The 51,222-nt window shown below is 37.8% G+C and carries 41 protein-coding genes, 4 pseudogenes and 1 riboswitch; of the genes and pseudogenes, 26 read left to right on the top strand and 19 right to left on the bottom strand.

Going from position 1 to position 51,222, the window contains the following annotated elements; genetic code table 11:
* The first annotated feature begins 143 nt into the window (after nt 1-143).
* Together CN326_RS21355 and speD are read left to right on the top strand one after the other, a co-directional pair.
* Complete coding sequence (locus tag CN326_RS21355; protein WP_098310984.1) at nt 144-1,151, top strand: spermine/spermidine synthase domain-containing protein; 1,008 nt, start codon at nt 144-146, stop codon at nt 1,149-1,151.
* A 24-nt stretch (nt 1,152-1,175) separates the two neighbouring features.
* A complete protein-coding gene (gene speD / locus CN326_RS21350) occupies nt 1,176-1,547 on the top strand; it encodes an adenosylmethionine decarboxylase (protein ID WP_098310983.1) in 372 nt (123 codons plus the stop codon).
* 198 nt (nt 1,548-1,745) lie between these two features.
* Here the strand turns inward: speD and CN326_RS21345 are convergent.
* From CN326_RS21345 to CN326_RS21330, 4 genes and pseudogenes are all read right to left on the bottom strand, one after another.
* Nucleotides 1,746-1,847, bottom strand: a pseudogene (locus CN326_RS21345) (DUF3021 family protein); the annotation flags it as partial.
* 147 nt (nt 1,848-1,994) lie between these two features.
* On the bottom strand, nt 1,995-2,312 hold the full coding sequence (locus CN326_RS21340) for a PTS sugar transporter subunit IIA (RefSeq protein WP_098310982.1): 318 nt from the start codon (nt 2,310-2,312) through the stop codon (nt 1,995-1,997).
* 6 nt (nt 2,313-2,318) lie between these two features.
* Complete coding sequence (gene celB, locus CN326_RS21335) at nt 2,319-3,623, bottom strand: PTS cellobiose transporter subunit IIC (RefSeq protein ID WP_098310981.1); 1,305 nt, start codon at nt 3,621-3,623, stop codon at nt 2,319-2,321.
* A gap of 14 nt (nt 3,624-3,637) precedes the next feature.
* Entirely contained in the window at nt 3,638-3,940 is a 303-nt protein-coding gene (locus tag CN326_RS21330) for a PTS sugar transporter subunit IIB (RefSeq protein ID WP_098310980.1), read from the bottom strand.
* A 527-nt stretch (nt 3,941-4,467) separates the two neighbouring features.
* Between CN326_RS21330 and CN326_RS21325 the strand changes: the two genes are divergently transcribed.
* Complete coding sequence (locus CN326_RS21325; RefSeq protein ID WP_098310979.1) at nt 4,468-5,580, top strand: acyltransferase; 1,113 nt, start codon at nt 4,468-4,470, stop codon at nt 5,578-5,580.
* Between the two features lie 335 nt (nt 5,581-5,915).
* Here CN326_RS21325 and CN326_RS24770 read toward each other — a convergent pair whose 3' ends face one another.
* A complete protein-coding gene (locus CN326_RS24770; protein ID WP_098310977.1) occupies nt 5,916-6,059 on the bottom strand; it encodes a hypothetical protein in 144 nt (47 codons plus the stop codon).
* Nucleotides 6,060-6,347: 288 nt separating this feature from the next.
* Between CN326_RS24770 and CN326_RS21310 the strand changes: the two genes are divergently transcribed.
* From CN326_RS21310 to CN326_RS21300, 3 genes are all read left to right on the top strand, one after another.
* Nucleotides 6,348-7,703: a cytochrome ubiquinol oxidase subunit I gene (locus tag CN326_RS21310; RefSeq protein WP_098310976.1), complete on the top strand. Its 1,356-nt coding sequence runs from the start codon at nt 6,348-6,350 to the stop codon at nt 7,701-7,703.
* The gene (locus CN326_RS21305; protein ID WP_098310975.1) at nt 7,696-8,715 is read left to right on the top strand and encodes a cytochrome d ubiquinol oxidase subunit II; all 1,020 of its coding nucleotides are present in this window, start codon (nt 7,696-7,698) and stop codon (nt 8,713-8,715) included. Before CN326_RS21310 ends, CN326_RS21305 begins: the two co-directional genes overlap by 8 nt.
* Nucleotides 8,716-9,255: 540 nt before the next feature.
* The gene (locus tag CN326_RS21300) at nt 9,256-10,614 is read left to right on the top strand and encodes an arsenic transporter (RefSeq protein ID WP_098310974.1); all 1,359 of its coding nucleotides are present in this window, start codon (nt 9,256-9,258) and stop codon (nt 10,612-10,614) included.
* 66 nt (nt 10,615-10,680) lie between these two features.
* On the opposite strand, the gene CN326_RS24380 is transcribed toward CN326_RS21300, so the two are convergent.
* Entirely contained in the window at nt 10,681-10,893 is a 213-nt protein-coding gene (locus tag CN326_RS24380; protein WP_141525099.1) for a hypothetical protein, read from the bottom strand.
* A 363-nt stretch (nt 10,894-11,256) separates the two neighbouring features.
* Complete coding sequence (thiC, locus tag CN326_RS21295) at nt 11,257-13,017, bottom strand: phosphomethylpyrimidine synthase ThiC (protein ID WP_098310973.1); 1,761 nt, start codon at nt 13,015-13,017, stop codon at nt 11,257-11,259.
* 199 nt (nt 13,018-13,216) lie between these two features.
* A riboswitch (TPP riboswitch) is annotated at nt 13,217-13,330 on the bottom strand.
* A gap of 203 nt (nt 13,331-13,533) precedes the next feature.
* Between thiC and CN326_RS21290 the strand changes: the two genes are divergently transcribed.
* Nucleotides 13,534-14,892: an arsenic transporter gene (locus tag CN326_RS21290; RefSeq protein WP_098310990.1), complete on the top strand. Its 1,359-nt coding sequence runs from the start codon at nt 13,534-13,536 to the stop codon at nt 14,890-14,892.
* Between the two features lie 65 nt (nt 14,893-14,957).
* Nucleotides 14,958-15,644 (top strand): DUF2642 domain-containing protein, encoded by a 687-nt coding sequence (locus tag CN326_RS21285; RefSeq protein ID WP_098310972.1) that lies wholly within the window; start codon nt 14,958-14,960, stop codon nt 15,642-15,644.
* Between the two features lie 53 nt (nt 15,645-15,697).
* On the opposite strand, the gene CN326_RS21280 is transcribed toward CN326_RS21285, so the two are convergent.
* Nucleotides 15,698-17,359, bottom strand: coding sequence for a lactate permease LctP family transporter (locus tag CN326_RS21280; RefSeq protein ID WP_098310971.1), 1,662 nt, complete (start codon nt 17,357-17,359; stop codon nt 15,698-15,700).
* Nucleotides 17,360-18,300: 941 nt separating this feature from the next.
* Between CN326_RS21280 and CN326_RS21275 the strand changes: the two genes are divergently transcribed.
* The gene (locus tag CN326_RS21275; RefSeq protein ID WP_098310970.1) at nt 18,301-19,872 is read left to right on the top strand and encodes an alpha-amylase family glycosyl hydrolase; all 1,572 of its coding nucleotides are present in this window, start codon (nt 18,301-18,303) and stop codon (nt 19,870-19,872) included.
* Nucleotides 19,873-20,247: 375 nt separating this feature from the next.
* Nucleotides 20,248-20,421, top strand: a complete 174-nt coding sequence (locus tag CN326_RS24765) for a hypothetical protein (RefSeq protein WP_176524730.1) — start codon at nt 20,248-20,250, stop codon at nt 20,419-20,421.
* A gap of 303 nt (nt 20,422-20,724) precedes the next feature.
* Here CN326_RS24765 and CN326_RS21270 read toward each other — a convergent pair whose 3' ends face one another.
* Both CN326_RS21270 and CN326_RS21265 read right to left on the bottom strand, forming a co-directional pair.
* A complete protein-coding gene (locus CN326_RS21270; protein WP_098310969.1) occupies nt 20,725-21,216 on the bottom strand; it encodes a metal-binding protein in 492 nt (163 codons plus the stop codon).
* A gap of 76 nt (nt 21,217-21,292) precedes the next feature.
* Nucleotides 21,293-21,655, bottom strand: a complete 363-nt coding sequence (locus CN326_RS21265) for a YkvA family protein (RefSeq protein WP_098310989.1) — start codon at nt 21,653-21,655, stop codon at nt 21,293-21,295.
* Nucleotides 21,656-22,245: 590 nt separating this feature from the next.
* Here CN326_RS21265 and CN326_RS21260 point away from each other — a divergent pair.
* From CN326_RS21260 to CN326_RS21235, 6 genes are all read left to right on the top strand, one after another.
* Nucleotides 22,246-24,204 carry an LTA synthase family protein gene (locus tag CN326_RS21260; protein ID WP_098310968.1) on the top strand — a complete coding sequence of 653 codons (1,959 nt, stop codon included), beginning with the start codon at nt 22,246-22,248 and terminating at the stop codon, nt 24,202-24,204.
* Between the two features lie 314 nt (nt 24,205-24,518).
* Nucleotides 24,519-25,391, top strand: coding sequence for a D-amino-acid transaminase (locus CN326_RS21255; RefSeq protein WP_098310967.1), 873 nt, complete (start codon nt 24,519-24,521; stop codon nt 25,389-25,391).
* A 209-nt stretch (nt 25,392-25,600) separates the two neighbouring features.
* Nucleotides 25,601-27,127 (top strand): C40 family peptidase, encoded by a 1,527-nt coding sequence (locus tag CN326_RS21250; RefSeq protein ID WP_098310966.1) that lies wholly within the window; start codon nt 25,601-25,603, stop codon nt 27,125-27,127.
* A gap of 307 nt (nt 27,128-27,434) precedes the next feature.
* Nucleotides 27,435-28,643: a NupC/NupG family nucleoside CNT transporter gene (locus CN326_RS21245; protein WP_098310965.1), complete on the top strand. Its 1,209-nt coding sequence runs from the start codon at nt 27,435-27,437 to the stop codon at nt 28,641-28,643.
* Nucleotides 28,644-28,858: 215 nt separating this feature from the next.
* A complete protein-coding gene (locus CN326_RS21240) occupies nt 28,859-29,614 on the top strand; it encodes a GGDEF domain-containing protein (RefSeq protein WP_098310964.1) in 756 nt (251 codons plus the stop codon).
* Nucleotides 29,611-30,912 carry a glycosyltransferase family 2 protein gene (locus CN326_RS21235; RefSeq protein WP_098310963.1) on the top strand — a complete coding sequence of 434 codons (1,302 nt, stop codon included), beginning with the start codon at nt 29,611-29,613 and terminating at the stop codon, nt 30,910-30,912. The genes CN326_RS21240 and CN326_RS21235 overlap by 4 nt, the downstream gene beginning before the upstream one ends.
* A gap of 337 nt (nt 30,913-31,249) precedes the next feature.
* Here CN326_RS21235 and CN326_RS25255 read toward each other — a convergent pair whose 3' ends face one another.
* Nucleotides 31,250-31,384, bottom strand: a complete 135-nt coding sequence (locus CN326_RS25255) for a hypothetical protein (protein ID WP_098310962.1) — start codon at nt 31,382-31,384, stop codon at nt 31,250-31,252.
* A gap of 632 nt (nt 31,385-32,016) precedes the next feature.
* On the opposite strand from CN326_RS25255, the gene CN326_RS21225 reads away from it, so the two are divergent.
* From CN326_RS21225 to CN326_RS21200, 6 genes and pseudogenes are all read left to right on the top strand, one after another.
* Nucleotides 32,017-32,880 (top strand): 3D domain-containing protein, encoded by an 864-nt coding sequence (locus CN326_RS21225; protein ID WP_098310961.1) that lies wholly within the window; start codon nt 32,017-32,019, stop codon nt 32,878-32,880.
* A 91-nt stretch (nt 32,881-32,971) separates the two neighbouring features.
* The gene (locus CN326_RS21220) at nt 32,972-33,286 is read left to right on the top strand and encodes a DUF3910 family protein (RefSeq protein WP_098310960.1); all 315 of its coding nucleotides are present in this window, start codon (nt 32,972-32,974) and stop codon (nt 33,284-33,286) included.
* Nucleotides 33,287-33,505: 219 nt separating this feature from the next.
* Nucleotides 33,506-35,125 (top strand): SWIM zinc finger family protein, encoded by a 1,620-nt coding sequence (locus CN326_RS21215; protein ID WP_098310959.1) that lies wholly within the window; start codon nt 33,506-33,508, stop codon nt 35,123-35,125.
* A pseudogene (locus tag CN326_RS21210) lies at nt 35,109-36,557 on the top strand (SNF2 helicase-associated domain-containing protein); the annotation flags it as partial. The gene CN326_RS21215 and the pseudogene CN326_RS21210, both read left to right, overlap by 17 nt.
* Before the next feature lie 775 nt (nt 36,558-37,332).
* Nucleotides 37,333-39,255 carry a group II intron reverse transcriptase/maturase gene (gene ltrA, locus CN326_RS21205; protein WP_255258177.1) on the top strand — a complete coding sequence of 641 codons (1,923 nt, stop codon included), beginning with the start codon at nt 37,333-37,335 and terminating at the stop codon, nt 39,253-39,255.
* A 140-nt stretch (nt 39,256-39,395) separates the two neighbouring features.
* Nucleotides 39,396-40,715 (top strand): annotated as a pseudogene (locus CN326_RS21200) (DEAD/DEAH box helicase); the annotation flags it as partial.
* A 97-nt stretch (nt 40,716-40,812) separates the two neighbouring features.
* On the opposite strand, the gene gabP reads toward CN326_RS21200, so the two are convergent.
* Both gabP and CN326_RS21190 read right to left on the bottom strand, forming a co-directional pair.
* Nucleotides 40,813-42,201: a GABA permease gene (gene gabP, locus CN326_RS21195; RefSeq protein WP_098310957.1), complete on the bottom strand. Its 1,389-nt coding sequence runs from the start codon at nt 42,199-42,201 to the stop codon at nt 40,813-40,815.
* A 411-nt stretch (nt 42,202-42,612) separates the two neighbouring features.
* Nucleotides 42,613-43,098: a VanZ family protein gene (locus CN326_RS21190; RefSeq protein WP_098310956.1), complete on the bottom strand. Its 486-nt coding sequence runs from the start codon at nt 43,096-43,098 to the stop codon at nt 42,613-42,615.
* A 111-nt stretch (nt 43,099-43,209) separates the two neighbouring features.
* Between CN326_RS21190 and CN326_RS21185 the strand changes: the two genes are divergently transcribed.
* Nucleotides 43,210-43,434 (top strand): DUF1659 domain-containing protein, encoded by a 225-nt coding sequence (locus CN326_RS21185; protein WP_098310955.1) that lies wholly within the window; start codon nt 43,210-43,212, stop codon nt 43,432-43,434.
* 19 nt (nt 43,435-43,453) lie between these two features.
* Nucleotides 43,454-43,669, top strand: coding sequence for a DUF2922 domain-containing protein (locus tag CN326_RS21180; protein ID WP_098310954.1), 216 nt, complete (start codon nt 43,454-43,456; stop codon nt 43,667-43,669).
* A 29-nt stretch (nt 43,670-43,698) separates the two neighbouring features.
* On the opposite strand, the gene CN326_RS21175 is transcribed toward CN326_RS21180, so the two are convergent.
* A complete protein-coding gene (locus tag CN326_RS21175) occupies nt 43,699-44,088 on the bottom strand; it encodes a DUF4359 domain-containing protein (protein ID WP_098310953.1) in 390 nt (129 codons plus the stop codon).
* A 192-nt stretch (nt 44,089-44,280) separates the two neighbouring features.
* On the opposite strand from CN326_RS21175, the pseudogene CN326_RS25250 reads away from it, so the two are divergent.
* A pseudogene (locus tag CN326_RS25250) lies at nt 44,281-44,763 on the top strand (competence protein ComK).
* A gap of 97 nt (nt 44,764-44,860) precedes the next feature.
* Here the strand turns inward: CN326_RS25250 and CN326_RS21160 are convergent.
* Nucleotides 44,861-45,337 carry a sigma-70 family RNA polymerase sigma factor gene (locus tag CN326_RS21160; RefSeq protein ID WP_098310952.1) on the bottom strand — a complete coding sequence of 159 codons (477 nt, stop codon included), beginning with the start codon at nt 45,335-45,337 and terminating at the stop codon, nt 44,861-44,863.
* A 695-nt stretch (nt 45,338-46,032) separates the two neighbouring features.
* Between CN326_RS21160 and CN326_RS21155 the strand changes: the two genes are divergently transcribed.
* Nucleotides 46,033-46,326, top strand: coding sequence for a hypothetical protein (locus CN326_RS21155; protein ID WP_098310951.1), 294 nt, complete (start codon nt 46,033-46,035; stop codon nt 46,324-46,326).
* Between the two features lie 341 nt (nt 46,327-46,667).
* On the opposite strand, the gene CN326_RS21150 is transcribed toward CN326_RS21155, so the two are convergent.
* The 4 genes from CN326_RS21150 to yknW form a co-directional block, all read right to left on the bottom strand.
* On the bottom strand, nt 46,668-47,063 hold the full coding sequence (locus CN326_RS21150) for a DUF6262 family protein (protein WP_098310950.1): 396 nt from the start codon (nt 47,061-47,063) through the stop codon (nt 46,668-46,670).
* On the bottom strand, nt 47,063-48,943 hold the full coding sequence (locus CN326_RS24760; protein WP_176524727.1) for a tyrosine-type recombinase/integrase: 1,881 nt from the start codon (nt 48,941-48,943) through the stop codon (nt 47,063-47,065). The genes CN326_RS21150 and CN326_RS24760 overlap by 1 nt, the downstream gene beginning before the upstream one ends.
* A gap of 4 nt (nt 48,944-48,947) precedes the next feature.
* On the bottom strand, nt 48,948-50,162 hold the full coding sequence (locus tag CN326_RS21140) for a tyrosine-type recombinase/integrase (RefSeq protein ID WP_098310949.1): 1,215 nt from the start codon (nt 50,160-50,162) through the stop codon (nt 48,948-48,950).
* 274 nt (nt 50,163-50,436) lie between these two features.
* The gene (yknW, locus tag CN326_RS21135) at nt 50,437-51,111 is read right to left on the bottom strand and encodes a YknW family membrane protein (protein ID WP_098310948.1); all 675 of its coding nucleotides are present in this window, start codon (nt 51,109-51,111) and stop codon (nt 50,437-50,439) included.
* Between the last annotated feature and the right edge of the window lie 111 nt (nt 51,112-51,222).

The raw sequence follows: 51,222 nt of genomic DNA, 5'->3' as shown, positions 1-51,222 counted from the left end.
AAGTGGGGGAGTATTCATATGAACCTATTCTATTTACAAAATCTTTGCCTCAATATAAAGAATTGTCCAAGCCTTCTCTAGTAATGTACATATACTAACATGAACTTACAAAATCTATTTCTTATAAAAGAAAGGAGCTCAACATGGCGAGAAACTGCCGAAAAGATGATCAAAAGGAAGAATCTACTTCAGATTGTAAAAAATATTATAATAAAAAATCTAACAACAACAAGTCAAACTCAACATCATCTCAAAGTTACAGCCACGGGGATATATGGGACAAACTGAGTTTAGGAGAAATATTAGCAGACAAGCATACTGCTCTATTTCGAGGAAAGAGTCAATACCAGAAGATTGATGTGCTAAAGGTGAATGATGTCAGAATGTATCTTGATGAACAATTACAATTTAGCTCTGTAGACGAGCGACTGTATCATGAAGCACTTGTTCATCCTGCAATGGCATTAGTAGATTCCCCAGAATCTGTTCTCATTTTAGGAGGCGGAGATGGTCTTGCATTAAGAGAAGTTTTAAAATATAAAACAGTTCGCCGCGTCGATCTTGTCGATTTGGATGAAGAAATTATTAAAATTGCGACTCATGTGCCTGAAATTGTCGCGTTAAACGAAAGGGCTTTTTTCGATAAGCGTGTAAATATCCATGCATACGATGCTCGAAAATTTTTACGTACGAAATCTCGCAAGTATGACGTGATTATTATCGACTTCCCAGACCCTGCAACCGAAACATTAAGTCAGCTATATACAAAAGAATTATTTTCTGTTGTATCTAGCTTCCTTACGAAAGGTGGAGCGTTCGTCTGTCAATCCAACTCACCAGAAGATGCACCACTTACCTATTGGAGCATCGGCCGAACAATTCGCAGCACTGGATTAACAGTTGCAAGCTATCATACAATCGTTCCTTCTTTCGGAAACGATTGGGGCTTTCATATCGCGACCAATTCTTCCTCCATTATGCGCAATAGAAACCCATTACCCGTAACCGTTCCTCATCGAACACTTCCGAAAAACCTCGCTTTATTATTTCGCTTTAGAGAAGACCTCTTAGAAGAACGGCAAAACGCAGTAATCAACACAGAGAACCAACTTATTCTACACCGTTGTTATCATGAAGATATGGAATATTAGTCTTATATATAAACAGGAGGTATCATGGAGTATTCAACTTTTGGAAGACATATAATGGTAGATATGTGGGAGGTAGACACTACCTTATTAAATGATCATGAATTCTTACAACAACATTTAGTCATGGCAGCCAATATGTGCGGTGCAACTGTATTATCAGTAGACTCCAAAGCATTCGAACCATCTGGAGTTACAATATTAGTTTTACTATCGGAAAGCCATATCTCTATTCATACGTATCCAGAAAAACAGTTTGCAGCTATTGACTGCTATACGTGTGGAACAAAGGTAGACCCGCAACAAGCCATCGATTATATATTGCCTATACTCAATCCGAAGCAATTATATGTAAAACGGGTGATTCGCGGCTTAGGCGAAATCACCGTCATTAACTAAACGATCAACACGCCAAATGATTTTCACACCTGGCGTGTTTTGTCCCGCATTAACGAGCAGTAAGACCCCCACCTCAAGATTCAGAGAAAAGCGAAGAAGATAGGTGGGGGATCACTGCCCATAAATACCCGATTGGTTCAACTAACCATTAGTGAAAAAATCGCTCACTGATGAAAGTTTCACTTTATATGCTCCTTCTTATTTAATCTGGTTATTTAACCCCTCAATTTTTTTCTTCCAGTACATTGTCATTGCAAACCAAATAATGAAGTAAATAATCATAAAGCTTCCTACACATATGAAAATTGAACCTTCATGCCGTCCCCCCTTTTCCATTTCATTTTTACATAAATGCGGAAAAAATAAATGGATATGTACATAAGCGGTCCCGTTATTTGTTTAACTTGCTGTTTTCTACGCATAAAAAAGACCCTGCACATGCAAGGTCTATTTCCCATCTAGCATCTTCCTATATAAATCAACAAACTCACTCGCTAGTTCCTTTATTGTTATAGCATTCATCAAGTGATCCTGGGCGTGAACTAACAGTAAGCTGAGTTCGACCTTTTCGCCACCTGCTTCTTGTTGAATCAACGTTGTTTGCAAGCGATGCGCTTCTTTTAACTCGCTGGCTGCTTCCTGCAGCTTTTCTTCCGCTTCGGGAAGCTTTCCTTCCTTCGCAAATTGAATTGCCTCCATCGCTGAGCTTCTGGCATTTCCCCCGTGTAAAATTAAATGAAAAGCCATTGTCTCTAATGTATCCATGTCTCTCTATTGCTCCCCCTTTTCTTCTGCTAGCTTTTGCTTATCCCATATTTTTAAGAATGGAAAGTAGATTAGAAACGCTAAGCAGAAGTTTACTAACTGCATAACAATTCCTGAAACCTTGCCGCCCGTTGCTAAATAACCACTAAAAATAATCGGTGTTGTCCACGGTACAGCTGCTCCGCTTGGCCGCGCGGCAAGGCCCCATTCCATCGCAAAGTACGTCACAATCGTTAAGATAACAGGAACTAGAATAAATGGAATGAGAAGAAGCGGATTTAATACAATTGGCATCCCAAAAGTCACCATTTCATTAATATTAAAAATACCTGGTGCGATTGATAATCTGCCCAAGCTTTTTAGCTGCTGACTTTGTGCGAATAATAACATCGCGACAACGAGTGCCAGTGTTGCACCAGACCCTCCCATATAAATCCAAAGATCAAAAAATTGCTGTGTAACCGTATTTGGTAAAGTATGCCCAGCTTGAAAGGCAACGCGGTTTTGATCCATTAATGAGAGCCAAATTGGACCCATAACTCCGCCAACAATTGCCGCTCCGTGAATTCCGCATGCCCATAATACATGAACAAGAATAACAGCGACCACAGCTCCAAACAAACTAGCACCAATTTCACTAAGCGGCGCTTGTAATAATTGTCCAACAATATTATGAATACTTCCAAATGAAGTATGTTCCATCATTAATCGTAAAATCCAAACAACTGTTACGACAATAAAACCAGGAATAAGTGCAGTAAACGAACGAGACACAGCCGGCGGTACTGTTTCTGGCAGTTTAATAACAATATTCTTCTGTATAAAGACGCGATATATTTCTGTAGATATAAGTGCTAAAATCATTGCCACAAATAACCCTTGGCTTCCCATAAGTACAGCTGGAATAACGCCTTCTACTATAATACTTTCCTTTGTTCCTTCTATAATATGAGAAACTTGAAATGGCGTTGCGAGTAAGAAAGACACAAGCGATAACGCTCCTGCAGCTAATGCATCCACTTTATACTGCTCCGCCAATCTGTAAGCGATTCCAAAAGCAGCAATTAAAGACATGATACTAAATGTTGCGCTAACTGGATACCCTAATGCTTTTTGCCAACCATCGCCAAACAAATTAGCCATAAATTCATGATATCCAGGGATCGGCAAAGCACTAATAATTAAGAAAAAAGAGCCGATAATTAAGAAAGGCATCGTTAAAATAATTCCGTCTCGAATAGCTTGTAAGTGGCGCTGCTCCGCAATTCTTCCAGCTATAGGCATAACGTATCTCTCTAAAAACCCCGTCATCTTCTCCACTCTCCTTATGACTTCATTGACAATGCTGCCTGTAACACCGCTTCCCCGTTACAAAGTCCGTAGTGTACAGATTGAATGACATCAACAGGTATTCCTTTCTCTTTACATAGTTCTTTCATTTTCGGTAGCAAATAACGCACTTGTGGACCGAGTAGTAATACATCAGCTTCATCGATATGATTACGCACTTCCGATCCAGATACAGCCCAAATTTTTGCCTCTATACCTTGTGCCTGTGCTGCTTTCTCCATCTTCGTAACTAGCAAACTCGTTGACATACCAGCAGCACAGCAAAGCAAAATGTTCATACGATGCCCCCTTTCTTAGCCCACTCTTTACAACTGTCCATAATCATTTTAGGCATCTCCCATGATTATTAGTTGAATCAATCGGGCACATGCCAATACTTATCTCCCACCTATTTTTTTTAACTCCTCAAAATTTGAAGGCAGGAGTCTTACCGCATGCGGGCAGCGGAATAAGTTTAAGTTAACCTATGTATATGTCTAGGGTAATTTTCGTATGACGAGCATACCAACAAAAATCCCCTATTCACGCTATTCTCTCTATCAACGAGCGAATCCATCTAATAGATGAAATTCCCATCAATTGGAGGATCTTCAAATCTCATTTCTTTCTACTAAACTTTAAGGTTGGAATTGAACATGAATTCCTTTAATATAGAAGCGATTCTCGTGATTTTCGCTAGAAGGATTTTTTCTATTACATATACAATGTATGCGCTGTCACTAAATTGTTACAAGTTTCACAAAGTGGCTATATTACAATCCTCTCTCCTGTACTATAATCATGTATGGAATAGGAGATGATAACAATGACACAAAATGCCCCTGAGTTTAAAGTACTACAAAGCATTGCCTTTCTAGCTGTTGTTTTGCAAAGTTCATTACTATATACCATGAATCAAGGAAATTTAGCGATTGAGCAGTCTATTATTATCGGCATGCTATTTAATCTAGCAAAATTTTCTGCTCCGGCATTTATTTTTATTGTCGGCTTTCATCTTATTAGTCAATATACAAAACAAATGTTATATACACAGTACATTTATGAAAAAACAACAAACTTACTTGCGCCATATTTCTTTTGGTCCATTGTCTACTTATTTACGGCGAAACAGATACCATCACTATGGGAAATTATTCGTAGCCTTCTACTCGGAACAGCAGCACCTCATCTTTGGTATGTTGTTATGATGTTTCAAATTCATTTATTGTTCCCGCTTCTTTGTCTCGTCTTTCATTGGTTTCATAAACGTAGCCATAACAAGAAAGATGTATATCGGTACACATTTGCCTTTGCTCTTATTTATTTTCTATTAATGTGGTTCTCTTCCCACTATATTTTTAACGGAGAGAAATTAACAAAATTCACTACATTGCATTATACAGATCGCTCTTTCTTATTCTATTCCTTCTACTTTGTTATGGGAGGAATTGCAGCAGTTGCTCTGCGTGCTTGGCGTATATTTGTGTTTAAACACATACCGCTTTTTACAGCTTTATTTTTCGCTTTATTTCTATTCATTAATTATCAACTCTTTAATTTTTACGGCGCAAATACGATTCGACTTACAGTTGTAACGTACTTAAAACCATCTATGTTTGTATACATCGTCTGTGAAATTATAATTTTATATGCGTTATCTGTAACAATTGCACAGTATCGTACTCTCTTATATAAAGGGCTTCGATTTATCGGGAATTTTACGTACGGGGCTTATTTAGCACACTTTTTCTTTTTAAATATAAGTGTCAAACTATTGTCTTTCTTTGCATTGCCAGCTAACTCTATTCTTTATAGCATATGCTTATTTAGCTGCACAGCAATTTTATCTTTAGGAACAATCATTGTGTTTAGCTATATTCCGTTTCATAAATGGATTACAGGTCCGACTCCTTCACTTTCTTTGCAGCGACCATTTTAAGCACTAAAAGATAAGGGTGGATTGTTATTTTCTATCTATTCTACTTGATAGATTCATTTCTTCTGTTCAATTATTGACTTTTGAGAATCAATCCAAAGCATTATAAATGAAAGCCACCTTAATAGGAGATTTTAAGATGGTTTTTATTTATCCCGTATTAACGAGCAGTAAGACCCCCACCTCAAGATTCAGAGAAAGCAAAGAAGATAGGTGGGGGATAACTGCCAGTAAAAGCCCGATTGGTTCAACTAACCATCATAATAAAAAAGCAATCTTTTCAGATTGCCTTCTTCACTAATATGAGATTCAGTTATCCAATCACTATGAATGGATATTTACACACTTTCTTTCGCTGGTCGATATAGTGCTTGTACGAGACGATCATATTCACGTCGCGTAATTTCCTTATTGTATAACTTCAACAATAAATCTTTATGCTCTTTCGAAAATGCCATCTTTTTAATGACTTCTGGATACATGAAAACTTTCCCTCCGTTTCATGAAAACGACTAAATCCAGTGCACATCCGCATTTTTCCCTTACAGTTTGTAAAGAAATCCCACAAACAGAACTTGCGTTCGCATAAAGCATTATAAAATATTTTCCCTCAAAGCACAATTCTAAAATAAAAATTTTTATTTTCAGAAGATTTCAACATTATAATATCATAATCTCTCCTAAAGTACATATATATTTTTTGTCACTTTTTTGAATAAAATTTCCATATCAGTAAGAAAATAATGGCAAAAACGAAGAGGAGTAGAAACATGGATACTGTTACACTATCGCGCGCTTTCTTTGGATCGTCGTTAGCCTTCCATATTATTTTTGCAACACTTGGAATCGGACTTTCCTTAATGATTTTTATAAGTGAAGTGTTATATCACTGGAAGAAGGACTCCGATTACTCTGTGATGGCAAAAAGATGGACGAAAGCATTTGCGATTCTTCTTGGTGTTGCCATTCCAACAGGAACAATTGTAGGCGTCCAAATTTCCTTGCTTTGGCCTGGCTTTGCGAAAATTGTTGGACAAGTCATTTCCGTTCCATTTCAAATTGAAATTTTCGCCTTCTTCCTAGAAGCATTGTTCATGTCCATTTACGTCTATGCTGCAGATAAATTACCACCATTCATGCGATTAATATCGCTCTTTTTTGTTATGCTCGGCGCGACTGCATCCGCTGTACTCATTACATCAGCAAATACGTGGATGAATACACCAGCCGGATTTTCAATGGCACCGGACGGCTCTGTCTATAACGTCAATCCTTGGAAAGCCTTTTTTAATCCAAGCTTTTTCACAAGCTCCGTTCATGTTGTCATTACCGCCTATGCAACAGGAGCTGCTGTCATTGCTTCTATCGCTGGCTTTAAATTATTAAAACGAAATAAAAGTGCACGGGAGATTGCTTATCATAAAAAAGGATTGTACTTAGGTCTTATGGTCACATTCATTACAGGCGCGATTATGTGGGTTTCTGGACATGAATCTGCGATTGGACTTCATGAGCACTCACCAGAGAAACTGGCAGCAGCAGAAGCATTATTTCATACACAGTCACATGCACCACTAGCCGTTGGAGGCGTTCTCGATCCAGAAACACACGAATTAAAATACGCCATTGAATTCCCAAACATGTTAAGTATGTTAGTTGGTTTTTCTCCAAATACGGTTGTAAAAGGATTAAATGAATTTTCACCAGACACGTGGCCTCCTTTTTACACCCATTTATTCTTTGACTTAATGGTTGGAGCAGCTACATTTTCATTCGCCGTCGCTGCAATTGCACTTGGATATTGGTACTTCATTTACCGAAAAAAAGGCGGGCAATTGCCAAAATGGCTGCTAGGGGCAATCGCTGCGGGCGGTCCGATTATGCTTCTCGGCATTGAATGTGGCTGGATTTTCAGCTGTAGCGGACGGCAGCCTTGGACGATTTACGGTTTTCAACGTACAACAGATGCTGCAACGCGCGCCGACTTTGTTGGGCCATTATTTGTCGTATTTGTCGTACTTTACATTGCACTTGGCATCTTAACTGTCTTCGTATTACGAACATTCTTTAGGCGCCATCCATTGAAGCAAGACTTACAACCGAACGGAGGGGACTCACATGCCTGAAGCAAGCATTGCTATTATCATTCTCTGGGCTGTCGTCTTTGTATACAGTATTTTAGGTTCAATTGATTTTGGGGCCGGCTTTTGGGGGATGGTGTATGCAAAGCATCCAACACTTGCCGGAAAACTTGCTAATCGCTATTTGTCCCCAACATGGGAAGTTACAAATACATTTCTAGTCTTTGTCGTTGTTGCGTTTCTCGGCTTCTTTCCAAAAGCTGCATTTACACTCGCAACCGCAATGTTTTTACCTGTTACCTTAATTCTCATACTCGTTACAATTCGTAGTACTTTTATGGTGTTTTCTTATTCCTTGCCAAAGTATGAGCGTATAATGCGCATTATTTCGGGCATTACCGGTCTATTAATTCCAGCTCTCTTAATTACAGTTCTTCCTGTAACAGAAGGAGCCTTCATTACCACTACTGGTGGCAAAGAAACATTATTATATGGAAAGTTATTATCAAGTCCAGTCGTATACTGGTACATGCTCTTTGGTTTAACATCAGAACTCTTTTTATCAGCGCTCTTTCTCGCTGATTTTGCTAGAGAACAAGGATCCGAAGATACATATCGTGTCTACCGGAGAAACGCCATCGTGCTCGGTCCTGCAACGCTTGTCACCGCCATCGTCGCACTTGTCGTAATGGAGCCAGAAACACATTGGCTCATGGAAGGATTAATTAAACAATTCAAATGGTTTACAATCTCGATCATCTTTTTTATCATTGGCTATTCTTCCCTTTGGTGGACAAACCAAAAACATGAAACACTCGGCTGGCCGCGCATTGCTGTTCTTTCTGTCGTTGCCCAATATGGATTTGCAAGCTACGCTTACGGCGTTGCACACCTTCCGTATATTATTTATCCAGAAGTAACTGTATTCACAAGTTTTACAACGAAAGAAACGTTTTATGCGCTGCTCATTCTCTATGCAGTCGGTATCGCAATACTATTACCAGGCTTCATCTTCTTCTGGAACTTATTCTTGAAAGATCGAACTTTTTTAAAGTAAAGTGAAACTTCCTATCGTGAGACGCTTTTCCTCACGATAGATTAGTTGAACCAATCGGGCTCTTACGGCTGGTTTTCTCTCCTTCTTGTAGTTACTTCTTACCAGCCGTTTGAGCGGGGTAAAGTGAAACTTCCTTCTGGGAACGTTTTTTCCAGAAGGTTAGTTGAACCAATCAGGCTCTTACAGACAGTATTACAAATACCCATACTGATAACAAAATTCTTAGTCAAACATCATCTACCACGAAATAAGTAGCATATTTTCATCCACGTTTACCTACCAAAAGAAAACTAGGTAGATGCATGTAACAACTTTTCTATTATAAATACCTAATAGGCACATAGTGGATATGTGCTTATTTTCATTTAGAATTCCCTATATACTATGTCTTTTCCTCAAAGTACCAAACGCACATATTTACAATAGTTAGTGTAATGCCCCATACCTTCTTTTAAGAATATGAATATGATTAAATATAAGGTCGTGGACAAGTAGAAATATTCTTGTTCAAATTCAAGAATCAAGAAGGGCAGGCTAGCTATGGGTATTGAAATTTGGATTACACTTTTTGTTTTTGTCATCACCATGGTCGTTATATTTTGGCGGCCAGGAGGAATAAACGAAGCATGGCCAGCTGCAATTGGAGCGGGGATTATCATTATTACCGGTCTTGTAACACGCAGCAACATTGCCGATATTATTAGTAAAATCGGCGGCGCCTCTATCACCATCATCGCGACAATCGTTATGGCTGTTATATTAGAAAGTTTTGGTTTCTTCCACTGGGCAGCAGCCCGGCTCGCGAACTTAGCAAAAGGTTCCGGGCACCGTCTATATTGGTACATTCAATTACTCTGTTTTCTCATGACGCTATTATTTAATAACGATGGCAGTATTTTAATTACCACACCAATTTTAATTCTGCTTTTGAAAAACCTTCAATTAAAACCACAACAACAAATTCCATATTTATTAAGCGGTGCATTAATTGCAACTGCTTCTAGTGCTCCAATTGGCGTTAGTAATATTGTAAATTTAATCGCATTAAACATCGTTCATATGACACTCTATATGCATACAGCAATGATGTTCGTACCTGCAACGTTAGGGCTTATCTTTATGTCATGGCTCATGTACCTAGTTGTGAAAAAGAAATTACCGGAAAAACTACCAACATCCGCTTATGACATTGAAGAAGTCTTTTTCACAAAACACTTTCACCCATTAAAGGGGAAAGATTCTGTTGATACAAAAAGCAAACGCACAAAATTTATGTTAAAAGTGTTACTGTTTGTCTTCCTTATGCGTTGTCTTCTTTTCGTTGCCTCATTCTTTGCGATTCCGATTGAAATTGTTGCCGTAATTGGCTCTCTCGTTCTACTCATCTGGAGATGGTATTATTTACGAACAAATCCAGTCGATATATTAAAAAAGACACCGTGGCACATTCTCATATTTGCTTTTTCCATGTACGTCATTATTTACGGGCTTCATAACGCTGGATTAACAGCTTGGCTTGTACAAGTATGTGAGCCAATCGTAAATCAAAGTTTATTACATGCAAGCTTTATGATGGGTGGACTCGTTTCAATTCTATCCAACTTCTTTAACAACCATCCGGCCTTAATGATTGGAACCATTACTTTAACGGAAATGGGATTAGATCCTGTTACCCTCAAAACAATCTACCTCGCAAACATCATTGGTAGCGATATGGGATCATTATTACTACCAATTGGTACACTTGCTTCCCTTATTTGGATGTATATCTTGAAACAAAATAAAATCAAAGTAAAATGGAAAGATTACTTGAGTGTCTCCTTAATTGTCATTCCACTCACAACAATCGTAACACTCTTCCTCCTATACTACTGGGTGCAGCTCGTTTTTGCCCATTAATGCGGGATAAAACACCTTATAGGGACCCTCCAAAATATATACGGAAGGTTCCTATTTCTATTAATACTAACGCTCCGTAAATCGGTGACAGAGATAAGGCGGAATCCCCGCCTCGGGAAGAATAAAAGTCAAGATAAAATAAGCAAGCAACATGCATGATGTAATCATAAAGAAAAACGATAATTTCGGGTACCACTTCTTCGCAAATGAATATACAGAAAGGCCAAAACTACTAAACACAAGAAATAACGTGCTGACAGCTGTTATGATAATATCCATTTGTTTCTCATAATTCGGTGACAATAAAAAAACGAATGTAACAACAAAAAGAATCTGTAATATAAAGTGAAACTTCCTATCGTGAGACGCTTTTCCTTACGATAGGTTAGTTGAACCAATCGGGCCCTTACAGACGGTTTGCTTCTCTCTTCCTTGCCTAACTTCTTACCGACTGTTTGGGCGGGATAAATGCAGTAGCAGGAACAATTTTCTGTTTCATTTTTACTCCTCTGATTTCCCTTGCTTTTTATGTAAAGTATAACAAAATCCCCCTGCTCTCGCTCAGCAGGGGGACTATCATCTATATTAGGTTAGGGTACACATGATCATAGATTAAGAGGTGTTCAGAAAGATGCTTTCTAATTATTGATATAATTGACTGCCTGTTTCTTTAAACTCTTCTGCTTTTTCTTTCATACCTTTTGAGATTGCTTCTGTTGTTTCTAAATCATTATCCTTTGCATACTCACGAATATCATGCGAAATTCTCATACTGCAAAACTTCGGACCACACATTGAGCAGAAATGCGCTGTCTTTGCTCCTTCTGCTGGTAATGTTTCATCGTGATATTCCATTGCGCGCTCAGGGTCTAATGATAAATTAAATTGATCACGCCAGCGGAATTCAAAACGCGCTTTAGAAAGAGCGTCATCACGCTGATGTGCTGTTTTATGACCTTTTGCAAGGTCAGCAGCATGCGCGGCAATTTTGTACGTAATAACCCCTTCACGAACATCATCTTTGTTTGGTAAGCCAAGATGTTCTTTTGGTGTTACATAGCAAAGCATTGCTGTACCGAACCAACCAATCATCGCTGCTCCAATCGCAGAAGTAATATGGTCATAACCCGGTGCAATGTCTGTCGTTAACGGTCCGAGCGTATAGAACGGTGCACCATGACAAATGTCGAGTTCTTTATCCATATTCTCTTTAATCAAATGCATCGGTACATGTCCTGGGCCTTCAATCATCACTTGTACATCATGCTTCCAAGCAATTTGCGTAAGTTCTCCTAATGTTTCCAGCTCAGAAAATTGAGCTTCGTCGTTTGCATCCGCAATTGAACCAGGGCGTAATCCATCTCCAAGAGAGAAGGAAACATCGTACTTCTTCATAATTTCACAAATCTCTTCAAAATGTGTATATAAGAAGTTTTCTTGATGGTGATATAAACACCACTGGGCCATAATCGAACCACCGCGTGATACAATTCCTGTTACACGCTTTGCTGTAAGCGGAATGTAACGAAGCAGTACACCAGCATGAATTGTAAAGTAATCTACTCCTTGCTCTGCTTGTTCAATTAGCGTATCACGGTATACTTCCCACGTTAAATCTTCCGCGATCCCATTTACTTTTTCAAGCGCTTGGTAAATCGGCACTGTTCCAACTGGTACAGGCGCATTACGAATAATCCATTCACGCGTCGTATGAATGTTTTTCCCAGTAGAAAGATCCATAATTGTATCTGCGCCCCAACGTGTTGCCCATGTCATCTTCTCTACTTCTTCTGCAATCGACGATGATACAGCTGAGTTCCCGATATTCGCATTTACTTTCACATGGAAGTTACGCCCGATAATCATTGGTTCTGCTTCCGGATGATTAATATTTGCCGGTAAAATGGCACGACCTTCAGCAATTTCCTTACGTACAAATTCTGGTTCCACGCCTTCACGAATCGCCACATATTCCATCTCTGCTGTGATAATACCTTTACGCGCATAATGCATTTGCGTAACATTTTCCCCAGTTTTTGCGCGAAGCGGATTACGTCCCATTTGCGGGAATACAGGCGTATGTTTAGCTGCTACTTTTACACCATCATCTTCCGGTTTCACTTCACGACCTTCATACTCTTCTACATCTCCGCGTTCCACAATCCAGCAGCGGCGCGGCGTTGGAATCCCCTTTTCTAATTCCACTTTGTAATCCGGATCAGTATAAGGACCACTCGTATCATACACACGAATAGATGGATTTGTTACACCGTTTGTATCGCTTTGTGCAATCTCGCGCATCGGTACTTTCATATCTTCACGCGTACCCTCTACATATACCTTCTTGCTTCCCGGTAAACTTGACTTCAACTCAATTTGCTCAGCTGAAACAGATTGTTTCATAAATGTGTTTCCTCCCCTGTGTCTTAGCGAAGTAACCTCCGCTTTTCTTTAGATTCAGTTTCGCCGCCTAGACCCTTGCGTCTAAACAGTTGGCTCCACTTTTCTTATGACCAGGATGAGAACTAGCGGCTAGTATATGCTCAAATAAAAAAGCCAGGTCCATAATAAAGAATAGGACCTGGCAACATAAGGCATTGTTATGTAAAGCCGTTAACTTCCCTCCGCTGGTACGAACCAGATCAGGTCCAAAGGGTTAAGAAGCTTCAACACGCTTCCCTCTCAGCCCAGCTCTTGGGCACCCCTAGTTTATCACTGATTAAATTTTCACTACGCTCTTATCATACATCATTGTCAAAAAAATGCAAAGGTATTTATATCATTTTTTTCCTTATTCAAAAAATGGGTATTTCACTCAGTACAAGCCGAATCCGCACTTCATACATATAGAATATAAGCCAGTGCAGGACGTATGTCTTATGCAAACTTTTCACGATAAGAACAGGGGTGAAAGAGTTGATAAACCTACAATCTACAATAACCATACTCGCTTTTCTCGGAACCACGCTCATCATCTTTTGGCGTCCCAAAGGGATGAATGAAGCAATTCCAGCAACAGTTGGTGCAGTAATTGTCATTTTAAGCGGTACAGTTTCTCTTACCGACTTGGGTGATATTAGCTCAAAAATTATTGGCGCCGCCATAACAATTATGGCTACCATTGTTATGGCAATCGTATTAGAGAGTTTCGGCTTTTTTTATTGGTGCGCCGTTCAACTTGCTAAAAGAGCAAAAAGCTCTGGTATTCGCCTCTTTTGGTATACAAATCTTCTTTGTTTTCTCATGACATTATTCTTCAATAACGATGGTAGCATCTTAATTACAACTCCCATTTTACTGCTTTTGTTACACCATTTGCGACTCACACATGATCAAAAAATACCTTACTTACTAAGTGGTGCACTCATCGCCACTGCCTCAAGCGCGCCGATTGGTGTAAGCAATATTGTGAATTTAATCGCCTTGAGAATTATTGATATGGACTTATACATGCACACAGCCATGATGTTTGTTCCCGCTACGTTAGGTCTCCTTTTTATGTCGTTTCTGTTATTCCTTGTTTTTCGGAAAAAAATCCCTAAAAAACTCCCGGTCTTATCGACATACTTAGATGAAAATTTCGTTAAAAAATCCTTTCACCCACTGCAACCACGTCCCGCAATTGATGAAAATCGTAAGCGAACAAGGTTTATGCTTGGAATTCTATTATTTGTTTTATGCGTTCGCCTCAGCTTATTTATCGCATCTTTCTTTCAGTTTTCTATCGCCATTGTAGCAGTCATTGGCTCCGTTATTTTACTCGGGTGGAGATGGTACAAACTGCGCCTTCCACCTCATGATATGATTAAAAAAACACCTTGGTATGTCTTAATTTTCGCATTTTCTATGTACGTGATTGTGTATGGACTTAATAACATCGGCTTAACCAACCTGCTCATCACTACATTTCAACCAATCATCACTGGTAGTTTATTTCATGCCACTTTTGTTATGGGGGGCCTAGTCTCTATCCTCTCTAACATTTTTAATAACCATCCTGCCTTAATGATTGGCACAATTGAACTCACCGAAATGGGACTAGATCCTATTACATTGAAAACCATTTATCTTGCAAACATCATCGGTAGTGACATGGGCTCATTATTACTCCCGATTGGTACATTAGCAAGCTTAATGTGGATGTATATTGTGAAAAAAGGAAAAGTAACTATCGGTTGGGATACCTATATAAAAACTACACTTCTTGTCATTCCGCCAACCGTCATTTTTACACTGCTATGTTTATATTATTGGGTTAAATTAATCTTCACATCTTAAAACATCTCCCTCCTTCCACTATGTTAGAAGGAGGAGATTATGTAATTACGAGAAAGGTGATTATTATGCTTCATTTACAAAAATATATTAATCAGCCCATACAAGTGACATTGTCAAGGGAAATTATTCCATTTGAAGGAATTATGATTGATAAAGGCTCGGATATTATTGTATTGTATGATGGAGAAAAATACATGTATATCTCTAGTTTACACATTCAACATTTAACCCCAAGCATCGATTCTTCATTACTTGATAACCTAGCAATTCCAGAATCTTTACTACCGCCAGACATAATATCAAGTGAATCCACTATTTCACTGCGAAAAACATTGCAAGTGGCAAAAGGACAATTTATTGAACTTGCGCTATCACATGAACACTTCTTACATGGATATGTTACCCATATTATGAATGACTATTTTATCTTCCTCTCACCTGTCTATCAAATGTTATACATCCCCTTTCATCACGTAAAATATATCGTTCCGTATAAGGAAGCAGAAACGCCTTACGGACTAGAAAATACAAAACTCTTATCGCCAGCTTCAAAGATTACACTTGCACGTACATTTTCTGAGCAAATGAAAAAACTAAAACAACATATCGTTTTACTTGATTTAGGCATACAGAGTTATAAAATTGGCAAATTAGCTGAAGTAACCGACAACCAAATTGAACTCATTACAGCACGTAATCAGCGTTTTCATTTTAATTTACATCATGTTAAAACCGTACATCTTCCATCCTAAAATTAAAAATAACAAAAAGAGGTATCTCATCATAAGAGACACCCCTTTTTCTATTAAGGAATCATCCAAGTTAAATAATAAGCTTGAATATATGTGATAATACCAATGATTGTTACGAAGAATAAACTATGTTTCACTGTGAAACGGAATAAGTCAGATTCTTTTCCAGCAAGTCCAACTGCCGCACATGCGATTGCAATGGACTGCGGTGAAATCATTTTAGCAGTTACACCGCCCGTTGTATTCGCTGCAACAAGCAACACTTCGCTTACGCCTACTTGCTGCGCTGTAATTGCTTGTAGATTTGAGAACAATGCGTTTGCAGATGTATCTGATCCTGTTAAGAATACCCCAAGCCATCCAAGGAATGGCGAGAAGAATGGGAAGAATTTCCCCGTTCCCGCTAACGCTAATGCCAATGTCGATGAAAGTCCTGAGTAATTTGCGATAAACGCAAAACCAAGTACTAATCCAATTGACAAAATTGGCATTTTCAATTCTTGCAACGTTTCTTTAAATGTGACCACTGCTTGTTTTGGACTCATTTTCAAAACAAACATTGTAATAATACATGCAATCAAAATTGCTGTTCCTGTTGCCGATAAAATATCAATCTTTAATATAGCTTCATATGGTGTTGGTTTATTAACAATTGGCTCTGCCTTCATCACTAAATTATGCAGACCCGGAATTTGAATTTTAAACACTAAGCTTTCAAGTGCACCGCCTGGAGCAAATAAAGCTTTAAAGAATTTTTGGCTCCAGATTACAACCATTATCGTTAAAATAATAAATGGTGACCACGCTTTCAAAACTTTTCCTGCTGTTAAATTTATTGTAGAACCAGCATCTACCGTCGCCGCTGCTTCTGCTTGTCCTTTTCCAGAACGGTAAATTTCTTTTGGCTGCCATACTTTTAAGAATAGCGCCAAACTCACTAAACTCACTAGTGCTGATGTAATATCCGGGAGTTCAGGCCCAAGATATGTTGATGTAATAAACTGCGTAATCCCGAACGAACCGCCCGCTACAAGTAATGCAGACCACGTTTGTTTTACACCTTTTAATCCATCCATTAAGAATACAATAAAGAATGGAACAAATAATGATAGAAGCGGTAATTGATGCCCAGCCATTTCTCCTATTTTATGAGGATCAATACCTGTTACTTGACCAGCTACTAAAATTGGAATACCCATCGCTCCGAATGCTACCGGTGCTGTATTTGCAATTAAGCAAAGCCCCGCTGCGTATAACGGGTTTAAACCAAGCCCTGCAAGAAGCGCTGCTGTAATTGCTACTGGTGCTCCAAATCCAGCTGCTCCTTCCAAAAATGCACCGAATGAGAAGCCGATTAAAATGACAAGTAGACGATGATCATTTGTAATAGAAAGAACAGATGCACGAATGACATCGAACTGTCCCGTTTTTACTGAGATTTTGTATAAAAATACTGACATGATGATAATCCACGCAATTGGCCATAAGCCATAAGCAAACCCATAACCCGTTGCTGCTATCGCCATCGTAAATGGCATTTTATAAACAAAAAGTGCAATTATAACTGTTAATAAAACTGTAATGAACCCTGCAACATAGCCTTTCATACGAAAAACTGTTAACGCTAAGAAGAAAAATATAATTGGAATCATTGCAACTGCTGCCGAAAGCCAAATGTTACCTAGCGGATCATAAACTTGTGTCCATGTACTCATAGTTTCTCTTCCCTTCTAATGTCTCTTTTTCATATACTTATAATCCTATAATTAGACAAGCAGGTCATCAGACCTTTAGGCCCAAAAAATAAAACGTTTACAGAAAACGTTTTCATAAATATTTGATAATTCTACTTTATCATATTTTCCTCTATTTACAATGCTATTTTCGAATTTTTTTCACATTTTCTTTGTTCATCCTTTCACAAAATGTGATATGATTACAGGTTTCTAAAATAAAGTGAAACTTTCCTCAACGAACGGTTTTCTCGTTGAGGATTAGTTAAACCAATCGGGTCCTTACAGACGGTTTGTCTCCCTTCCTTGCCCGACTTCTTACCGGCTGTTTAGGCGGGATAAAGTAAAACCTCCATCAGTGGCGATTTTCTTTATCCCCCCTCCTATGTTCTTCGTTTCTCTCTAATCTTGAGATGGAGTCTTACTACCCGCGAATAGCAGGATAAAGTGAAACTTTAATCAGTGGGGGTTTTCTTCATCCCCCACTGATTATTAGTTGAACCAATCGGGCTTTTACGGNNTACGGGCAGTTTATCTCCCACCTGACTTCTTTGCTTTCACTGAATTTTGAGGTGGGGGTATTACTGCCCGTTAATGCGGGATAAAACTTTTTTCCTTTGTTGTATCAATTTATTTTTAGGAATGTAGAATTTCTCCAAATTCTACATTCCTAAAACGTTCAAACAATTTTAATGTTTAGATTATTGAAATCGCTTTCAATTAATGTTATATTTTTCATGTTATTAAAAATTAATGCAATCGGTTGCTCTAATCAATGGAGGAAAAATTCATTAAGATGCATAATGTATTTTAGATGCAATAGTTCAAATTATTTCAAAACATTATATGTGTGTTTATGTTGTTCTATATTTCAATTGCTGTCAATTCATGCAAACGATTGCAAATAAAAAGGAGATAGAAGTATGAAGAGGAAAAAATGGACTGCGTTAGCACTATCTTTACCACTAGTTGTGAGTTTATCAACAAACATACAGGCAGAAACATTACATAATAATAAGGGTCAAAAGGCACAACCAGGAAATAAAGACGGAGTTTTTTATGAACTGTATGTTAATTCTTTTTATGATACTGATAGCAATGGACATGGTGATTTAAAAGGCGTCACAAAGAAACTTGATTATTTAAATGATGGAAATTCAAGAACAAATAATGATCTTCAAATAAACGGTATCTGGATGATGCCTATTAACACCTCTCCGAGTTATCACAAATATGATGTAACCGATTACTATAATATTGATCCTCAGTATGGAAATTTACAAGATTTCCGTGAACTAACAACAGAAGCGCATAAACGCAACGTAAAGATAGTAATGGATCTTGTTATCAATCATACAAGCAGTGAGCATCCTTGGTTTGTCGATGCATTAAAAAATAAAAACAGTAAATATCGAGATTACTATATTTGGGCTGATAAAAATACAGACTTAAATGAAAAAGGCCCATGGGGTCAACAAGTATGGCACAAAGCGTCGAACGGAGAGTACTTCTACGCAACGTTCTGGGAAGGGATGCCGGACTTAAACTATGACAATCCTAAAGTAAGAGAAGAAATGATTAAAATCGGGAAATTTTGGCTTAAACAAGGAGCTGATGGTTTTCGTCTAGATGCAGCCATGCACATCTTTAAAGGGCAAACACCTGAAGGAGCAAAGAAAAATGTTGAATGGTGGAATGAATTCCGCGACGCGATGAGAGAAACGAATCCAAATACGTATCTAGTTGGTGAAATATGGGATCAACCAGAAGTAGTTGCTCCGTATTATCAATCGTTAGATTCTACATTTAACTTCGACTTAGCATATAAAATCGTTAATTCCGTTAAAAATGGTACTGATCAAGGGGTAACCACGGCAGCTGTTGCAACGGATGAGTTATATAAAACATATAATCCAAATAAAATTGATGGAACGTTTTTAACGAATCATGACCAAAATCGGGTAATGAGTGAGTTAAATGGTGATGTGAACAAAGCAAAATCAGCAGCCTCTATTCTGTTGACACTCCCTGGTAATCCGTTCATTTATTATGGTGAAGAAATCGGCATGACAGGCCAAAAACCAGATGAGTTGATTCGTGAGCCATTCCGTTGGTATGAAGATGATAAAGAAGGTCAAACGAGCTGGGAGACTCCAGTATACAACATTGGTCATAATGGTGTTTCCGTTGAAGCACAAGATAAACAAAAAGCTTCTCTTCTAAGCCATTATCGTAAAATGATTCGTGTTCGTCAGCAACACGATGAACTTGTCAAAGGTAATTTAGAATCTATTTCTGTCAATAACTCACAGGTTGTTGCCTATAATCGTACGTATAAAAATAAATCAATTCAAGTGTATCATAATATTTCACACAAGCCGGTTACATTAACTGTTTCGGACAAAGGAAAACTGATTTTTTCTAGTGAATTAGGAGCAAAAAAGGAAAAATCAACATTAGTAATTCCAGCGAATACGACAGTGTTAGTAAAGTAAAAGAGTAAGAATATGAAGTACTATTTATGTTTTTTGGCATATACATCAACACCAAAGTTTAGGCTGAGTCTTTCTAAAAGAAAGTAAATCCCTATACGAGAAATACGCTATCCTTTTCGTAGAATTATTAAAAGGATGGCGTTTTTTAATGGTTCAAAATTATTATAATCAAACACCTTTTCATTTTAATTTTTCATCCTCTATCCGGCTTCTGCGCTTCTCTCTAAACCTTGAGCACAAATAGCGGGATAAACGTATTCTGAAGAAGTTTTTTTGGTTACACACCCCAGATTATTGGCAGTTTTTCTAATGTATGAATAGGAAAATGACATTTTCTTATACTAAGGTCGAAAACCAATTTTAGGAGGGTAACAAATGACTGAGCAAAATCGAACTCAATCTGCCATTGATGCAGGGCGTAATAACACAAAACGCGGAATTGAAGCAACAAGCGATGCAGTACAAAATGCAGTTGATGCTGTTGAAAATGCTGGAAAAGCAACAGTTGACCGTATTTCTGAAGCAGCTAAAGATGTCACAGCTCGTTAATACGAAATAATTTGTTTGGGTATTTGTTGGAGTCATGAATTAAAGAAAAACAAGAAGCAAGACCGTCAAAAGACGGTCTTGCTTTCATTCCATTATAATTCGCCCGATCTAAACTTAATTGATAGAACTGGAATGACATTTCATGTATGAAAATTCCCTTCACCTCTCGAATCTTGAAGCGGGAATTCACTTCCTAATTTTTGTAAATTATCCTACATTTTCTATTAAAAATAAGTATCATTAAGGAAAATTTCACTATCCTTTATATAAGAAAAAAGTACTCGCAGCGTGCGAGTACTTTTTTCATCTTCTTTTTCTTCGTTTACGGCGCAGCATTTTTTTACGCCTTGTATTCACACCGTCCGCGATAATATGTAATGCACTAGCAGCAATAACGCCCAGTACAAACATAATAATTGCCACTTTATGCGCCTTTGCGATCTCTATAAGTTTTCCCTCTAGCACTGTTTTATTTAAAACATATAAAAACGGTGAGAAAACGAGCAGCATATAAAGAAGACGAATCAAATCACCAATAATAATCGTGTGCGTAAGCGGTGACCGATGCGGCATTACAACTTGATATGGATACCAAAAGATGCGAAATAACCCCCATTTTCGGTAAGCAGAACTATGAATATCCAGATCCGGTGTTAAAAAGTACGTCCCAACGATAAATCCAATCGTAAACGTAAGAAGAAAATCAAAATTCGTTAACCCGTAAGAACCGAGCATAAATAATACAATGGGAAGAGAAACTAAGTTTATCTTCGTGTGTGTTTTTCCTGATGGCATATCTAATTCCTTCCGTTCAATCCTAACTCGTTCGACTGCCCATTAATAGAAAAACACCAATAGACGTCTCACTACATTAATCTAATTTTTGATCAATAAGTGACGTATCCACATCAGAACCAAACCATTCTCCCAGCTTTGTACGCGCTTGTTCTTTCACTTCTTCATCTACATACATAGCAGTTTGTACGAGCGCAGCTGTTAATGCACCTAAGTCATCTGTGTAACCGAGCCCAGCTATAAAATCCGGAATAGCATCAATCGGTGCAATAAAATACGCAAGAGCACCAATAATCGTAAGCTTCACTCGTTTTGGAACACCTGGTTTCTGCAATACATAAAACAGTAACAAACTAGCATAAATGACGGAATGTCCCGCCTTAATCGCTACATGTTTTACTTTATTCCAAAACGCTTCGACTGAAAATTTCTCCTTCATCATGAAATCTCCCCTCGTTATCCTTTTCCCCCACTATTCACGGGCAGTAAGACCCCCTGCTAATGGAAGTTTCACTTTATGTCTATTATGCCGAATTTATTTACAACATAAGCAAACTTCACATACATACAATATAATGTAGGTTCTGGCTTGGCAACGTTACTTATCATGCATTCTTATTATAACAAACAAGCGAAAAAGAACAAGTGTTTGGTGTCGATTTTTAAATTTTTCTCAATATAAAAAGTCCTCGTTTCTACGGACTCTTTCCCATACTTGTTATATTTTCTAGTTGACGAGCATATAAACCAATGTTAAAGTTTTCACTGTCAGCTATAATGGAAAAAAAGACAAAAAATGTAAGATGCGAGTGTGTTCCTAATAGCCAAATTTTGTTGTATAATACAAAATGGCTTTGTTCTTATGGAACAATACAAAATGACAGGAAAACAAAAGGGTATGCATAGTTCAAGTCATATATAGATGTATAAAGAAAAAACTCTATCCATGGCAAAGAAAACTATGTATTTTTTATTTTAGCAGGTTTCTCTCAAAAATCGACCAAGCCTGATAGAGAAAGGGTGAAATGGATGAAGGAATCTTTGAAATTACAATTTCAAAACGTGCGATTTACATTCTTTATTGCCATCACAGTGTGGCTAAAAACGTACATTATTACACGTACTAGCTTTGACTTAAAACTAGAATCTTTCATGCAAGAATTCATTTTATTTATTAGCCCATTAGCCTCATCATTATTTCTAGTGGGTCTTGCATTATTTGCAAAAGGGAAAAAACGAAACTATATTGCACTTGGCATTGACTTTCTCCTTACCATCATTCTTGTTGGTAACGTAATGTTCTACGGTTTCTATAACGACTTTGTAACATTACCTGTACTTGGACAAACGTCAAACTTCGGTAGTCTTGGCTCTAGTGTGAAGTCACTCCTTAACTACAAAATTGTTGTCGCTTTTGCCGATATTATCTTCTTCGCAGTCCTTTTAAAGAAAAAGAAAGACTATGCAAAAACAGAGCGTGTTTCACGTCCGATGCGATCACTATATTTCGTATCAACAATTGCCATTTTCTTTGCAAACTTAGGACTTGCAGAAGCGGAGCGTCCGGAATTATTAACACGCTCATTTGACCGCGTAATGCTTGTTAAAAACTTGGGTTTATACGTACACCAAGTGTACGACCTTGGCTTACAAGCAAAATCAAGTTCACAAAAAGCATTTGCAGATGGCAGTAAGCTGCAAGAAGCAGAGACCTATGTGAAAACAATGCAAGAAAAGCCAGATCCAGATATGTTCGGTGCAGCAAAAGGAAAAAACGTAATTGTTGTATCTCTTGAGTCCATGCAGCAATTCTTAATTGGTGCAAAAGTAAACGGACAAGAAGTAACACCATTCTTAAACCAGTTTGCGAAAGAAAGCTATTACTTTGAAAACTTCTATCACCAAACAGGTCAAGGTAAAACATCTGATGCAGAGTTTCTTGTAGATAACTCTTTATATCCATTAGATCGCGGTGCTGTATTCTTTACGCATGGTAATAATGAATTTGTTGCAACACCAGAAATCTTGCATGAGCAAGGCTATTACACAGCTGTATTCCATGCAAACAACGCAACGTTCTGGAACCGTAACATGGTGTACCCAGCACTTGGTTACGATCGTTACTTTAATGAATTAGACTACAAGGTTACCCCTGAAACAAAGCTAGGTTGGGGTTTAAAAGATATCGAGTACTTTGATCAATCAGTGGATATGTTAAAAAATATTGAGCAACCGTTCTATACACGTTTCCTTACGTTAACAAACCACTATCCATTTGACTATGATGAAGCAACGAAATTAATTGAGCCATATAACTCTGGTGACGATGTATTTGACAATTACGTAGTAACAGCTCGTTATTTAGATGAAGCGTTAAAACACTTTATTGAAGATTTAAAAGCAGAGGGACTTTACGATAACTCTGTTATTGTATTCTATGGTGACCACTACGGTATTTCTGACAACCATAACCGTGCAATGGCACAATTCTTAGGAAAAGAAGAAATTACAGAATTTGATCGTATGAACTTACAACGTACACCGTTCTTCATTCACGTTCCTGGTCAAAAAGAAGGAAAAACAATTTCAGCACCTGCTGGAGAAATTGATGTAAAACCAACAATCCTTCATTTACTAGGTGTTGATACAACGAACGACATTAACTTTGGTCATGATTTATTCGCACCAGAGCGCAAACCATTTGTCGTACAACGTGATGGAAGCTTCGTTACAGATCAATACATTTACACAAATAATACATTCTATAACCGCACGACAGGTGCAGTTGCAGACGTGCCAAAAGCTGAAGCACAAGCAATGATTGACCGCGCACAAAATGAGTTGCGCATGTCAGATCAAATCATTGAAGGTGACTTACTGCGTTTCTACGATGGTAACAAAGTAAAAACAGGTACAATCAAAACAACCATTAAAGAAAACAATAAAGAAAACAATAAAGAAAACAATAAAGAAAAAGACGCTGCGTAATCAGCGTCTTTTTTCTAGTTATAACATCAATATATCGATGATTCTACAATATACAACATGAATACACACCATGCAGAAACAGCTTTCAAGAAAAGCGCTGAGCAATCATTACACAACCTTAACCAAAATTTTACATAAAATTTATGAAACATCTTTATAATAAAACATGTAAGCTTTGTCCCTATGATACAAGCTACCCTCCTTATACAACGTTCTGTAATAGAACGTTGTTTTTTTGTTGCAAAGCAGGATTCTTTCTACCAGCCTTCGAATTTGTATGTGCAGACAATATTTGGAGAAGGAAGGAGAAAAACATGAAATATGAACGCTTTGTATTATGGAATGGAAAAATGATTGATACAACAAACGAACAACCTCATGTTGACTTAGAAGAGCGCGGTCTACAGTTTGGTGATGGCGTATATGAAGTCATTCGTGTTTATAAAGGGACCTTGCATTTGTTAGATCCACATATAACAAGATTATATCGCTCTATGGAAGAAATGGAGCTCACCCTTTCTCTCTCAAAAGCTGAGCTTATCGCATCCCTATACGAACTGCTGGAAAAAAATCAATTTCAAGAAGACGGCATCATTTATCTCCAAATTTCACGAGGCGTCAAGCCGCGTGTTCATGCCTTTTCCTTTGATGCAACTCCAACTATTTATGCATACATACGCAAAAAAGAACGCCCTGCTTTATGGATTGAATATGGAATTCGAGCCATAACAGAGCCTGATATCCGCTGGCTGCGCTGCGATATTAAGTCACTAAATTTACTACCCAATGTATTGGCTAGTACAAAAGCAGAGCGAAAAGGCTGCAAAGAGGCTCTTCTCATTCGTAACGGCATTGTCACTGAAGGAAGCCACTCTAACTTCTTTCTTGTGAAGAATGGAACGCTATATACACACCCTGCCAATCATCTCATTTTAAACGGTATTGTTCGGCAATATATTATATCGCTTGCTCATACATTACATATTCCCCTGGAAGAAGAATTGTTTAGTGTTCATGATGTATACAAAGCAGATGAATGTTTCTTTACAGGAACAACCTTTGAAGTGATGCCACTGACACACCTCGATGGGACTGCTATTCAAAACGGACAAGTCGGGCCTATCACAAAATTGTTACAAAAAACATTTATGCAAAGTTTTTCTACTTCCAACGCCCTTTGGCCTTAAAAGCGGACAATTACACCTCAAAAAATGAAAGTATATGGATGAAAATCCAAAAAAAGGTGCACTTTTGCACCTTTTTTTTTTGTTATCCCTTTTTAGGATATTCGGATTTCTTCATAAGTATTGACATCAATCGACAACCATCTTAGAATTTTTATAGTTGGTAAATTTTTCATTACCTTAAAATACAGGCAGAAAGGAATCGACAAACTATGAAAAAATATCTTGCCGGTCTTGCTGCGGTATCTGTTGCAGGTGCTGTAGCGCCGACAATGGATACGGTTCAGGCAGCTGAAACCGTACAACAACCTGCAGCAAAAACAGCTCAAACGGCTCAAGCAACATCACAAAACACAACAAAGTACACAGTAAACGCGGATGTATTACGCGTTCGTACGGGTCCCGGCACTTCTAATGCCATCATGTCTCGCGTATACGAAGGACAAACACTAAACGTAATTGGACAAGAAAATGGCTGGTATAAAATTAATCACCATGGAAAAGTCGGCTATGTTAGCGGTGAGTTTGTAAATGCGGGCACTACTAATACCGATTCTAAACCAAACGATAACACAACTGTTCGACCAGCAAGTGGAAACTATACAGTAAATGTATCCTCCCTTCGTGTTCGTACAGGTCCTAGCACATCACATACACAGTTAGGTTCTCTACATAAAGGACAAGTTGTACAAGTCGTTGGCGAAGTACAAGATTGGTTCAAAATTAACTACAGCGGACAAACAGCTTACATTAGTAAAGATTATGTAACAAAAGGCGGCTCTAATACAGATGCTGCACAGGATGACCAACAGCAAAATAATAACAACAATGTTACAGTTCAACCTGGCGGTACTTACGTTGTAAACGCAACATCTTTACGCGTTCGTACAGGCCCAGCTACATACAACAGTATCATTGGCGGCGTATTAAACGGACAAAAATTAAACGTTATTGGCGCTGAAAATGGCTGGTTCAAAGTGAAGCATAATGGACAAATTGGTTATGTTAGCAGCGAATTTGTGAAATTTGTAAAAGACGGCACTTCTACACCTACTCCGCCATCAACAAACGACCAAACTCCATCGCAAGGAAGCGGAGAATATTACGTTAATGCAAGCGCACTAAATGTACGCAGCGGCGCTGGCTCAAACTACGGTGTAATCGGAGCCTTACCACAAGGACAAAAAGTACAAGTACTTGCAGACGAATACGGCTGGAGCAAAATTAACTATAATGGCCGCACTGGATATGTAGGCACTCGCTACTTATCTAAAACACCTGTAAGCGGCGGACAAGAAAATAAGCCAGCTGAAACACCGAATAATGGAAACAATAACAACAATACAAGCAATAATAACAATACAAGCAATAACTCTGGTGATATGTCATCACTACTTTCATACGCAAGATCAATGGAAGGTGTTCCATACGTATGGGGCGGCACTTCTGCAAATGGCGTTGACTGCAGTGGTTTCATTTATCACGTATATAAGAAGTTTGGTTATTCAATCAGTCGTACAAGTGTAGCTGGATATTGGGGCAGCTTCCAACATACATCTAACCCACAGCCAGGCGACTTAATCTACTTCCAAAACACATATAAATCTGGTCCATCTCATATGGGTATTTACCTTGGCGGCGGTACATTTATTCAAGCCGGTGACAATGGTGTTAAAGTAGCTTCATTAAACAACTCATATTGGAACAGTCATTTCTTAGGATATTCTAAGCCTTATTAATTGATAGTTTTAGAGCCTTCTAGATTACTAGAAGGCTCTTTTCGTTTTATTATATATAAATACAAATTGAAAAAATGACATAAAGTGAAACTTCCTTCTGGGAGCGTTTTTTCCCAGAAGGTTAGTTGAACCAATCGGGCTTTTATGGGCAGTTATCCCTCTTATTGTTTTCCTATTCTGACTTTTCCGTAGACGTTTGACCTCTGATGTCTGGTGTGATAAGTTACATAAGATAATATTTTCAGAGAAACGTAGCAATTCTACTATTCGCAATGTTTCGTCAATTTAGAGAGGAGATTTTACAAGCATGAATGTTTTATGGGGAATTGGCGGCGTGCTTGGAATTTTGGCAATTGCAGTTTTATTGTCTTCCAACCGCAAGGCTATTAATTGGCGTACAATTTTAATTGCGCTAGCTATTCAGATCACTTTCTCCTTCATCGTATTAAGATGGGACGCTGGAAAATCTGTTTTAAAACATGCTGCTGGTGGTGTACAAAGTCTTATTAATTTCTCATACGAAGGAATTAAATTCGTTGTGGGCGATCTAGCAAACACTAAAGGTCCTTGGGGCTTCGTCTTTATTATTCAAGCATTACTTCCAATTGTATTTATTAGTGCACTCGTAGCTATATTATATTATTTTGGTATCATGCAATGGTTTATTTCAATTATTGGCGGCGGGTTAAGCAAACTTCTTGGCACTTCAAAAACAGAAAGCTTAAATGCTGTTACAACTGTTTTCTTAGGACAATCGGAAGCACCAATTTTAATTAAACCTTACTTAGATCGCGTAACAAATAGTGAATTCTTCGCTATTATGGTTAGCGGTATGACGTCTGTTGCCGGTTCTGTTCTTGTTGGTTATGCAGCAATGGGAATTCCGCTTGAGCATTTACTTGCAGCTGCTATTATGGCTGCACCTTCAAGCTTACTGATTGCAAAATTAATCATGCCGGAAACGGAAAAAGTAAATAACGATGTGCAACTTTCTACAGAGCGTACAGATGCAAACGTTATTGATGCAGCAGCACGCGGTGCATCTGAAGGGATGCAGCTTGTTATTAACGTTGCAGCCATGCTTATGGCATTTATTGCGTTAATCGCTGTATTAAATGGTCTACTAGGATGGATTGGTTCTTGGTTTGATATAAAACTAAGCCTTGATCTAATTTTTGGTTACATCCTGTCTCCACTCGCTGTACTAATCGGGGTTCCGCCGCATGAAGCAATTCAAGCAGCTGGTTACATCGGACAGAAACTTGCAGTGAATGAATTCGTTGCATACGGAAATTTAGCTCAGCATATGGGAGACCTTTCCGAAAAAACAAACATTATTTTAGCATTTGCAATTTGCGGCTTCGCAAACTTCTCATCTATTGCAATTCAATTAGGTGTGACAGGTACACTTGCTCCTTCACGCCGTCAACAAATTGCACAGTTAGGAATTAAAGCAGTAATTGCTGGGACATTAGCTAACTTCTTAAACGCTGCCGTAGCAGGCATGATGTTTTAATACATGAAAATCCCTTTTAAGTTTTTCACTTAAGAGGGGTTTTTTATATACAATTCCCTTTTATCCTTCGCTCATCGTATAACAAGCTTTTAATCATGATGAAAATCGCACTCTACACTTCAAACATACGGTGTGATTAGATCACTTGACTCATCTTCCTTCTAATTACACATATTACAAGTAACCTGTGATATTTACATTAGGGGGCGTTTACCATGAAAAGTACATCCTATGAAGTATTATTAGTATGGATTGTACAAATTCTTTTTTATTTCAGTACAGTACAGATGACCGAATACAAATATGCTCTTATCTTTACAATTATGTATGTGGCTGTTCATTTGTTATTCCTATTTATCCCCAATAAACGAGCTTTTGTACTCTTTATTATCGGAACCATTCTTTCTGTTTTCTATTTATTTTATGAAGCATGGTTATACTTATGGAACACATCAGAACAACTCAGCTATATCATATTTCATTTTCTCGCAGCTTCTAACTTCTTCCTTATTTACATTTCAACTTATTTACTCAAACAAGTTGTTCACGAAAATAAACGTTTAACAGAACAGCTTACAAAATTAGAACAATATATAGCTGGGACAAAGTTATTAACAAAACAAGAATTTGAAAATCGCGGCATATTACTTGAAGCTGCGATGAAGCGCCGCGATGAAACAGGAATTATTATCTACTTTGACTTTTCATCTTTCAGTAAATATACGCGCGGCAGCGTGATGAATCGCGTTGCCTTTCTTCTATTAAAAACAGTACGCAATAATTTTGACCTAGTGGGAAAATATAATGATGAAAAACTCGTCATTCTCTTGCAAAACACAAATGCAGCAGGAACAGAGATTGTCATGAACCGATTACAAGAAAAGATGAAAATATTGCTAACCGACGATGCGATTAAACAAATTCAACTGAAACAAGAACAAATTGGAAAACAGGAGTCAGCTTCACTATGATGGCGCTCATTCTTCTTATTTTATTTATGTTATTTTGTATACTTGTTTTTTGGATTAGCATCTTCTTTTCGATCAAATATGTTCTTATTTTTACAGCATTTTTATTTTCCGGCTTGCTTGCTTATTACTCTCTCTTAACAATTGCCGGGTTAATTCATCGCAATCGGAAACGAAAAGATCGCACGCTTTCTCATTATCCGAGCGTTGATATTTTAATTCCTGCCTATAACGAAGGTATCGTAATAAAAGACACGTTAGAAGCGATGGCAAACATTGAATATCCAGGTCAACTAACGGTTTACTTATTAAATGATAACTCGCACGATGAAACAGGAGAAATTGTCGATAGTTTTGAACAAGCTTATACACATATTCGGCATATTCGTGTTCCGCCTGAAGAACCGAAAGGAAAATCACGCGTTCTAAACTATGGATTAAGCATTTCAGATGGTAAATACTTCTGCGTGTACGATGCAGATAACCAGCCAGAGCCTCATGCGCTTCGCATGCTTGTGGAATATGCAGAAACAGTAGAAGATGCCGTTGGAGCAGTCGGTCATGTACGAACGGTGAACGAAACACACAACTGGCTTACCCGCATGATTTCACTTGAATTTCAAGTTTTTCAACTGCTTATGCAATCTGGGCGCTGGCTCTTATTCCAAACAGGTTCTTTAACGGGGACAAATATGCTTCTTCGCCGCTCTGTTTTAGAAGAGCTCGGCGGCTATGACCCTTATGCAATTGCAGAAGATGCCGAACTCACACTTCGAATTACTCATAAAGGTTATCTCTTACCGATTGTACCTGAGTCTATTACATGGGAACAAGAGCCAGAACATTTGAAAGTATTGATTAAACAGCGCACACGATGGTTACAAGGAAATTTATATATTTTAGAGAACATGCTCTCTTCCTTTGATTTCTTCAAAGGAAAACTTCTTGTTCACTCCTTACAGCAAGTATCGGTCTATGTTGTCTTTTGGCTGTTTCTCATCATTTCAAACGTTTGGTTCATCATCGGCTTACTCGGTATCTTTCATATTCAATACCCAATTCCACTTATGTTTATGTGGTATGTTGCATACGTGACATATACATCTCAACTATTCAGTGCACAAAGCGTCGAAAAAACATTCACACCGATAAACATATTTATAAGTGTCATTATGTATTTCACATATGCCCAGCTCTTCACATACTTGTTTATCCGAAGTCTCATCCTATATTTACGTGCAAAAAGCAAAAAACAGGTCATCGGCTGGGACAAAACAGTACGATTTAAAAAGGATAAATAAAGTGAAACTTCCATCAGTGGTTCCCCACTGATGGTTAGTAGAACCAATCGGACTCATGCCAGCAGTTGTCCCCCACCTATCTTCTTCACTTTTCTCTAAATCTTGAGGTGAGGGTCTTACTTAGCGTGCCCAGAATCGCAGGGGCATGCCTTGCGATACAATTCAAACGAGTTTCTACTATATATATAGAAAAAAATAAGCGCAGAGCTGCCGTATGCTCTGCGCTTATTTTAACCGTAAACTTATATATTGAACTAATACCCCTTAGTTGAAAGTTACTTTACGCCCATCCCCCAACGAACGTAACACTTCCTTATATATACGACAAAAGTGGATCCTACTTTTGCGAGACCAATTGCTTTTCTGGTTCTTTTGTAGGTTTTTCTATCTTTCGCTCTTCGTTTTCATGTACTGCTCGGTGCGTAGCACGCTTTAAACAAATATGCTTCCACTTTCGTTCGTAACGTTTCATTACTCTGGATGTCCTCCCCTTAGTTGCCATAAAACTTAAATTGAAATCGCTTACAGGAAATAATATAGCACATTTAGGAAGATGTGACAACACATTTTCGACATTTTTTTGTCAATATTACACAAAATAAAAAACATCCTAACTAGACGGTTTCTTTTTCCCCTCTTGTTGGAATAAATAATACGTATTTCATTCATTGTGATATGTTACAGAGATGAAAAATAACAAATTTGTTCTATGACAACCCCTTCTTTTTGTAACAATTGTATGATGATTTTTCGTAAAACAGGGCTATAATTTGTGAAAAATAACACAAACTACTTATACTTAAATAACTATTTTGGAAATAAATTAATAAAATACTCAACGGAAGTAATCCTTTCATAACACTATTGTAATACTACTGAAACACGATTAACCCCCTTAAAATATTTACTCCCCTCTCCTAAATCCTGCAACATGTAATGAAGTCCCTTAAAACTCAATAAAAAAGCGGTTTGTTTATGTATTTTTTTATATTACAAAGTATTAATGAAGTGTTACGAATGGTTTGTAATTGTGTGATTTCCCATTTTCGCTGAAAACCTGTTGCTATAATGAGGACACGAAAACAAAAGCATAGGAGGCTATTCATGAAAAAGTTACTTGGTATAGCAACAGCAGCAGTTTTTGGTCTTGGGATTTTCACTTCTTCTGCACAAGCAGAAACAGTTGTTAACGCAGACGTTCTAAACGTACGAGAAAACCCAAATATTGAATCAAAAGTTGTAGGTAAAGTATTAGATGGTTATAAATTAGATGTTAAAAATACAGAAAACGGTTGGCTAAAAGTAAACCTAAATGGTAAAGAAGGATTCGTAAGCTCCGAGTTTACGAAAAACATCTATTATGTAACAGCAAACGTATTAAATGTACGTGCTGATGCAAACACAAACTCAGAAATTCTGGGTACATTAAAGAAAGATGATGTCATTCAAACGACACATCAAGTTCAAAACGACTGGTTACAATTTGAATATAACGGAAAGACAGCTTATGTAAATGTTCCTTATTTAACAGGTACTGCACCTGTTGTGACAGCACAAGAACAAGCACCTGCTCCTGCAAAAGCACAACCAGCTCAAGCTCAAGCAACGCAGACTGCTACACAAACAAAGGCTGCACCAACAAAAGCTGCACCAGCTGGCGGCCGTGAACTAACAGTTGAAGCAACTGCTTACACAGCTGACCCAAGCGAAAATGGCGGCACACATGGCGGTCATGTATTAACTGCAATGGGGCATGACCTAACAGCAAATCCAAACATGAAAATGGTTGCTGTTGACCCGAAAGTGATTCCACTTGGATCAAAGATCTGGGTAGAAGGATACGGAGAAGCAATTGCTGGTGATACTGGCGGTGCAATTAAAGGAAACCGTATCGACGTCCTAGTCGGCTCTGATGCCGCTGCAAACCAATGGGGACGCAAACATGTAAAAGTGAAAATTTTAGACTAACTGCTATTGCTATAAAAAAAACAAAGCCAGCTCTCATCAGTTGAGAGCTGGCTTTTATTTTTCTTATAATGGAAGAAAAGGAGGCATCTATATGAATATAAACGCAAAAGTTGACTGGATTGGCACACCTACTCCGTATATATATAAAGACGATGTCACATACGATGCGACTGCAATTGATTTTTCATTAGAGCATGACGATAACCGTTATAGACTAATCGTATTACAACAAGATGAGGACGTGCAGTATAAAATTATACAATATGGCGTCAAACCGGGTGGACAAAAACCATTTCCGATTGATACCGGCCACCACTTCAAAAATAAAACCATTCCTTTAATCGAAATGATTTTGCAAGATCCTTACGTACAAAGTGTATTACAGCAAAAGACTACCTCCTCTTAAAAGAGATAGTCTTTTTTGCGTGAATTCTGTGTTTCTGGTGTGACTGTAATAATATGCTCGGTACTAAAGCTTTTAGACTTCACAGATTCACCACCATAACGAATGTGATATTCTACCATAATTTTCAAATATTTTTGAGATTAAACTTGTTTTTTTCTATTTTTATACTCATTGTGTTTATAATGTAGAAGAAGGAAATCTTTTGCGCGGAGGAACGTTATGCTTCAACATTCAATTACGAAAGATGAGATTATGGAAATCGCCAATGAATTTTTGAAAGGACTGGATCCACAGCAAGCATCTGACAAAGAACAAGTTTCAGATGCACTTCAGCTCTACCGTAGCGGCCTCGTGTATAACGTTGATTTTGATGGATACACATTATCGGGGACAGTTGAAAACGATGGAGGTATTTTTAGTGTAAACATCCCTATTCGAAACGTGTCGGAAAGTTATTGCGACTGCTTTTCACCGACGCAATGTAAACATATGCTCGCTGTATTGCTCTATGCAGCCGCAAGCTTTGGGAAAGTGGGAGACATTCTAACTTTATTTAAGAATAAAAGTAAACCTACTCTCCCGCCTATTCGCACAGCACGGCAAATGTTGCAAACAACATCTTTTAAAGATACAGATTACAAAAGCTGGCTTGCCTATTTTGAATCTGAGTACGATACATTCGCAAAAGAACACAAGCGCCTATCATACAAACAAATGTATTTTCTGATGAACATTTTCATGGATTTTTATATGAAAATTGAACGAAAAGCACCGCGCATTGTTGCTGTTCACGAACTGTTTAGACTGAGTGCAGCTCTCTTTTCTTTTCAAAAGCTGCTTGAGGAAATACAAATATTTGAAGAAGATGAACTCTATTCCTATCATAAGCCGATCAATATTGTACGGCTCTTTGTTGATAAAATAGAAAGCATTGTAAGGGATTTTAAAGCTGAGCCGCTCCCAGATGTACTTACGCCATTTTTGCAGCACACTGCCGAAGTGCTACATACAATCTTCTTCTCGTCCTCTTCCTATACACAAGAGCGATTTTTTATTTATCGCCACATATGGGGAGAGCTTTTCACAGAGCAAGCTTGGATCCAAGAAGAAGAACGGCGGATTGCAACAAAGGTTCATCCCTTATCAAAAGCACTTGCATCCGCTCACCTTCTCTTTCTACAGAAAAAGGATGCAGAAGCAATGGATGTACTAAGAGCACAGCCACCACAAGTTGTTGGACTTTACTTTGACTGGTTGGAAGATTTATTAAGTTCCATGCAGTGGGAGCGAGCAGAACAATGGCTATCATTCACTTACAAACGAGTGAAAGAAACGATAACTGCCGAGCACGATTCATACTTTGTGAAAGATGTTGTCCGTTTATTTATGATGATGTATGAAACATATGCCACGCATACGAACGAACAAGCTGGCTATGAAATGGTTCTTCAAGAATTATTGCCATATAGTTTTGTAAGCTACGAGCAATATGTGCTCGCTAAAAAGCAATATCACACATGGACAGAGCTTCATTTACTATATGGATTTGAAGCAATTGAATTGTTAAAAGAACCGTTAAAAGAAATTGAAAAAGAAGCGCCAGAAGCTGCTCTTCCGCTCTATCATTATGCCGCAATGCAAGCCATTGAAGAAAAGAATCGAAAATCATATCGCAGAGCTATTCGCTACTTAAAAAAATTGAGAACACTTTACAAAAGGCTCAAACGGACAGACGAATGGGATTACTTCATTATAATGATTGCCTCCTCTCACTCACGGCTGCGGGCATTGCAAGAAGAACTGCGGAAAGGAAAGTTGATCCATGACAACACAAATTGACATTACCATTCGGCTCGAACGAATGAAAGAAAACTGGTTTCTTTGGGCAGAGGATGAAACAGGAAGCAGCTTGCCTCTAAGCAGTTGGAAACAACATGCGTTCACATGGCACTCCACTTCTTTCTACGGAACATTTTTGCAAGAAGGAACATATGAACAGCGAAGCGGTATCATTTTGAGCGCTGCCCAAGCATTTGAATATATCGCCAAAAAGCCGGTGAATTCATTTACAAAGCTGCAAACAAGCGCAAACATTACTGAACTCAAGCCAGTCGCTCAGCAGGCTTGGGAGGCTTACACAACAGGAAACTTTCTTCCAGACATCAAACACTGGGGCCAGTATCCATCATGGAAAACCGCTCATGAAGAAGAAATGGATGAAACGGTGCAAAAGCTGTTTTCAGAAGCGATTAATGAAACACTCCGGCATCATACTCGCTCTGACGATGCATGGGAGGATGCAAAGCGTTTATATGAGCATTATGACTTTACGAAACGACAACTTGAAACGGCTATTCATGAAAACGATTGGCTACGTAAAATTGGCTATATCGAGGATGATCTACCATTTGCAATTGGGCTTCGATTACAAGAACCAGAGAATGATTTTGAAGCATGGAAGCTTGAAACCATACTAACACCAAAACGCGGCAATCAGCGAATATCCGTATATACAGGCACCGATTCGCTGTCAAAAAGGTGGATAAACCATGAAGAACGTATTATCGAAACGCAAGAAGGTTTCGGCAAACTCGTACCTTGGTTAATGGAAGAGGATGTATTTCGGAGCGAATTATACGAAACGGAAGCATGGCGCTTTTTAACAGAAGCCAGCAATGAATTGCTAGCAGCCGGTATTGATATTTTACTGCCATCATGGTGGCAAAATTTAAAAGCAAATAAACCAAAGCTGCGCGTCCAAGTGAAACATAATGCGAAAGCAGGACAGGCATTCTTTGGAATGAATACGCTCGTAGATTTTGACTGGCGCATTTCTACAAACGGCATCGATTTATCAGAGGCCGAGTTTCTTGCGCTCATTGAACAAAACAGACGTCTTATTCACATAAATGGACAATGGATGAGACTTGATCCAGCATTTATCGAAGAAGTGAAGAAGCTGATGAAGAAAGCAGACAAGTACGGCCTTGAAATGAAAGATGTCGTGCAGCAGCGGTTACTTCGAAGTGCAGAAACAGAAGTAGTCGAAGAAGAAAATCCTTTTGCAGATATGGAATTTGAATTCGATGATTATTACGATAAACTGTTTGAAAGATTGCTGCACATTGGAGAAATTCCATCTGCCAAGGTGCCGGCTTCCTTACAAGCAACATTAAGACCATACCAGCAGCAAGGTGTCGAGTGGCTCCTCTACTTACGAGAGCTAGGATTTGGCGCGTTGCTAGCCGATGATATGGGACTCGGAAGTGCGAAACGTTCGTATATAAGTGTTGCCTAAACACGAAATTACGGGAATAAGGTTTCACCTTATTCTAACTGTATCGTCGAACAATTAGGTGAAACTCCTAATTAGAACAAATGGCCTTTCTGTTCTATCTATAATACTCCTGCATGCAGCAATTTACCTTTATAAGTTGTTGTATGAGAGCCAGGTGAAGTCGTCTACTGACGGGAGCCTACACTTCCTGATATGAGGCGGTAGTCCTTAAAAGCATTCTATGGTGAGCGAAGACGAACCCTCGTCATGCACGCACCGTTACCCATAGCCATCTTACGTAGGTCAAAGGATGGTCTGAGTGAAATATTTGTATATTTTCCTAAGATACAAATGCTGCTTCGTTACTTTGCCTAAATAACGAAGCTGGCTCAAGAAGTTAAGGTCAATCTAACTTGAGCGAAGTAACTCCGGTGTATAGAGGGCACCTAAGGAATGCAAAAGAAGGGATAAACGATACGGAACGTTTGAGATTCAGTTCGTGGAGTATAAAGGTACAATGAAGCGAGTTGAAAGTCAGCGGTGTCATAGTAGCGATAATAGATGGGCGTTGATGTGACTATAAAGCAGATGAAATGCTGTGGAAGTGTCATGGAGCAGAAAAACATCTTAGCGAAGGGCACCAGTCGGTAGTGTATATTAATCAGCAGATTCTACGGTAAGACGACCCTTTCTTTCAAAGAATGTGGAAGTAAAATAATTAATTCACGAATAGCCATTTATTCCTCAAACAAGGAGGTTATTATACAACGTGAAGGTAGATGCTCGTAGAATCAAATCAGAATTCATGTTAAATCGAACATTGGAAAAAATGTATGTTAAATCTAAAGATGGTAATGAACCTTTCTACAATTTAATTGAATTAATGAAAAATCGGGAAACCATTATTACAGCGATTCACAACATTAAATCGAATAAAGGTAGTAATACAAAAGGAATAGACAATAAAGATATATACAACTATTTACAACTACCTGAACAAACTTTACTCAATATAATAAGAAGTTACATCGATAATTATCATCCAAAGCCAGTACGGAGAGTGTATATACCAAAAGCTAACGGAAAGAAACGCCCTCTCGGAATACCTACAATGCTAGATAGAATTATTCAAGAACTAGCCAGAGTCGTTCTAGAACCCATAGCAGAGGGAAAGTTCTACGAATACAGTTTTGGATTTAGACCAAATAGAAGTATCGAACACGCTCAACGTGAGGTTCTAGATAGAGTCCAAAGAAGCAAAATGTATATCGCTATAGAAGGCGATATACGTGGCTACTTCGACAACATCGATCACAATAAACTTCTAAAAATCATGTGGAGTCTTGGCATTAGAGATAAACGTTTTTTAATGCTTATCAAGAAAATGCTAAAAGCAGGAGTTATGGAAAATAACATGCAAATAGACAATCACTTAGGAACCCCACAAGGTGGGATTATCTCACCTCTGTTAGCGAATATATACTTGAATAATTTCGATTGGATGATAGCAAGAAAGTTCCAAGAACACCCCGCTAGATACGAGGTTGCTAATCCGTACAGAGATGGATTAAGGCGTGTTTATAAAAGACATAAAAAATGCCAAATAATTAGATATGCAGATGATTGGATTATTTTATGTGAAGATATGAATCAAGCTGAATCGCTTCTGCGGATAAGCAGAAATTATTTGAAACATGTATTAAAACTGGAACTTTCAGAAGAAAAAACAATTATTACAGATTTAAGGAAAAATCGAGTAAAGTTTTTAGGCTTCGAATTCTTTGTTGAAAAGAATCACAATAAGAAAACAAAGTCATTAAGCTGCCATAGTATTCCCGATATTGAAAGACTGAAAAATAAAGTGAGACAAGTAGCTAAAGAAATACGTAAAATTCATAACTTAAGACAACCACGTGAAAATGTAGCAGTACTTGAAAAAGTAAATTCCATGATTGTAGGAATTGCTGACTTTTATAAAACGAGTTCAGCAGCTCATATTATGAAACGACAAGATCAGAAATTGTATCAAGCAGCGTATAAAAAGTGGTGTAAGTTGCAAAGCGGAGGACAAAAGAGACGTTGGGAATACTATGTAATTCCAGCTAAGGAAACAGATAATCGCCCAAACAGACATCAACGGAGGAACGATAGAATTTTCTACCTAGAAGCCGATGAAGTCAAAATTGGACTAACAAAATTCTCTTTTACTGAGGCCCGCATCCCTCAAAGGTGGAAAACCGGTATATCCTGCTTCACAGAAGAAGGAAGAAAATTCTTAGAAACTAAAAGACAAAAGAAATTTCTCCTAGAACGAGATGTTATCTACTCTCAAGAAACTTTATGGAGCCGGATATACGAACTGAAACACGAGAGGCTTCACCCAAGATACAATTTTGAATACATCATGAATAGAGAATATGCCTATAATCGCGATAAAGGAAAATGCAGATGTTGTGACACATTCCTTTATCCATGGAATATCCACTGTCATCATATAAAACCGTGGTTACCATTATACGAAGTAAATATAGTTTCAAATTTAGCTACTGTATGTCAATCTTGTCACCTTATGATCCATAAAAAGAAAAACGTAGAAGGTTCACCTAAAACCATTAAGAAGATTGAAAAATTCCAAAGTCAATTAATAAAAGAAACTGCTGATTACACTGCAACTATGAATGTAAGTTCATAGTCAGCAACGAAAGCAAGTAGAGAAAACTACCTGTAAGTAGAACACTATCGATGGAACGCCGTGTGCATTGAAAGGTGCATGCACGGTGTGGGACGGGGGAAAAGTTGGAGATCGTATCAAATACTTACCTATCGTCATAAAGCATTCAAACCATTACTTACTTACTATACACAAAAGAACACAGCCTAAAAACAGGGCCAGCGCTTATTGTAGCGCCTACATCAGTCCTCGGTAACTGGCAAAAAGAATTTGAGCGTTTTGCACCGAGCTTACAAGTAAAGCTCCATTACGGCGGCAACCGGGCAAAGGGAGAAGACTTGCCTGCCTTCCTGCAAGATGCCGATGTGATTCTTACATCCTATGCGCTTGCACAGCTTGATGAAGAAGAACTAAACACACAGCTGTGGGATGCGATTATTCTCGACGAAGCGCAAAATATAAAAAACCCGCATACAAAGCAATCGCGTGCGGTTCGGAATTTACGAGCGAATCATAAAATCGCTTTAACAGGAACACCGATGGAAAATCGTCTATCAGAACTATGGTCTATTTTTGATTTTCTGAATCACGGCTATCTTGGCAGTTTGCCACAGTTCCAGCGCCGCTTCGTTTCACCAATTGAAAAAGATCGCGATGAGAAAAAGATTCAGCAAGTGCAACGTTTAATCGCACCATTCTTACTGCGCCGTACGAAGCAAGATAAGACAGTTGCCTTGAACTTACCAGATAAACAAGAGCAAAAAGCATACTGCCCGTTAACGGCAGAGCAAGCATCGCTCTATGAACAACTCGTTCAAGATACATTGAAGAATGTAGAAGGATTAACGGGGATTGAGCGCCGCGGATTTATTTTGCTCATGTTAAATAAACTAAAACAAATTTGTAATCATCCTGCTCTCTATTTAAAAGAAGACACACCAGCAAACTTAATTGAGCGTTCTATGAAAACAGAAACATTATTAGAACTCGTGGAAAACATACGCGACCAGCAAGAAAGCTGTTTAATTTTTACGCAATATATTCGAATGGGGAATATGCTACAAACATTGTTAGAAGAGCATTTTGGAGAGCGCGTCATCTTCTTAAACGGCAGTGTGCCGAAGAAAGAACGCGATAAAATGATTGAACAGTTCCAAAGCGGACAACACGGTATTTTCCTTCTCTCTCTAAAAGCAGGAGGAACAGGCCTGAACTTAACTGCAGCCAACCATGTTATTCATTACGACCGCTGGTGGAACCCTGCCGTTGAAAATCAAGCAACAGACCGTGCTTATCGAATCGGTCAAAAGCGGTTTGTTCACGTGCATAAGCTCATTACAACAGGAACACTTGAGGAAAAAATTGATGAAATGCTAGAGCGGAAACAATCGCTTAATAATGCGATTATTACAAGCGAAAATTGGATTACAGAGCTATCAACAAACGAGCTGAAAGAATTACTAGGTGTATCCGTCAATTAGACAATAATTAAAAAAGTTTGTATGCCACGGCCTCTCCCAATATTCTACCTGGGAGAGGCCGTGAAATTTTTCTTAGAATCGCTCCTGATTTTGAACGTTAGATAACATTTTTCTCTTCATCTATAGAATCATGAGCAGTTTTACGCTTAGATACAAAATAAGAAATAATAACCAGAATAGTAATCATCATGGTTAAGAAAAACTGTGAACGCATAGAATCAATGAATGCCATGGCAATCAGAATAACGACCATAGCAATAATCGTTACGTATGTTAAGTAAGGAAATAGCCACATTTTTAGCTTCATTGCTTCTGGATTTTCTTTTTCCAACTTTCTTCGCATACGTAAATGCGAAACAGCAATAGCAAGATAAACAAGTAACGCAATAGCTCCAGACGCATTCACTAAAAAGAGAAATAATTTATCCGGAGACACAAAATTAAAAATAGAACAGATGTAGGCAAAAAATGTACTTGCTAAAACAGCTCTTACGGGTACACCATTCTTACTTACTTTTAAAAGTGCACGTGGCGCATCCCCTTTTTGAGCAAGAGAAAACAGCATACGAGAGTTCGTATATAGAGCTGAATTTAAACAAGAAAGAACTGCGACTAGAACGACGACATTCATAATTTGAGCAGCAGCTGGAATACCAATCATATTAAGCATTGTTACATACGGACTTTCAAGCGACTCAGCGGAATTCCAAGGGAGAAGAATAACCAGTACACTCACTGAACCAATAAAAAAGAGTAGAATACGCCAAACAACACTATTGATTGCTACAACTACTGATTTTTCCGGATCAGATGATTCTCCGGCTGCAATTGCTGCGATCTCCGCACCAAAAAATGAGAAAATAACAGTAATAATACCAACAAAAACGGAACCAAATCCCTTCGGCATAAATCCTCCGTGTTCTGTAAGATTAGACAGTCCCGGTGATTCAACTCCTGGGATAAAACCAAAGATAATCGCTGCCCCTATACATATGAATGCAATTATTGCCACAATTTTAATCATCGAAAACCAATATTCAAATTCACCAAACGATTTAACAGAATAAATGTTTGTGAGCGTTAACAAAAGGGTTAAAATTAAACTCACTAACCAAATTGGCATAGAAGGAATCCAACCATGAACAATCGCTCCTCCTGCTGTTGCCTCGATAGCAATAACAATTACCCAGAAAAACCAATATAACCATCCAATGGTATAACCTGCCCATGGTCCAATCGCTTGTCGTGCGTAGGTGGAAAAAGAACCGCTGTCTGGATTCACGACTGCCATCTCCCCAAGCATGCGCATGAGTAAAACGATAAGCAAACCTGCTATTGCATAAGAGAGAATAGCACCAGGGCCCGTTTCGTGTATAACCGCCCCACTACCTACAAATAAACCTGCCCCGATAATTCCGCCAAGAGAAATCATTGTTACATGCCTTGATTTTAGCTGCTTCTGTAGTTTGTTCTGCTGTTGCTCCATTACTTTTATCGCCCCCAAATACTTATTCAACCTACTTGATGCAATTTTTATGCCAATTTTCAGTAAATTTAGAATACCTTACAACTACTGCATCCTATCATTATCATTTCGACATTTTTCGTATTTTCGAAGTATAAAATTAAGTCGAATTAGCATTAATTAAGTCGATTATGACTTATGTTCTTTTGGGTACCGGATTAATCCTATTTTGACAGATTACTATCGTCAGCCGGCCAAAATATTAGCTTGAGAGGCATGCGTCGGGGTCCCTATTAGTTGTCTTTTTTTGTTGCAGTTCATACAGCGTGCTACCCCCTAATTGGAAATAAAAAATCCCCCTAGATAAACAATAGAAAAGAGCCCATCATACCAGATGAACTCTTTTTTACTGTCTACCTAAAGGGGAAAGATTTAGCTCCTTTTTCTTTTCCAATAGAAACTGCTTATTAAAATCCCCGTGAAACCACCGCACGTATCTAATACAGAATCCTGCCACATCGGTGTACGGTCACCCGTAAAGGATTGATGAATTTCATCTATTCCCGCATAGGCAGCGACGAGAAGCAGCGCCAACTGGAAAGCTTCCTTTCTCCTAAATCCATATTGAAATAACGCGATATACAACAGTGCGCCAAGAATACCAAACACAGTAAAATGAGCACCTTTACGAATAAAAAATTCGATAAAACCGCCTACCCCTTTGTTGGCAATGCTAACAGGTGTACCGCCTCCATAATCAATGGATACCCATGAGAAATGTTCTTTCACCCACTCATCATTCACATGTTTTGTGATATCCGAACGCATATCTTGCTTCGTATACGGCTGAGAAGAAGAATAAAAAATGACTCCTATCCATAATAAAACGGGAATCCAGAATAACCACTTACGATTCATATTTGAAACTCCTTGTCCTATTTCTTTCAAGCGTACCAAAAAAAAGAAAAAAATTCACGCCAAAAGTATGACCTTACCTCCTATATATATGACGAAAAGGAGGTGAAAAACATGGCAATTCAAACGATTGTATCTGATATGAGCTTACGTCTTGTCCTAAACGGCGGTACAGACAAAAACGGTAAAGCCATCATGAAAAACAAACAATTTAAAAATGTAAAAACAAATGCAGACTTAAACAAAGTGCACGAAGTCGCAACTGCAATTGCATCTTTACAGCAGCATAAGCTTGATGCAGTTCAACTTGTAAGCACAACCGACGTATCCAATCAATAACAAAAGGAGGTTATAACAGATGGAAGTACTAGAACTCGTTTTCTTAAAAGAAGACGGTAAAACGACAACTTTTTCTATCGAGAATCCGATTACACCTGTAAACGAACAAATCGTAACTAGTGTCATGGATACAATTGTATCCTCTGATATTTTTCTCGCACTTGGGCAATCTGCGCGTAAAAAAGGAGCAAGGATCGTCGAAAAGACTATTTCTGAAGTAAACATCAACGCATAGTTAAAAAGAAAGAGGAGTTACCGTCTGGGCTACTCCTCTTTCTTTTTTGGCATGTCAATTGGTACAAAGATATTTGAAATACCAACTGAAACATATTTATAGTTTTCTTTCCCTATCGTAAACTCTGTTGTATATGTCGAAAAGAAAATATAATCATTACGCTTCGTATAGTGATCAATCAGTACGCCCACTTGCGGCTCTACATATTTCTTCGCTAGTTTCTTCCCCATTGTAGCTAACTCACCAAAAAATCCTTCTTGGTCTTCTTTCTCTACTTCCGTTAATTTCTTATGAATATCATTGCGCGTCATCAACTGCTTCGCTGCCCAGTCCGTATATTCTCCTTTGCTCGGATTACTATTAGCTAAATATACGAAAAGCACTAGAGCCAAAGCGAGGAGCACATATTTCCATTTCATATTTTTCACCGCCTATCTATTCTATTTTCATCTATATGAAATTTCATTGCAAATTAGACAACATGAATAATAGAAACCTCTTACAAACCCAATATTTAACATGAATTTACAAATATTTTAAATTATTTTTATATTCTAGTTTTATAATTGAAAATATAATTCATAATAACAATATATAAGGAGGTTTTTACATTGACTGAATTAGCTGATCGGTATGAAATTTCAGCTCATACAATGTCACTGGAACCGTACGCTCATTCATTTTACCAGACAAAAATTTTGGACACACGAGGAACCTTCTTCTCAGCAAAAACACCATTACAGCTCATTCAGGAAAGTTGCCTTCTGAGAAACTACTCTACCTATGAAGGAAAACGATTAGCCATTCAAAAATGCTGTCATTTTAAACAAAACATTCCAATCCCTATCGATCATCAGCACTATATTTGCGCCATCCCTACAAGATCACCTTCATCTTGACCCTGCTCCTGGATATTCTACGCTTATATAGAAAAAATTGAACGTCATGATTCCCGGCACACAAAAATATATTTCCGTAACGGCAAGACACAAATTTTTCCGATCAGTTTCTACCAAATGGAACATCAATGGATAAGAGCTGGCCATATTTTAGCGAAGCTCAATCTTCTAGATCGATACCATGACAAAAGTTAATACATAGAGCAAAAGGAGACAACCTCATATGTTGCCTCCTTTTTATCCCGCTATTCGTGGGCAGTAAGATCCCCACTGATGGAAGTTTCATTTTCGTTCATTTTTTTGCTGCGTACACCCGCATTTCTTTCAGTGCTTGCCGATATATCCAGCGCACTTGATGATAAGTCATGCCTAGCTCAGTTGCAATCTCATGCATCTTCTTTCCCCCGTAGAAATGCTCTAACAAAATAAGCCTTTCTTTCGCCCCTAGCATACTCATATATTCAAACACTTCCGTCTGCTTCTCTTCACCGCCTATATTTTCTAATATATTTTGCTCCGTGCAAGTTTCCCGGTCTTGCAAACGGCGCTCCTTCTTTAACTGCGCTAGCAAATAACCGCGCACCGTTACAAGCGCATATGCCGGAAAACTTCCCTTCTCTTCATCGTATTTGTCATAAGCTCGCCAAAGCGCAATGAGTCCGCATTGATAATACTCTTCATAATCACGGTAAATACAAAGCTTCCTCATTTGATTTCTAATCATCCCCTCATACAGTGCTACTGTTTCTGCAAAGGTAACTAGCTTCATGTTTAGTCCATTTCTAAAAGGCATGCCTCTTTGTTATTCCGCGGTACCTTTACCTTATAAAAAAACAGTACAACCTTCACCGCACTGTATTTCATGATAGGTAAGCAAAATTTCAAATTTACCTATGCAATATTTGAAATTTTACTAGTCTTATATAAAATTTGATAGCAAATTTATCTTCAGCGGCAATATATCGACGCTTCGACACGATATAAAGTGAAACTTCCATCAGTGACGCTTTTCTCACTGATGGAAAGCTCTTACCAATCGGGCTTTTACGGGCAGTTTTCTTCCCCGCTCTTCTCCAGCCTTTACTGCCCGTTAATACGGGATAAAGATACTTCGCCAACATACGACAAAAAAACGGCTCTATATGTTAAAGATATATAAGGACAATTAGTTATCTAAATATAAAGCCTGTATCTTAGATTACCAAGTAATCAAAGATACAGGCTATTTTTTTTATTTTCACTTGAAGTTCCGCCAGCTGACCCTGTAAATGGGTTAATTTCATATATTAAATCTCTTCCAGCCTCTTTTTTCTTCATGGTGTATTCTTTTTCCTAAAGATACATAGTACCAAATCCATAAACCAAACGATAAAATACCTTCGATTGTATATATCCAAAAGGCATGATAATATATATAACAAATGATGTAATAATTTTCCAGGTTAATATTAGGGAGGTTTATTTATGAAAAGAAAATTATTAATAATAACTGGTTTTGCAGGTGCTTTAGCTTTATCTATCGGATTTGCAAAAGACTTTGAAAATACAAAGGTATTTGCACAAACTAATGGAGATCAATTCAAACATGTGACTAGAGAAGAACAAAATTATAGAGAAGGTAATACAGCTGACGGAAAAGATATTACCACAACTATAACAGTAGAAGAGCAAGAAATGGTGGAAAATAGTTCGGCCCAACAAGGGTTTGTTCCGCAAGAAAATGGGACAGGTTTCTATTTTGAAAAGCAAAAAAAATAAGATATACTATTGAACTATCGTATGAATTTGTTTAATAGGCAGTAAAAGGCTCTTCCATTGATTTAAAAACACATAAGAGTGATTAAACATTGAAATTAAAAGCCTGTATCTAATTATCGATACGGGCTCTTTTTTATTGGCTGTTTTCGTATATATTGTGGCTTCCGTTCCCCCTTTCAAATCGTTAAAGTACATAAAAAAAACGGAAGACATCTATCTTCCGTTTTTCCTACAACCTAGTCACCTTGTTTTTGGTGTAGTATCCGTTACTTTATCCAGCTTCGCTTCAATCCTGTTGAGTTGTTCTCTCTTCTTTTTTGAAGAACGAGCAAACAACCTTTTTATTTATTTGCCAACTTTCCCAGCAAAATAGCATTGTCTTTTTTTAGTTTTTTGTTTTCCCCATCTAATTCAGCTATCCTTCTTTTTAACGACTCGATTAGCTTGTCCTTTGAACTTTCACTGAACGTCTGTTTTTTTGTGATAACCTTTAACTTCTGATTTTGTTTTTTTATCGCTTCATCAATTGGTCTTATAAGTTCTTCCCGATAAGAATATAAAAACGTTTTACTCACACCTGCTTTACGGCATATTTCGGCTTTAGAAATGGGATTATTTACAGGATCATCAAGGAGCTTTAACTCCTCTAAAGCGCCTAAAACAGACTGTTTCTTCAATTCACTTTCCATTTTCTTTGTTTCAACCATTTTGGAGACATTTGGATTCATATTAGCCATTAATGAACACCACCAGTATAAAAGTGTTTGGCTGCATCGAACGTCTCACCTTTTTCAATAATTTCTAATGCTATTTCGTAGAACTGTACAACCTTTTCAAATTCCTCAATCTTTTCAATCAGTCCAATTTGTTTCGCTTGATTTAAATGCACTGTAAAGGCTTCTATGGTATCTATAACCGCATTTTTATGCCTTGGTAGTATCTTTTTCTTGATACACGTTTTACAAGCAACTTGATGCGGACAGGAGGGCATTTTATATGGATGTTCGCAACAACCGTCACCTTGATCGAATATGGCGATAATCTTGTTCTTGACCCATTTGTTATCACCGAAAATTTCTTCTTGTTCAGGTAGATTGTCTTTAATTGTAGTGGCATCAGATTTAAGTAGTTTTTCTTTGAACTCTTTCTTTAATCGTTGTTGGTACACTTTAATATACTTCTCTGTCATCGCAACAGATGAATGTCCTAAGAAGTTTTTAACAGCGTAAATATCCACCCCAGCATCAATCATTTCGGTAGCCACCGTGTGCCTGAACTGGTGTGGTGAAATTTTATAAATATCACCAGACTCTGCTCCAATGTCGGATAACGGTATTTGTTTACAGATTTTAGTCAAAGTTCTAGTAGTAAACGTATTATATTTAACCGCTTCGGTTATGGGAGTATCTTGTTCATCATAAGTTACGATTTCTCTAAATAAATACTTTTGCCTATCTGAAGTAGGAGGTAAGTCTTTCACTCGTTCCTTTTGTCGTAAAATCGCACGTTCCACCATATTTCTTCCTTCAGAGTCCTTTAAATGTGCTAACGGTACAACTAAGTCTTTTTTTATTTTTGCAATTCGATGGTCAAGATAAAGCTGGGGGTCTCCATCCAAATCGTATTTCAAACAATCAATATCACTACCATCTGCAATCAAGTGAGCCATATCCTCAAAACGCCTTCCCGTATATCTTAAAATAATGATTAAGTCCCAGTACACAGGAGATACAATTGGAGTGTCTTCGCCATCTTCCAACAATGAAATTATTGTATTTTCTAGGTAGTCATCTAACTTTATTTTGATATGCGGAGGAATTGGTCTTGGTAGAGTTTCTTCACTTTTTGGTGTGTCGTAACTGATTATTAAAGCGTCCGTCTTTGGCCCATCAGACCACTTATTTTCATACATGTATTGGAACATGCTACGGTTGTATTTTATTATTTGTCTTGCTTTGTTATTGGATAATGAGTATACATTCGGAAGTACCTTTTCAATATGCTTTTGTCTGTCTAATTCTTGGAAAGACTTTAAGTTCGGAAACATGTTCTGAATTAAATTTAGGAAAGGAACTATATCTTTCATTCTGCTTCCAAACGTACCTGCTTCCCAAGTGCCAAGCATATTAACGTAATATCTTTTTATAATCTTTCGAAAGTGAATATTTTCTATCGAGTTAAATTTAACAATATAATCATGGGGGTGTCGATGTTTTGGATAATCTTTCAATAATACTCTCATATCCCATATATCTTGTTTTAAATATTCTTCCCGTACTTCAGGACTTTTAATGTACTCAACTTCATGATGGGGAGCGTAGTCCCTTTCGTGGTATCTTACCTGAACTCCAAGGTTTTCCAATAAATCAGCGAACCTTTCATCTTTAATTGCTTTATACCAAGGTCCAGTGCTTTTGTATCCTGCTAATGTAGATAATTCATTATACTTTTTGTATTGATTTTCGGGTTGCTGTAGTATTTCAAAAAACTGCTTCTGTGTTTTCGTCATCCAAGAGGTATCAATAGCCGCAACAGGAAAGGAAGAAACAGTTGCCTTTGCTTCCAGACTCTTCGAGCTATATGCTTTTGATGAATTTGTTGCTTCACTTTTTGCCATTTTCTCACTCCTTGCGTTTCTCTTCTCTATACTCACTCATTCGTTGATATTCTTTTTTATGGTCTTCTGTATTTAAATGGGCGTATATTTGCATCGTTGTTGTAACATCTTTGTGACCAACCCTTTCTTGGATATACTTCCAGTTGATAGGCTCGCCTTTACTGAGGTACTCTCTTGCCAATTCAGTAACGTGCGTGTGTCTTAGTTTATGGGTGTTCAGTTTAATCCCCGTTTTCCTGTTGTAATGATTAAGAGTGGAGGTAAGCGTTGATTTCTTCATCGGTTTTCCATTATCCATAGGGTTATTACTATTAACCACAACGAACAGGAAATCAGTAACGGGGTCACTATTCATCCAATCACTACTAATATACCTATCTATCAAAACCATAAGGTCAGGAGGGAGGTGAACGAACCTGTCCCTACCATATCCCGCCTTGGCTCTTGAACCATTTTCATTGTCAGGTCTGAAACGAATATATATACCTTGTTCACCATAATCAATGTCCTCAAGCTTTATTCCAAGAAGTTCACCAGACCTCAAACCACCCTCTTTTAGAATAAGAAGAATAATCTTATCTCGTAAGAGATTAACAGCCTCTAAATACTTCTTAAAATCTTTTTGTTCAATGGTCTTTGGGATAACTTGAGGTACTTTGGATTTAAGAGTATTTTTCTGTACTGTTTTATTTCTTCTTGTATGGGCCAACATATCTTTATCTCTCATTGCATTTGTAACCATAATATTACGATAAACAACTGGATTATCTTTAATTCTCCCACCAGCTTTAAGCCAAAGAAATAACGAACTTATTCGATCTAATATTGCATTTACAGTCGTTACTTTAAGGTCGTCCTCAACATATTCATAATCTAACATGTCTACGTTTTCATAAAACCTATATGGGTTCTTTAACCACAATTTGAATTTTGTTAAAATATCAGGTTTACCATCAAGGTCCAAAATTTGTAATCCTTTAATCTTTAAAAATACAACGAAATACCATAAGTGATAACAATATGTTCTTATTGTATTAGGAGATACTTCTCGTTCAGCCCTCGCCTGTATCATATCGAGATATTCTTTTACTAATGGTAAGAAATCAAGGTTTTCATCCATGAGATAATACATTACACCATTTTTTGTTTGTGCCTCTCGTATGGATATAACTTCATGCCATTTATCTTTTAGTGTTTTTTCTTTTTTAGGTATATTCATCTAACTATTAACTCCTTTAAATCATTTATTAAAATTAAGGTCCTCGGACTATCGTCCTGCGGAGTGCTATCCTCGCACGGAGGCTACGTTCCCCTACTAAAATAATATACTTAATATTCTGATAATAACATAAATTATCTATTATTACTATATATTTTTAATTTATCCGTTTAGATAAAAAAAGATAGTAGGGATATTCAATCCTTACTATCTTTACTCCTAATATTTATATATCTTTAACTATATGAGCCGTTTCTATAAATATGATCTTATATTATGCTTTTGGGAATAAACCACCAACTGCTCCAAATGCCATTGATAAAATAAAGAAAATAACAACAAGGATCGTTGCTTGTTTCTTGCTTAAGCCTGCTGTAATGTGCAATCCTAATCCTGTTACCACCAATCCCCAAATCGCGAAAACTTCAAATGATTTTGCAATGCCATGTACAACGCCGCCAGTAGAAGCAAATAGCGGTCCTAATCCTGTATACATTTCTTGACCATTTCCGCCAAGAATCCATGCTAATCCCATATTAATAATGCCACCAATAACTGTAATAATACTAGAATAAACAGTAATTGCTAATAACTTCTTATAAGACGTATCATTGCTCATAAACATCATAAGTACTTTATACAGAGCTGCACCAATAAAGAATGTAACCATAACGCTAATTAATGCCATTACAAATCCAGTGCCTAGTGTGATTGCTATAGGCAGTTCAAAACCAAGCTCTTTATTTTTTGCGACAACTGCAGGGTCTATAGAATATAAATATGTAGCTATAGCTCCGATAAGGCCACCTAATACAGCCATTAAGAAAAACGCGCCCCACACCGGTGCATTACTTCTCATTCTCTCAAACTGCAAACTAGGCGAGGTAATCATTCCAAATAATGAGGGCTTCTCTCCACTTACCTTCTGCGTGTTTACGTTCGATTCCATATGTAAAACCTCCTTTTATTTGATACCCGTTCTAACGGGTGGGTAATCCCTACTTTTATAAATAGAGATTAACCACCCACAAGAACTGGGTGTTATCCCGCATTAACGGGC

This window comes from Bacillus sp. AFS018417 (assembly GCF_002560985.1).
GTDB lineage: Bacteria > Bacillota > Bacilli > Bacillales > Bacillaceae_G > Bacillus_A > Bacillus_A rhizoplanae.
Note: the sequence above shows the minus strand (reverse complement) of the source record. Positions and strands in the feature narration are given on the sequence as shown.

What these genes read in the sequence shown, in the direction of transcription:
- CN326_RS21355 (WP_098310984.1), top strand. Translation starts at nt 144, where the DNA reads ATGGCGAGAAACTGCCGAAAAGATGATCAAAAGGAAGAATCTACTTCA.
- speD (WP_098310983.1), top strand. Translation starts at nt 1,176, where the DNA reads ATGGAGTATTCAACTTTTGGAAGACATATAATGGTAGATATGTGGGAG.
- CN326_RS21340 (WP_098310982.1), bottom strand. Translation starts at nt 2,312, where the DNA reads ATGGATACATTAGAGACAATGGCTTTTCATTTAATTTTACACGGGGGA.
- celB (WP_098310981.1), bottom strand. Translation starts at nt 3,623, where the DNA reads ATGACGGGGTTTTTAGAGAGATACGTTATGCCTATAGCTGGAAGAATT.
- CN326_RS21330 (WP_098310980.1), bottom strand. Translation starts at nt 3,940, where the DNA reads ATGAACATTTTGCTTTGCTGTGCTGCTGGTATGTCAACGAGTTTGCTA.
- CN326_RS21325 (WP_098310979.1), top strand. Translation starts at nt 4,468, where the DNA reads ATGACACAAAATGCCCCTGAGTTTAAAGTACTACAAAGCATTGCCTTT.
- CN326_RS24770 (WP_098310977.1), bottom strand. Translation starts at nt 6,059, where the DNA reads ATGTATCCAGAAGTCATTAAAAAGATGGCATTTTCGAAAGAGCATAAA.
- CN326_RS21310 (WP_098310976.1), top strand. Translation starts at nt 6,348, where the DNA reads ATGGATACTGTTACACTATCGCGCGCTTTCTTTGGATCGTCGTTAGCC.
- CN326_RS21305 (WP_098310975.1), top strand. Translation starts at nt 7,696, where the DNA reads ATGCCTGAAGCAAGCATTGCTATTATCATTCTCTGGGCTGTCGTCTTT.
- CN326_RS21300 (WP_098310974.1), top strand. Translation starts at nt 9,256, where the DNA reads ATGGGTATTGAAATTTGGATTACACTTTTTGTTTTTGTCATCACCATG.
- CN326_RS24380 (WP_141525099.1), bottom strand. Translation starts at nt 10,893, where the DNA reads ATGGATATTATCATAACAGCTGTCAGCACGTTATTTCTTGTGTTTAGT.
- thiC (WP_098310973.1), bottom strand. Translation starts at nt 13,017, where the DNA reads ATGAAACAATCTGTTTCAGCTGAGCAAATTGAGTTGAAGTCAAGTTTA.
- CN326_RS21285 (WP_098310972.1), top strand. Translation starts at nt 14,958, where the DNA reads ATGCTTCATTTACAAAAATATATTAATCAGCCCATACAAGTGACATTG.
- CN326_RS21280 (WP_098310971.1), bottom strand. Translation starts at nt 17,359, where the DNA reads ATGAGTACATGGACACAAGTTTATGATCCGCTAGGTAACATTTGGCTT.
- CN326_RS21275 (WP_098310970.1), top strand. Translation starts at nt 18,301, where the DNA reads ATGAAGAGGAAAAAATGGACTGCGTTAGCACTATCTTTACCACTAGTT.
- CN326_RS24765 (WP_176524730.1), top strand. Translation starts at nt 20,248, where the DNA reads ATGACTGAGCAAAATCGAACTCAATCTGCCATTGATGCAGGGCGTAAT.
- CN326_RS21270 (WP_098310969.1), bottom strand. Translation starts at nt 21,216, where the DNA reads ATGCCATCAGGAAAAACACACACGAAGATAAACTTAGTTTCTCTTCCC.
- CN326_RS21265 (WP_098310989.1), bottom strand. Translation starts at nt 21,655, where the DNA reads ATGAAGGAGAAATTTTCAGTCGAAGCGTTTTGGAATAAAGTAAAACAT.
- CN326_RS21260 (WP_098310968.1), top strand. Translation starts at nt 22,246, where the DNA reads ATGAAGGAATCTTTGAAATTACAATTTCAAAACGTGCGATTTACATTC.
- CN326_RS21255 (WP_098310967.1), top strand. Translation starts at nt 24,519, where the DNA reads ATGAAATATGAACGCTTTGTATTATGGAATGGAAAAATGATTGATACA.
- CN326_RS21250 (WP_098310966.1), top strand. Translation starts at nt 25,601, where the DNA reads ATGAAAAAATATCTTGCCGGTCTTGCTGCGGTATCTGTTGCAGGTGCT.
- CN326_RS21245 (WP_098310965.1), top strand. Translation starts at nt 27,435, where the DNA reads ATGAATGTTTTATGGGGAATTGGCGGCGTGCTTGGAATTTTGGCAATT.
- CN326_RS21240 (WP_098310964.1), top strand. Translation starts at nt 28,859, where the DNA reads ATGAAAAGTACATCCTATGAAGTATTATTAGTATGGATTGTACAAATT.
- CN326_RS21235 (WP_098310963.1), top strand. Translation starts at nt 29,611, where the DNA reads ATGATGGCGCTCATTCTTCTTATTTTATTTATGTTATTTTGTATACTT.
- CN326_RS25255 (WP_098310962.1), bottom strand. Translation starts at nt 31,384, where the DNA reads ATGAAACGTTACGAACGAAAGTGGAAGCATATTTGTTTAAAGCGTGCT.
- CN326_RS21225 (WP_098310961.1), top strand. Translation starts at nt 32,017, where the DNA reads ATGAAAAAGTTACTTGGTATAGCAACAGCAGCAGTTTTTGGTCTTGGG.
- CN326_RS21220 (WP_098310960.1), top strand. Translation starts at nt 32,972, where the DNA reads ATGAATATAAACGCAAAAGTTGACTGGATTGGCACACCTACTCCGTAT.
- CN326_RS21215 (WP_098310959.1), top strand. Translation starts at nt 33,506, where the DNA reads ATGCTTCAACATTCAATTACGAAAGATGAGATTATGGAAATCGCCAAT.
- gabP (WP_098310957.1), bottom strand. Translation starts at nt 42,201, where the DNA reads ATGGAGCAACAGCAGAACAAACTACAGAAGCAGCTAAAATCAAGGCAT.
- CN326_RS21190 (WP_098310956.1), bottom strand. Translation starts at nt 43,098, where the DNA reads ATGAATCGTAAGTGGTTATTCTGGATTCCCGTTTTATTATGGATAGGA.
- CN326_RS21185 (WP_098310955.1), top strand. Translation starts at nt 43,210, where the DNA reads ATGGCAATTCAAACGATTGTATCTGATATGAGCTTACGTCTTGTCCTA.
- CN326_RS21180 (WP_098310954.1), top strand. Translation starts at nt 43,454, where the DNA reads ATGGAAGTACTAGAACTCGTTTTCTTAAAAGAAGACGGTAAAACGACA.
- CN326_RS21175 (WP_098310953.1), bottom strand. Translation starts at nt 44,088, where the DNA reads ATGAAATGGAAATATGTGCTCCTCGCTTTGGCTCTAGTGCTTTTCGTA.
- CN326_RS21160 (WP_098310952.1), bottom strand. Translation starts at nt 45,337, where the DNA reads ATGAAGCTAGTTACCTTTGCAGAAACAGTAGCACTGTATGAGGGGATG.
- CN326_RS21155 (WP_098310951.1), top strand. Translation starts at nt 46,033, where the DNA reads ATGAAAAGAAAATTATTAATAATAACTGGTTTTGCAGGTGCTTTAGCT.
- CN326_RS21150 (WP_098310950.1), bottom strand. Translation starts at nt 47,063, where the DNA reads ATGGCTAATATGAATCCAAATGTCTCCAAAATGGTTGAAACAAAGAAA.
- CN326_RS24760 (WP_176524727.1), bottom strand. Translation starts at nt 48,943, where the DNA reads ATGGCAAAAAGTGAAGCAACAAATTCATCAAAAGCATATAGCTCGAAG.
- CN326_RS21140 (WP_098310949.1), bottom strand. Translation starts at nt 50,162, where the DNA reads ATGAATATACCTAAAAAAGAAAAAACACTAAAAGATAAATGGCATGAA.
- yknW (WP_098310948.1), bottom strand. Translation starts at nt 51,111, where the DNA reads ATGGAATCGAACGTAAACACGCAGAAGGTAAGTGGAGAGAAGCCCTCA.